The organism is Streptomyces sp. NPDC047081 (assembly GCF_040643775.1).
Classification (GTDB): domain Bacteria; phylum Actinomycetota; class Actinomycetes; order Streptomycetales; family Streptomycetaceae; genus Streptomyces.
The window spans coordinates 113,253-169,577 of the sequence record NZ_JBEYUY010000007.1; the positions used below are offsets into that span (position 1 = coordinate 113,253).

The 56,325-nt window shown below is 71.4% G+C and carries 54 protein-coding genes and 1 riboswitch (1 of these 55 cut by a window edge); of the genes, 38 read left to right on the plus strand and 16 right to left on the minus strand.

The genetic code is table 11. From position 1 onward, the window contains the following. On the plus strand, positions 1–420 hold the 3' portion of the coding sequence (locus ABZ848_RS15580; protein WP_242763595.1) for an ATP-binding protein. The gene continues 90 nt to the left of window position 1, outside the view; only the last 420 of its 510 coding nucleotides appear in the window; its start codon lies beyond the left edge, outside the window; it ends in the stop codon at positions 418–420. Positions 421–426: 6 nt separating this feature from the next. Here the strand turns inward: ABZ848_RS15580 and idi are convergent, their stop codons facing one another. The 3 genes from idi to galE form a co-directional block, all read right to left on the minus strand. Continuing rightward, positions 427–1,020, minus strand: coding sequence for an isopentenyl-diphosphate Delta-isomerase (gene idi / locus ABZ848_RS15585; protein WP_360831253.1), 594 nt, complete (start codon positions 1,018–1,020; stop codon positions 427–429). Positions 1,021–1,195: 175 nt separating this feature from the next. Further along, the gene (locus ABZ848_RS15590; protein WP_360831255.1) at positions 1,196–2,137 is read right to left on the minus strand and encodes a cation diffusion facilitator family transporter; all 942 of its coding nucleotides are present in this window, start codon (positions 2,135–2,137) and stop codon (positions 1,196–1,198) included. 150 nt (positions 2,138–2,287) lie between these two features. Continuing rightward, entirely contained in the window at positions 2,288–3,253 is a 966-nt protein-coding gene (galE, locus tag ABZ848_RS15595) for a UDP-glucose 4-epimerase GalE (RefSeq protein ID WP_360831258.1), read from the minus strand. A 277-nt stretch (positions 3,254–3,530) separates the two neighbouring features. Here galE and ABZ848_RS15600 point away from each other — a divergent pair, with 277 nt between their 5' ends. The 20 genes from ABZ848_RS15600 (at position 3,531) to ABZ848_RS15695 (ending at position 24,562) form a co-directional block, all read left to right on the plus strand. Then, positions 3,531–5,342, plus strand: coding sequence for a DUF5941 domain-containing protein (locus ABZ848_RS15600; protein ID WP_360831261.1), 1,812 nt, complete (start codon positions 3,531–3,533; stop codon positions 5,340–5,342). Then, positions 5,339–6,091 (plus strand): phosphocholine cytidylyltransferase family protein, encoded by a 753-nt coding sequence (locus ABZ848_RS15605; protein WP_360831264.1) that lies wholly within the window; start codon positions 5,339–5,341, stop codon positions 6,089–6,091. The genes ABZ848_RS15600 and ABZ848_RS15605 overlap by 4 nt, the downstream gene beginning before the upstream one ends. After that, complete coding sequence (locus ABZ848_RS15610; protein WP_360831267.1) at positions 6,079–7,140, plus strand: iron-containing alcohol dehydrogenase family protein; 1,062 nt, start codon at positions 6,079–6,081, stop codon at positions 7,138–7,140. The genes ABZ848_RS15605 and ABZ848_RS15610 overlap by 13 nt, the downstream gene beginning before the upstream one ends. Beyond that, the gene (locus ABZ848_RS15615; RefSeq protein ID WP_360831270.1) at positions 7,118–7,897 is read left to right on the plus strand and encodes a CDP-alcohol phosphatidyltransferase family protein; all 780 of its coding nucleotides are present in this window, start codon (positions 7,118–7,120) and stop codon (positions 7,895–7,897) included. The genes ABZ848_RS15610 and ABZ848_RS15615 overlap by 23 nt, the downstream gene beginning before the upstream one ends. Before the next feature lie 5 nt (positions 7,898–7,902). Then, positions 7,903–8,775, plus strand: coding sequence for a glycosyltransferase family 2 protein (locus ABZ848_RS15620; protein WP_360831932.1), 873 nt, complete (start codon positions 7,903–7,905; stop codon positions 8,773–8,775). Between the two features lie 38 nt (positions 8,776–8,813). Further along, positions 8,814–9,743 (plus strand): ABC transporter permease, encoded by a 930-nt coding sequence (locus ABZ848_RS15625; RefSeq protein WP_360831273.1) that lies wholly within the window; start codon positions 8,814–8,816, stop codon positions 9,741–9,743. Then, a complete protein-coding gene (locus ABZ848_RS15630) occupies positions 9,736–10,512 on the plus strand; it encodes an ABC transporter ATP-binding protein (RefSeq protein ID WP_360831276.1) in 777 nt (258 codons plus the stop codon). Before ABZ848_RS15625 ends, ABZ848_RS15630 begins: the two co-directional genes overlap by 8 nt. Positions 10,513–10,903: 391 nt before the next feature. Next, on the plus strand, positions 10,904–11,806 hold the full coding sequence (gene hpnC, locus ABZ848_RS15635; protein WP_360831279.1) for a squalene synthase HpnC: 903 nt from the start codon (positions 10,904–10,906) through the stop codon (positions 11,804–11,806). Further along, positions 11,803–12,753: a presqualene diphosphate synthase HpnD gene (hpnD, locus tag ABZ848_RS15640; protein ID WP_360831282.1), complete on the plus strand. Its 951-nt coding sequence runs from the start codon at positions 11,803–11,805 to the stop codon at positions 12,751–12,753. The genes hpnC and hpnD overlap by 4 nt, the downstream gene beginning before the upstream one ends. Positions 12,754–12,767: 14 nt before the next feature. Then, positions 12,768–12,905 carry a DUF6380 family protein gene (locus ABZ848_RS15645; protein ID WP_360831285.1) on the plus strand — a complete coding sequence of 46 codons (138 nt, stop codon included), beginning with the start codon at positions 12,768–12,770 and terminating at the stop codon, positions 12,903–12,905. Further along, on the plus strand, positions 12,902–14,329 hold the full coding sequence (gene hpnE / locus ABZ848_RS15650; protein ID WP_360831288.1) for a hydroxysqualene dehydroxylase HpnE: 1,428 nt from the start codon (positions 12,902–12,904) through the stop codon (positions 14,327–14,329). Before ABZ848_RS15645 ends, hpnE begins: the two co-directional genes overlap by 4 nt. Next, positions 14,329–15,459 carry a polyprenyl synthetase family protein gene (locus ABZ848_RS15655; protein ID WP_360831290.1) on the plus strand — a complete coding sequence of 377 codons (1,131 nt, stop codon included), beginning with the start codon at positions 14,329–14,331 and terminating at the stop codon, positions 15,457–15,459. Before hpnE ends, ABZ848_RS15655 begins: the two co-directional genes overlap by 1 nt. A 119-nt stretch (positions 15,460–15,578) precedes the next feature. Beyond that, the gene (shc, locus tag ABZ848_RS15660; RefSeq protein WP_360831293.1) at positions 15,579–17,585 is read left to right on the plus strand and encodes a squalene--hopene cyclase; all 2,007 of its coding nucleotides are present in this window, start codon (positions 15,579–15,581) and stop codon (positions 17,583–17,585) included. Continuing rightward, positions 17,585–18,226, plus strand: coding sequence for a 1-hydroxy-2-methyl-2-butenyl 4-diphosphate reductase (locus ABZ848_RS15665; RefSeq protein ID WP_360831296.1), 642 nt, complete (start codon positions 17,585–17,587; stop codon positions 18,224–18,226). Before shc ends, ABZ848_RS15665 begins: the two co-directional genes overlap by 1 nt. A gap of 5 nt (positions 18,227–18,231) precedes the next feature. Next, on the plus strand, positions 18,232–19,254 hold the full coding sequence (hpnH, locus tag ABZ848_RS15670; RefSeq protein ID WP_194081685.1) for an adenosyl-hopene transferase HpnH: 1,023 nt from the start codon (positions 18,232–18,234) through the stop codon (positions 19,252–19,254). 4 nt (positions 19,255–19,258) lie between these two features. Then, positions 19,259–20,416 (plus strand): flavodoxin-dependent (E)-4-hydroxy-3-methylbut-2-enyl-diphosphate synthase, encoded by a 1,158-nt coding sequence (ispG, locus tag ABZ848_RS15675; protein ID WP_360831300.1) that lies wholly within the window; start codon positions 19,259–19,261, stop codon positions 20,414–20,416. A gap of 28 nt (positions 20,417–20,444) precedes the next feature. Next, positions 20,445–22,379 (plus strand): 1-deoxy-D-xylulose-5-phosphate synthase, encoded by a 1,935-nt coding sequence (dxs, locus tag ABZ848_RS15680; RefSeq protein ID WP_360831303.1) that lies wholly within the window; start codon positions 20,445–20,447, stop codon positions 22,377–22,379. After that, positions 22,376–23,761: an aspartate aminotransferase family protein gene (locus tag ABZ848_RS15685; protein ID WP_360831306.1), complete on the plus strand. Its 1,386-nt coding sequence runs from the start codon at positions 22,376–22,378 to the stop codon at positions 23,759–23,761. The genes dxs and ABZ848_RS15685 overlap by 4 nt, the downstream gene beginning before the upstream one ends. A 73-nt stretch (positions 23,762–23,834) precedes the next feature. Further along, positions 23,835–24,440, plus strand: coding sequence for an XRE family transcriptional regulator (locus ABZ848_RS15690; protein ID WP_360831309.1), 606 nt, complete (start codon positions 23,835–23,837; stop codon positions 24,438–24,440). Continuing rightward, entirely contained in the window at positions 24,437–24,562 is a 126-nt protein-coding gene (locus tag ABZ848_RS15695; protein WP_360831312.1) for a DUF6126 family protein, read from the plus strand. The genes ABZ848_RS15690 and ABZ848_RS15695 overlap by 4 nt, the downstream gene beginning before the upstream one ends. A gap of 78 nt (positions 24,563–24,640) precedes the next feature. Here the strand turns inward: ABZ848_RS15695 and ABZ848_RS15700 are convergent, their stop codons facing one another. Both ABZ848_RS15700 and ABZ848_RS15705 read right to left on the minus strand, forming a co-directional pair. Beyond that, complete coding sequence (locus ABZ848_RS15700) at positions 24,641–27,088, minus strand: endonuclease/exonuclease/phosphatase family protein (protein ID WP_360831316.1); 2,448 nt, start codon at positions 27,086–27,088, stop codon at positions 24,641–24,643. Positions 27,089–27,331: 243 nt separating this feature from the next. Next, on the minus strand, positions 27,332–28,129 hold the full coding sequence (locus ABZ848_RS15705; protein ID WP_360831318.1) for a tyrosine-protein phosphatase: 798 nt from the start codon (positions 28,127–28,129) through the stop codon (positions 27,332–27,334). A 167-nt stretch (positions 28,130–28,296) separates the two neighbouring features. Between ABZ848_RS15705 and ABZ848_RS15710 the strand changes: the two genes are divergently transcribed. From ABZ848_RS15710 to ABZ848_RS15725, 4 genes are all read left to right on the plus strand, one after another. Then, positions 28,297–30,366 (plus strand): alpha-galactosidase, encoded by a 2,070-nt coding sequence (locus ABZ848_RS15710; RefSeq protein ID WP_360831321.1) that lies wholly within the window; start codon positions 28,297–28,299, stop codon positions 30,364–30,366. 300 nt (positions 30,367–30,666) lie between these two features. Next, a riboswitch (cyclic di-AMP (ydaO/yuaA leader) is annotated at positions 30,667–30,832 on the plus strand. Between the two features lie 4 nt (positions 30,833–30,836). Continuing rightward, positions 30,837–31,757, plus strand: a complete 921-nt coding sequence (locus tag ABZ848_RS15715; RefSeq protein ID WP_360831323.1) for a LysM peptidoglycan-binding domain-containing M23 family metallopeptidase — start codon at positions 30,837–30,839, stop codon at positions 31,755–31,757. A gap of 210 nt (positions 31,758–31,967) precedes the next feature. Continuing rightward, positions 31,968–32,681: a DUF6250 domain-containing protein gene (locus tag ABZ848_RS15720; RefSeq protein ID WP_360831326.1), complete on the plus strand. Its 714-nt coding sequence runs from the start codon at positions 31,968–31,970 to the stop codon at positions 32,679–32,681. Between the two features lie 144 nt (positions 32,682–32,825). Then, positions 32,826–33,611 carry an SGNH/GDSL hydrolase family protein gene (locus ABZ848_RS15725; RefSeq protein ID WP_360831935.1) on the plus strand — a complete coding sequence of 262 codons (786 nt, stop codon included), beginning with the start codon at positions 32,826–32,828 and terminating at the stop codon, positions 33,609–33,611. Positions 33,612–33,672: 61 nt separating this feature from the next. Here the strand turns inward: ABZ848_RS15725 and ABZ848_RS15730 are convergent, their stop codons facing one another. Beyond that, positions 33,673–34,293: a TetR/AcrR family transcriptional regulator gene (locus ABZ848_RS15730; RefSeq protein WP_360831329.1), complete on the minus strand. Its 621-nt coding sequence runs from the start codon at positions 34,291–34,293 to the stop codon at positions 33,673–33,675. Between the two features lie 210 nt (positions 34,294–34,503). On the opposite strand from ABZ848_RS15730, the gene ABZ848_RS15735 reads away from it, so the two are divergent. Both ABZ848_RS15735 and ABZ848_RS15740 read left to right on the plus strand, forming a co-directional pair. Then, the gene (locus tag ABZ848_RS15735; RefSeq protein WP_360831332.1) at positions 34,504–34,641 is read left to right on the plus strand and encodes a hypothetical protein; all 138 of its coding nucleotides are present in this window, start codon (positions 34,504–34,506) and stop codon (positions 34,639–34,641) included. Positions 34,642–34,667: 26 nt separating this feature from the next. After that, positions 34,668–36,065: an APC family permease gene (locus tag ABZ848_RS15740; protein WP_360831937.1), complete on the plus strand. Its 1,398-nt coding sequence runs from the start codon at positions 34,668–34,670 to the stop codon at positions 36,063–36,065. 11 nt (positions 36,066–36,076) lie between these two features. Here ABZ848_RS15740 and ABZ848_RS15745 read toward each other — a convergent pair whose 3' ends face one another. The 5 genes from ABZ848_RS15745 to ABZ848_RS15765 form a co-directional block, all read right to left on the minus strand. Next, positions 36,077–36,496: a hypothetical protein gene (locus ABZ848_RS15745; RefSeq protein ID WP_360831335.1), complete on the minus strand. Its 420-nt coding sequence runs from the start codon at positions 36,494–36,496 to the stop codon at positions 36,077–36,079. A gap of 62 nt (positions 36,497–36,558) precedes the next feature. Then, positions 36,559–38,943 (minus strand): acetate--CoA ligase family protein, encoded by a 2,385-nt coding sequence (locus tag ABZ848_RS15750; RefSeq protein WP_360831337.1) that lies wholly within the window; start codon positions 38,941–38,943, stop codon positions 36,559–36,561. Positions 38,944–39,155: 212 nt separating this feature from the next. Next, on the minus strand, positions 39,156–40,334 hold the full coding sequence (locus ABZ848_RS15755) for a Glu/Leu/Phe/Val dehydrogenase dimerization domain-containing protein (protein ID WP_360831340.1): 1,179 nt from the start codon (positions 40,332–40,334) through the stop codon (positions 39,156–39,158). Next, complete coding sequence (locus ABZ848_RS15760) at positions 40,331–41,938, minus strand: 5-guanidino-2-oxopentanoate decarboxylase (protein WP_360831343.1); 1,608 nt, start codon at positions 41,936–41,938, stop codon at positions 40,331–40,333. The genes ABZ848_RS15755 and ABZ848_RS15760 overlap by 4 nt, the downstream gene beginning before the upstream one ends. Continuing rightward, complete coding sequence (locus ABZ848_RS15765) at positions 41,938–43,095, minus strand: acyl-CoA dehydrogenase family protein (RefSeq protein ID WP_360831346.1); 1,158 nt, start codon at positions 43,093–43,095, stop codon at positions 41,938–41,940. Before ABZ848_RS15765 ends, ABZ848_RS15760 begins: the two co-directional genes overlap by 1 nt. 239 nt (positions 43,096–43,334) lie before the next feature. On the opposite strand from ABZ848_RS15765, the gene ABZ848_RS15770 reads away from it, so the two are divergent. Both ABZ848_RS15770 and ABZ848_RS15775 read left to right on the plus strand, forming a co-directional pair. After that, on the plus strand, positions 43,335–44,579 hold the full coding sequence (locus ABZ848_RS15770; protein ID WP_360831349.1) for an MBL fold metallo-hydrolase: 1,245 nt from the start codon (positions 43,335–43,337) through the stop codon (positions 44,577–44,579). 96 nt (positions 44,580–44,675) lie between these two features. Then, positions 44,676–45,485, plus strand: a complete 810-nt coding sequence (locus ABZ848_RS15775; RefSeq protein ID WP_360831352.1) for a DUF429 domain-containing protein — start codon at positions 44,676–44,678, stop codon at positions 45,483–45,485. On the opposite strand, the gene ABZ848_RS15780 is transcribed toward ABZ848_RS15775, so the two are convergent. Beyond that, positions 45,457–45,843: a cupin domain-containing protein gene (locus tag ABZ848_RS15780; RefSeq protein ID WP_360831354.1), complete on the minus strand. Its 387-nt coding sequence runs from the start codon at positions 45,841–45,843 to the stop codon at positions 45,457–45,459. The two genes, ABZ848_RS15775 and ABZ848_RS15780, sit on opposite strands and share 29 nt — an antisense overlap. 121 nt (positions 45,844–45,964) lie before the next feature. Here ABZ848_RS15780 and ABZ848_RS15785 point away from each other — a divergent pair, with 121 nt between their 5' ends. The 8 genes from ABZ848_RS15785 (at position 45,965) to ABZ848_RS15820 (ending at position 52,596) form a co-directional block, all read left to right on the plus strand. After that, on the plus strand, positions 45,965–46,357 hold the full coding sequence (locus ABZ848_RS15785; protein ID WP_360831357.1) for an AraC family transcriptional regulator: 393 nt from the start codon (positions 45,965–45,967) through the stop codon (positions 46,355–46,357). A gap of 63 nt (positions 46,358–46,420) precedes the next feature. Next, the gene (locus tag ABZ848_RS15790; protein ID WP_360831360.1) at positions 46,421–46,831 is read left to right on the plus strand and encodes a VOC family protein; all 411 of its coding nucleotides are present in this window, start codon (positions 46,421–46,423) and stop codon (positions 46,829–46,831) included. A 395-nt stretch (positions 46,832–47,226) separates the two neighbouring features. Continuing rightward, complete coding sequence (locus ABZ848_RS15795) at positions 47,227–49,839, plus strand: ATP-binding protein (RefSeq protein ID WP_360831363.1); 2,613 nt, start codon at positions 47,227–47,229, stop codon at positions 49,837–49,839. Positions 49,840–49,925: 86 nt separating this feature from the next. After that, entirely contained in the window at positions 49,926–50,360 is a 435-nt protein-coding gene (locus tag ABZ848_RS15800; RefSeq protein ID WP_242761824.1) for a roadblock/LC7 domain-containing protein, read from the plus strand. A gap of 2 nt (positions 50,361–50,362) precedes the next feature. Beyond that, complete coding sequence (locus tag ABZ848_RS15805) at positions 50,363–50,734, plus strand: DUF742 domain-containing protein (RefSeq protein WP_242761823.1); 372 nt, start codon at positions 50,363–50,365, stop codon at positions 50,732–50,734. Next, positions 50,712–51,311 carry an ATP/GTP-binding protein gene (locus ABZ848_RS15810; RefSeq protein ID WP_356348940.1) on the plus strand — a complete coding sequence of 200 codons (600 nt, stop codon included), beginning with the start codon at positions 50,712–50,714 and terminating at the stop codon, positions 51,309–51,311. The genes ABZ848_RS15805 and ABZ848_RS15810 overlap by 23 nt, the downstream gene beginning before the upstream one ends. Positions 51,312–51,366: 55 nt before the next feature. Beyond that, the gene (locus tag ABZ848_RS15815) at positions 51,367–51,948 is read left to right on the plus strand and encodes a GAF domain-containing protein (protein WP_360831368.1); all 582 of its coding nucleotides are present in this window, start codon (positions 51,367–51,369) and stop codon (positions 51,946–51,948) included. A gap of 54 nt (positions 51,949–52,002) precedes the next feature. Further along, positions 52,003–52,596 (plus strand): TetR/AcrR family transcriptional regulator, encoded by a 594-nt coding sequence (locus ABZ848_RS15820; RefSeq protein WP_360831371.1) that lies wholly within the window; start codon positions 52,003–52,005, stop codon positions 52,594–52,596. Here the strand turns inward: ABZ848_RS15820 and ABZ848_RS15825 are convergent. The 4 genes from ABZ848_RS15825 to ABZ848_RS15840 form a co-directional block, all read right to left on the minus strand. Continuing rightward, complete coding sequence (locus ABZ848_RS15825) at positions 52,593–53,006, minus strand: cytidine deaminase (RefSeq protein ID WP_360831374.1); 414 nt, start codon at positions 53,004–53,006, stop codon at positions 52,593–52,595. The genes ABZ848_RS15820 and ABZ848_RS15825 overlap by 4 nt on opposite strands. A 70-nt stretch (positions 53,007–53,076) precedes the next feature. Continuing rightward, the gene (locus ABZ848_RS15830) at positions 53,077–53,682 is read right to left on the minus strand and encodes a GPP34 family phosphoprotein (RefSeq protein ID WP_360831377.1); all 606 of its coding nucleotides are present in this window, start codon (positions 53,680–53,682) and stop codon (positions 53,077–53,079) included. 13 nt (positions 53,683–53,695) lie between these two features. Further along, positions 53,696–54,862, minus strand: a complete 1,167-nt coding sequence (locus tag ABZ848_RS15835) for a YbfB/YjiJ family MFS transporter (RefSeq protein WP_360831940.1) — start codon at positions 54,860–54,862, stop codon at positions 53,696–53,698. Between the two features lie 56 nt (positions 54,863–54,918). Further along, entirely contained in the window at positions 54,919–55,209 is a 291-nt protein-coding gene (locus tag ABZ848_RS15840) for a muconolactone Delta-isomerase family protein (protein WP_360831380.1), read from the minus strand. Positions 55,210–55,317: 108 nt separating this feature from the next. Between ABZ848_RS15840 and ABZ848_RS15845 the strand changes: the two genes are divergently transcribed. Then, positions 55,318–56,247, plus strand: coding sequence for a LysR family transcriptional regulator (locus ABZ848_RS15845; protein ID WP_360831383.1), 930 nt, complete (start codon positions 55,318–55,320; stop codon positions 56,245–56,247). The last annotated feature ends 78 nt before the right edge of the window (positions 56,248–56,325 follow it).

The window sequence follows — 56,325 nt, forward strand, 5'->3', positions numbered from 1 at the left end:
GAAGGCGTCTGGCGGTTCACCGCCCCGGCCGTCGACGCCTCGGTCCCGCAGGCCCGGCACGCCGTACGGGACCTGCTGTACCGCCAGGGAGTGCCCGTCTCCGACGAACTGGTCCACGGCCTCCTGCTGATCGTCTCGGAGCTGGCCACGAACGCCGTGAAACACGCGGCGCTCCTCTCGCCGATGCTCGCCGTCGAGGTGGCCGTGGGTGCCGAGTGGGTGCGGGTGTCCGTGGAGGACAACCACCCCTATCGCCCGACCGCGCTGGAGGCCGACCACGGCGGCGAGGGCGGCCGGGGGCTGCTGCTGGTCAGCGAGGTCACCCGGGAGGCGGGCGGGGTGTGCGACGTCGAGCACACGGCGAGCGGCGGCAAGGTGATCTGGGCCGCCCTGCCGCTCAAACCCGTGCGGGTGCTCTGAGGGGCGTCACCAGCCGGCCGACGGGCCCGTCAGCTCCCGTACCGCCGGACGCGCCGCGTCCAGCACCGTCATGAACCAGGACGAGAAGGTGTCCTTCGCGTGCCGCTCCGCCAGCTCGGCGGGGGTCACGAAGGCCGTGTCGCCGACCTCCTCCGGGTCCGGCCGCAGCGGGGACTGCACCATCCCGACGAACAGGTGGTTGTACTCCTGCTCGACCAGGCCCGAGTCGGGGTCCGGGTGGTTGTAGCGCACCGTGCCCGCCTCGGCGAGCAGCGACGGGGAGACGCCCAGTTCCTCGTACGTCCGCCGGGCCGCGGCCGCGAAGGGGGCCTCGCCGGGGTAGGGGTGGCCGCAGCAGGTGTTGGACCACACACCGGGGGAGTGGTACTTGCCCAGCGCCCGCTGCTGCAGCAGCAGCCGGCCCTGCTCGTCGAAGAGGAAGACGGAGAAGGCGCGGTGCAGCTGCCCCGGCGGCTGGTGGGCGGCCAGCTTCTCCGCGGTGCCGATCGTGACGCCGTCCTCGTCGACCAGTTCCAGCAAAATCGCGTCTGCGGTGCCGTTCGACGGACTGTGCGTCGCGGTGGCAGGTGTGATCGGCATACCCATCCTTCACATCGGTCTTCGCGCCCCAAGTGTGCCGTACGAATCCGGCACTCCCGGCAGTTGATCGTGCCCGGCGCGGCGGGCGGGGAACCGTCCGGGGCGGGGCTGTGGGACTCAGGACGCAGCCGGGCGGCGGATCGCTGCATTCCGGCCGCGAGGCGTCCCACCTGCCTCAATGGCAGAGTTTCGCCTCGTGTTCCGCGTGCCCGCCCGGTTCCAGCTGGAAGGTGCAGTGCTCCACGTCGAAGTGGTCGCCGAGGCACTCCTGGAGCTCGTGCAGCATCTTCTCGTGGCCGATCGCACTGAGCACCTCGGAGCGCACGACCACGTGCGCGGACAGCACCGGCATGCCCGAGGTGATCGTCCAGGCGTGCAGATCGTGTACGTCCTCCACACCGTCCAGGGCGATGATGTGGGCCCGCACCTCCGCCATGTCGACGCCCTTGGGAGCCGTCTCCAACAGGACGTCCAGGGTCTCGCGCAGCAGCTTGAGGGTGCGCGGCACGATCATCAGGCCGATCACCAGCGAGGCGATCGGGTCGGCGGCCTGCCAGCCCGTGGCGAGGATCACCAGCGCGGAGACGATCACCGCGAGCGAACCGAGCGCGTCCGCGGCCACCTCCAGGAACGCCCCGCGCACGTTCAGGCTCTCCGACTGACCGCGCACCAGCAGCGTCAGCGAGATCATGTTCGCGACCAGACCGATCAGACCGAACACGATGGTCAGCCCGCCCGCGGTGTCGGCCGGCGTCACGAACCGCTGGATCGCCTCGTACAGGACGTAACCGCCGACCCCGAGCAGCAGCAGACAGTTGGCGAGCGCGGCAAGGATCTCGGCGCGGGCGTACCCGAAGGTGCGGTTGCCGACCGCGGGCCGGTTCGCGAAGTGGATGGCGAGCAGCGCCATGCCGAGCCCCAGCGCGTCGGTCGCCATGTGAGCGGCGTCCGCGATCAGTGCGAGCGAGTCCGCGAGCACACCGCCGACGATCTCGACCACCATGACGGTGAGCGTGATCGACAGCGCGACGCGCAGCCGCCCGCGGAACGCCGCGGTCGCCGTACCGGTGGGCGGCGCATGCGAGTGGCCGTGTCCGTGGTCGTGCCCAGCCCCCATGGCGGCCACCCTCCAACGCGTCGATCCCGGAACAGTCCTTCCGGGATCACAGTGAACTACGGGGGTGGGGTATCGGGCAACGCGGCACTGAACACCGTTGTCATGTGCCCTGACCTGCGGAAACAAACCGCAGGTCAGGGCAGCCTAAGTTCACTTGCCGTGATGCAGCAGCCAGCCCTGCCAGGCGGACTCCGCCATCTCCCGCACCCCGCGCCGGGCCGTCCAGCCGAGCTCCTCGGCGGCCCGCGCGGCGGAGGCGACGGCCCGGGGCGCGTCACCGGGACGGCGGGCCTCCACCACGGGCGTACGGCGGTCGCCGGTCACCTCGCCGATGACGGAGATCAGCTCACGCACGGAAACCCCCTCGCCGCGGCCGATGTTGACCGTGAGGTCGCCGTCGCGGTCCCCGAGCCGCCGGGCCGCCGCCAGATGGGCCTCGGCCAGGTCGGCGACGTGGATGTAGTCGCGGATGCAGGTGCCGTCCGGCGTCGGATAGTCGTCGCCGAAGATCCGCGGGGCCTCGTCGCGGGTGAGCCGGTCGAAGACCATCGGGACGATGTTGAAGACACCGGTGTCCGCCAGCTCGGGCGCGGCCGCGCCCGCCACGTTGAAGTAGCGCAGGCACACGGTCGAGATGCCGTGCGCCCGGCCCGCCGCCCGGACCAGCCACTCGCCGGTGAGTTTGGTCTCGCCGTACGGGTTCACCGGCGCGCACGGAGTGTCCTCGGTGATCAGGTCCACGTCCGGGTTGCCGTAGACGGCCGCGGAGGAGGAGAACAGGAACTTCGCGACGCCGGCCTCGGCCACCGCTTCAAGCAGCGTCGCGAGGCCGCCGACGTTCTCCCGGTAGTAGCGGGTCGGCTGGGCCACGGACTCGGCGACCTGCTTGCGGGCCGCGAGATGGACGACGCCCGTCACGCCGTACTCGCCGAACACCCGCTTCAGCAGGGCGCCGTCGAGCGACGAACCCTCGACGAGCGGGACGCCCGAAGGCAGTCGCGCGGGGTACCCGGCCGAGAGGTCGTCCAGCGCGACGACGCGCTCCCCGGCCTCCGTCATGGCCCGCGCCACATGGGCCCCGATGTATCCCGCTCCGCCAGTGATCAGCCATGTCATGGTCGCCCACCCTATGCCGACGTTTCGGCACGTCACCCAATGTCCCGGATGCCCGGTCTGGGAGGCGCGGTTTGTGGGCGGAGCCCCGGATCACCGATGATGATCGTGGCAAAGGCCAGTGGAGACTCCGTTGATCGGCCCGTGAACGGCCGGTGAACGCAGGCCTCCGGGCATCCGATAGCCTCTGCCGAATGCCGCCGCCTGGAGCGTCCAAGGGGCGCCCCCACCAATGCAGATGACCGGCGCCAGGGCGTCGGCACCCAGGGAGTGAGTTCGGTTGTCGACCGCCATCCTCACCGGTCAGCCGGTCCCCGGATCGTCGATCGAGGGCGATCTGCGGTCCCTCGGCTTCGACGTCCGGGTCGCCGCCGACGCCGCGGACGCCGAGCGGCTGGTCGCCGAGGCGCCCTGCGACCGGCGGGTGGCCCTCGTCGACGCCCGCTTCGTCGGCCACCTGCACGCACTGCGCCTCGGCCTCACCGACCCGCGCTTCCCGCTCGCCGCGATCCCCGGCGCCGTCACCGCACAGCCCGGGGGCCGGGCCGCGCTCACCCGCGCACTGGCCCGCGAGAACTCGGCAGGCGGCGGTACGGCTCTCGCCGTGGACAGCCTCGCCGACCGCCTCGTGACCGCGCTGGCCGCCGAGGACGCGGGCGTCCACCACGCCGAGCTCGGCAGCCTGGTCGCCGCCGTCCCGGCCGACCCGCAGGCCCGCAACGAGGCACGGCAGGCCGTCGCCGACGTCGACGACGAAGCCGTACGCCTCAAGTCGGCCGTGAAGTCCCGCGACGGCTTCTTCACCACCTTCTTCATCAGCCCCTACTCCCGCTACATCGCCCGCTGGTGCGCCCGCCGCGGTCTGACCCCGAACCAGGTCACCACCGCCTCCCTGCTCACCGCGCTGATCGCGGCGGCCTGCGCGGCCACCGGCACCCGCGGCGGCTTCGTCGCGGCCGGCGTCCTGCTCATCGCGTCCTTCGTACTGGACTGCACCGACGGGCAGTTGGCCCGCTACTCGCTGCAGTACTCCACGCTCGGCGCCTGGCTGGACGCCACCTTCGACCGCATCAAGGAGTACGCCTACTACGCGGGGTTGGCGCTGGGTGCGGCCCAAGGCGGCGACGACGTATGGGCGTTGGCGCTCGGCGCGATGATCCTGCAGACCTGCCGGCACGTCGTCGACTTCTCCTTCAACGAGGCCAACCACGACGCGACCGCCAACACCAGCCCCACGGCGGCCCTTTCGGACAAGCTCGACAGCGTCGGCTGGACGGTCTGGGTACGCCGGATGATCGTGCTGCCGATCGGCGAGCGCTGGGCGATGATCGCCGTCCTCACGGCGCTCACCACGCCCCGGATCACCTTCTACGTGCTGCTCGTCGGCTGCGCGTTCGCGGCGACCTACACGACCGCGGGGCGGGTGCTGCGGTCGCTGACGCGGAAGGCGCAGCGCACGGACCGGGCGGCGACGGCGCTCGCGGAACTCGCCGACAACGGGCCCCTCGCGGACGGAGTGGCCGCGCTGATGCGCCGGCTGCCGGGCTGGGAACGGCTCGGCTCGCCCTTCCTGGCCGCCCTGGTCGCCACCGCGATGCTGCTGACCGTCGCCGGCACGGAGGGCTACGGCAACGCTCGCCTCGTCGCCTTCGCCGTCGTGTACGTCTGGGCCTCGGCCGCCGCGGTGGGCCTGCGCCCGCTCAAGGGCGCCCTCGACTGGCTCGTCCCGCCGCTCTACCGCGCCGCCGAATACGGCACCGTCCTGATCCTCGCGGCCAAAGCGGACGTGAACGGAGCGCTTCCTGCGGCTTTCGGCCTGGTAGCGGCTGTCGCCTACCATCACTACGACACGGTGTACCGCATCCGCGGCAACGCCGGAGCGCCCCCGGCCTGGCTGGTGCGCGCCGTCGGGGGGCACGAAGGGCGGACGCTGCTCGTCACCGTCCTGGCCGCGACGCTCACCGCTTCGCAGTTCAAGGTCGCGCTCACGGCGCTCGCCGTGGCCGTCGCCCTCGTGGTGCTCGTCGAGAGCATCCGCTTCTGGGTGTCCGCAGGGGCGCCCGCCGTACACGATGAAGGAGAAACCGCATGATCGGCCTCGTGCTGGCGGCGGGCGCCGGGCGGCGTCTGCGCCCCTACACCGACAGCCTGCCCAAGGCGCTGGTGCCGGTGGGGCCTGCCGGTATAGAGGACTCGATCACGGTGCTCGACCTCACCCTCGGCAACTTCGCCGAGATCGGCCTGAGCGAGGTCGCGATCATCGTCGGCTACCGCAAGGAGGCCGTGTACGAGCGCAAGGCGGCCCTGGAGCAGAAGTACGGCCTCAAGCTCACCCTCATCGACAACGACAAGGCCGAGGAGTGGAACAACGCCTACTCCCTGTGGTGCGGCCGTGACGCCCTCAAGGACGGAGTGATCCTCGCCAACGGCGACACCGTCCACCCGGTCTCCGTCGAGAAGACCCTGCTCGCCGCGCGCGGCGAGGGCCGGCGCATCATCCTGGCCCTGGACACCGTGAAGAACCTCGCCGACGAGGAGATGAAGGTCGTCGTCGACCCCGAGAAGGGCATGACGAAGATCACCAAGCTGATGGACCCCGCCGAAGCCACCGGCGAGTACATCGGCGTCACCCTCATCGAGGGCGACGCCGCCCCCGAGCTGGCCGACGCCCTCAAGGCCGTCTGGGAGACCGACCCGCAGCAGTTCTACGAGCACGGGTACCAGGAACTGGTGAACCGAGGCTTCCGGATCGACGTGGCGCCGATCGGCGACGTCAAGTGGGTCGAGATCGACAACCACGACGATCTCGCCCGTGGACGGGAGATCGCGTGCCAGTACTGACGAGGCTGATTCCGTCCCCGGTCGTCGTGGACATCCGCCCGGGTGCCCTCGACGACCTGGCCTGCGTGCTCGCCGACGAGCGGATCTCGCACTCCGGCAAGCTCGCCATCGCGGTCAGCGGCGGCTCCGGCGCGCGGCTGCGTGCCCGGCTCGAGCCCACCCTGCCCGGCGCGACCTGGTACGAGGTCGGCGGCGGCACCATCGACGACGCCGTGCGGCTGGCCGGTGACATAAAGGCCGGCCACTTCGACGCGGTCGTCGGGCTCGGCGGCGGCAAGATCATCGACTGCGCCAAGTTCGCGGCGGCGCGCGTCGGCCTCCCACTGGTCGCCGTCGCCACCAACCTGGCGCACGACGGCCTGTGCTCGCCGGTCGCCACGCTCGACAACGACGCGGGCCGCGGCTCCTACGGCGTGCCGAACCCGATCGCGGTCGTCATCGACCTGAACGTGATCCGTGAGGCACCCGTCCGCTTCGTGCGCTCCGGCATCGGCGACGCGATCTCCAACATCTCCGCGGTCGCGGACTGGGAGCTCGCGGGCCGGGTCAAGGGCGAGAAGATCGACGGACTCGCCGCGGCCATGGCCCGCCAGGCCGGCGAGGCGGTGCTGCGGCACCCGGGCGGCGTCGGCGACGACGGCTTCCTGCAGGTGCTGGCCGAGGCGCTGGTCCTCACCGGTATCGCCATGTCCGTGTCGGGCGACTCCCGCCCGTCCTCCGGCGCCTGCCACGAGATCAACCACGCCTTCGACCTGCTCTACCCCAAGCGCGCCGCCGCCCACGGCGAGCAGTGCGGCCTGGGCGCGGCCTTCGCGATGTACCTGCGCGGAGCCCACGAGGAGTCCGCCTACATGGCCGAGGTGCTGCGCCGGCACGGACTGCCGGTGCTCCCGGAGGAGATCGGCTTCACCGTGGACGAGTTCGTCCGCGCCGTGGAGTTCGCCCCCGAGACCCGCCCCGGCCGCTACACGATCCTCGAACACCTCGACCTGAAAACCGACCAGATCAAGGACACATACGCCGACTATGTCAAGGCCATCGGTAGCTGAACTCCGCCCGGTCGTCCACCCCGCAGGGGTCAAGGACCGGCGCAGCGGTGAGCACTGGATGGGACGCCTCTACATGCGTGAGGTGTCCCTGCGGGTCGACCGCTACCTGGTGAACACCAGGGTCACGCCCAACCAGCTCACGTACCTGATGACCGTCTTCGGCGTGCTCGCGGCCCCGGCACTGCTCGTGCCGGGGATCCCGGGCGCCGTGCTCGGCGTGGTCTGCGTCCAGATGTACCTGCTGCTGGACTGCGTCGACGGCGAGATCGCGCGCTGGAAGAAGCAGTACTCGCTCAACGGCGTCTACCTGGACCGGGTGGGCGCCTACCTCACCGACGCCGCCGTGCTCGTCGGCTTCGGGCTGCGCGCCGCCGACCTGTTCGGCAGCGGCCGTATCGACTGGCTGTGGGCCTTCCTCGGCACCCTCGCCGCGCTCGGCGCGATCCTGATCAAGGCGGAGACCGACCTGGTCGGCGTCGCCCGGCACCAGGCCGGCAAGCCGCCCGTCCAGGAGTCCGCCGCCGAGATGCGCTCCTCCGGCATGGCGCTGGCCCGCAAGGCCGCGTCCCTGCTGAAGTTCCACCGGCTGATCCTCGGCATCGAGGCGTCCCTGCTGATCCTGGTCCTGGCCGTCGTCGACAACATGCGCGGCGACCTGTTCTTCTCCCGCCTCGGCGTCGCCGTACTGGCCGGGATCGCGCTGCTCCAGACCCTGCTGCACCTGGTCTCCATCCTCGCGTCGAGCAGGCTGAAGTGACCGGCATGAAGGTCGGCGCGGTGATCATCACCATGGGCAACCGCCCCGACGAACTCCGCGCCCTGCTCGACTCGGTCGCCAAGCAGGACGGCGACCGCGTCGAGGTGGTCGTGGTCGGCAACGGCTCGCCCGTCCCGGACGTCCCCGACGGCGTGCGGACCGTCGAGCTGCCCGAGAACCTCGGCATCCCCGGCGGGCGCAACGTCGGCATCGAGGCCTTCGGCCCCAGCGGCCGCGACGTCGACATATTGATGTTCCTCGACGACGACGGACTCCTCGCCGGCCACGACACCGCCGAGCTGTGCCGCAAGGCCTTCGAGGCCGACCCGAAGCTCGGCATCATCAGCTTCCGCATCGCCGACCCCGACACCGGGGTCACCCAGCGCCGCCATGTGCCGCGCCTGCGCGCCGCCGACCCGATGCGCTCCTCCCGGGTCACCACCTTCCTCGGCGGCGCCAACGCCGTACGCACCCAGGTCTTCGCCGAAGTCGGCGGGCTGCCGGACGCGTTCTTCTACGCCCATGAGGAAACCGACCTCGCATGGCGGGCCCTCGACGCGGGCTGGATGATCGACTACCGGTCCGACATGGTGCTGTTCCACCCCACCACCGCGCCCTCGCGGCACGCGGTCTACCACCGCATGGTCGCCCGCAACCGGGTCTGGCTCGCCCGCCGCAACCTCCCCGCGCTCCTGGTCCCGGTCTACCTCGGGGTCTGGCTGCTGCTCACCCTCGTCCGCCGCCCGTCGCGGCCCGCGCTCAGGGCGTGGTTCGGCGGGTTCCGGGAGGGCTGGACCACGCCCTGCGGCCCGCGCCGGCCCATGAAGTGGCGCACCGTGTGGCGGCTGACCCGACTGGGCCGGCCCCCTGTGATCTGACAAGCTCGTTCCTGTGAGCCAGAAGAAAGTTTCCCCCAGTGAGTGAGACAACCCACGACGCCACGGTCGCCCTCGGCACCGGCGTGTCGTCCGACGAGGGCCTTACGGCGGGCGGGCTCGCCGCCAAGTACGGCCTGACCGTCAGCGGCGCCCGGCCCTCCCTCGTCGAGTACGTCCGCCAGCTCTGGGACCGGCGTCACTTCATCCTCGCCTTCTCCCGGGCGAAGCTGACCGCCCAGTACAGCCAGGCGAAGCTCGGCCAGCTCTGGCAGGTGGCCACGCCGCTGCTGAACGCGGCCGTGTACTTCTTCATCTTCGGCATGATCCTCAAGGCGAACCGCGGCCTGGACCACGACGTCTACATCCCGTTCCTGGTCACCGGCGTCTTCGTGTTCACCTTCACGCAGAGCTCCGTGATGGCCGGCGTCCGCGCGATCTCCGGCAACCTCGGCCTGGTCCGCGCGCTGCACTTCCCGCGCGCCTCGCTGCCGATCTCCTTCGCGCTCCAGCAGCTCCAGCAGCTGCTGTACTCGATGATCGTGCTGTTCGCGGTGGCCGCCGCCTTCGGCAGCTACCCGGACCTGTCCTGGCTCCTGATCGTCCCGGTGCTGGTCCTGCAGTTCCTCTTCAACACCGGCCTCGCGCTGATCTTCGCCCGCGCCGGCTCCAGGACCCCGGACCTGGCGCAGCTGATGCCGTTCGTGATGCGTACGTGGATGTACGCGTCGGGCGTGATGTTCTCCATCCCGATCTTCCTGGCCGACAAGCCGCAGTGGCTGGCCAACGTCCTGCAGCTGAACCCGGCCGCCATCTACATGGACCTGATGCGCTTCGCGCTCATCGAGGGCTACGGCTCCGAGAACCTCCCCGACCACGCCTGGGCGGTCGCGCTCGGCTGGGCGGTGCTCATCGCCTTCGGCGGCTTCGTGTACTTCTGGAAGGCGGAGGAGAGGTACGGCCGTGGCTGAGCAGCAGGAAGAGCGCATCCCCACCGTCATCTCCGACGAACTGCACATCGTCTACCGCGTGCACGGCGCCAAGACCGGCAAGGGCAGCGCCACGGCCGCTCTCAGCCGTATCCTCAAGCGCGGCGAGGAGCGCGGGGTGCGCAAGGTGCACGCGGTCAAGGGCGTCTCCTTCGTCGCCTACCGCGGCGAGGCCATCGGTCTGATCGGTTCCAACGGCTCCGGCAAGTCGACCCTGCTGCGCGCCATCGCTGGTCTGCTGCCCGCCGAGAGCGGCCGCGTCTACACCAACGGCCAGCCCTCCCTGCTGGGCGTCAACGCCGCCCTGATGAACGACCTCACGGGCGAGCGCAACGTCATCCTGGGCGGGCTCGCGATGGGCATGACCCGCGAGCAGATCAGGGAGCGTTACCAGGGGATCGTCGACTTCTCCGGCATCAACGAGAAGGGCGACTTCATCACCCTGCCGATGCGGACGTACTCCTCCGGCATGGCGGCCCGCCTGCGCTTCTCCATCGCCGCCGCCAAGGACCACGACGTCCTCATGATCGACGAGGCGCTGGCCACCGGTGACCGGAAGTTCCAGATCCGCTCCGAGGAGCGCATCCGCGAACTGCGCAAGGAGGCCGGCACGGTGTTTCTCGTCAGTCACAGCAACAAGTCGATCCGCGACACCTGCGACCGCGTCCTGTGGCTGGAACGCGGCGAGCTGCGCCTGGACGGACCGACCGAAGAGGTCCTCAAGGAGTACGAGAAGTTCACGGGCAAGTAGTCCACCCGGCCCTGGACGCAACTGGCCAGGACGGATCGCAGGGCCCCGCCGCAACCTTCGCGGCGGGGCCCCGCGTCTGCAAAGGAAACGTCAACTCGGCTTGGCCTTAGGAATCTTGACGCCAATCGGTGTGTTGTTGTGATGTGCAGGACACCCCAGGGAAGCGCGCTGCGTTGTACAACGTAAGCTGTACCGGTCCCGAAACGCGGCAAAGTGGGGCGATAATGCGCGACACCCGCAAGCGGGACAGCCGTGCGGACAGCCGGGCGGCGTGTCCGAAATAGTGGGTATTGGGTCTGCGGTGTAGAACGGGAGATGTGACGGCAATGGCTACGGAAACTCCCCAGCTCAGTGCAGCTGCCTGTGCCGTCCCCGCCACGGGCGGCGAGCGGTGACGGGAACCGGTGCCACGCGCCCCGCCGATCCGGAGCGCGGCACACTCGACAAGGCCGCGAGCGAGAACTTCCCCGTGGCGCCCTTCTTCCTGCCCAGGGCCTGGCGCGACGACCTCATGGCCGTGTACGGCTTCGCCCGCCTCGTCGACGACATCGGCGACGGCGACCTGGCCCCCAGCGGCGCCGACGCCGCGCTGCTCGGCGTGTCGCCCGCGGACGCCGAGGACCGGCTGCTCCTGCTGGACGCCTTCGAGGCCGACCTGAACAGGGTCTTCTCCGGCGAGCCCCGCCACCCTCTGCTGCGCCGCCTGCAGCCCACCGTCCGGCGCCGCTCGCTCACCCCCGAGCCCTTCCTCGGCCTGATCGCCGCCAACCGCCAGGACCAGCTCGTCAGCCGCTACGAGACCTACGACGACCTGCTTGCCTACTGCGAACTCTCGGCCAATCCGGTCGGCCGCCTGGTCCTCTCCGTCACCGGCACCTCGACCCCCGAGCGGGTCCGGCTCTCCGACGCGATCTGCACGGCCCTGCAGATCGTCGAACACCTGCAGGACGTCGCCGAGGACCTCGGCCGCGACCGCATCTACCTGCCCGCCGAGGACATGAAGCGCTTCCATGCCCAAGAGTCGGATCTGGCCACGAAAAGCGCGGGCGCATCGGTGCGCGCACTGGTTGCATACGAAGCAGAACGCGCCCGGAATCTCCTGAATGAAGGCGCCCCCCTGGTGGGTAGCGTCCACGGCAGGTTGAAGCTGCTGCTCGCGGGGTTCGTGGCGGGAGGAAGGGCGGCGATCCACGCGATCGCCGCCGCCGAATACGACGTACTTCCCGGCCCGCCCAAGCCCGGCAAGCTCCGGCTGCTGCGTGAGGTGGGCGTGACTCTGCGAGGAGAGGGGTGATCCGGACCGTGGAGTCGGAACAACACGTGTCCGCACCGGTACTCGCCGCCTACAGCTACTGCGAGGCCGTCACCGGACAGCAGGCACGTAACTTCGCGTACGGCATCAGGCTGCTGCCGACGCCCAAGCGCCGCGCGATGTCGGCGCTGTACGCGTTCTCCCGGCGCGTCGACGACATCGGCGACGGCGCGCTGGCGGACGACGTCAAGGCGGCGAGACTCGAGGACACCCGGGCGCTGCTGACCCGGGTGCGCGGGGGCGAGGTCGCCGAGGACGACATCGACCCGGTCGCGGTCGCCCTCGCCCATGCCGCGGAGGTCTTCCCGATCCCGCTCGGCGGCCTGGACGAGCTGATCGACGGCGTGCTGATGGACGTGCGCGGCGAGACCTACGAGACCTGGGACGACCTGAAGGTCTACTGCCGCTGTGTCGCGGGCGCCATCGGACGCCTCTCGCTCGGCGTGTTCGGCACGGAACCGGGAGCGCGCGGCGCCGAGCGCGCATCCGAGTACGCCGACACCCTCGGGCTCGCGCTGCAGCTCACCAACATCCTCAGGGACGTCCGCGAGGACGCCGAGGGCGGGCGCACCTATCTGCCCTCCGACGACCTCGCGAAGTTCGGGTGCTCGGCCGGCTTCAACGGCCCGACCCCGCCGGAGGGCTCCGACTTCGCGGGCCTCGTGCACTTCGAGGTGCGACGGGCCCGCGCCCTTTTCGCCGAGGGCTACCGGCTGCTCCCCATGCTCGACCGGCGCAGCGGCGCGTGCGTCGCCGCCATGGCCGGCATCTACCGCCGCCTGCTCGACCGCATCGAGCGCGACCCCGAGGCGGTACTGCGCGGCCGGGTCTCGCTGCCCGGGCGCGAGAAGGCGTACGTCGCCGTCCGCGGCCTGTCCGGCCTCGACACCCGGCATGTGACCCGGAGGACCGTCAGGAGGCGCGCCTGATGGACGCGTGCCCAATGGACAAAAGGGTCCAAGGTGATTCCACCGGAGAAAAACGGCACGCAACCCTCCGGGTGGGGACCGCGTCCCTGACTGCAACGGCCTGCCGTGCACGGTTCAACCACGGCGGTCGCGCAGGGGAGGGCGCACGATGAGCGAGGGCACACAGTCCGAGGGGCCGGCCGCCGACGTCCCGGGACGGGGCGGGCGGGACGCCGTCGTGATCGGCGGCGGGCTCGCCGGCATCACCGCGGCGCTCGCACTGGCCGACGCGGGCGTCCGCGTCACCCTGATCGAGGGCAGGCCGAGACTGGGTGGTCTCGCCTTCTCCTTCCAGCGCGGCGAACTGACCGTCGACAACGGACAGCACGTCTACCTGCGCTGCTGCACCGCCTACCGCTGGTTCCTCGACCGCATCGAGGGAACGGCGCTGGCGCCGCTGCAGGATCGTCTCGACGTGCCCGTTCTCGACGTCGACAAGCCCGAGGGGCGGCGCCTTGGACGGCTGCGGCGCGACGCGCTGCCGGTACCGCTGCACCTGGGGCGCAGCCTCGCCACGTATCCGCACCTCTCGCTCGCCGAGCGGGCCAGGGTGGGGCGTGCCGCGCTCGCGCTCAAGGGGCTCGACCTCGCCGATCCGAACCTGGACACGCAGGACTTCGGCAGCTGGCTGACCGCGCGCGGTCAGTCGGCACGTGCCGTCGAGGCCCTGTGGGACCTGGTCGGGGTCGCCACCCTCAACGCGGTCGCGGGCGACTCCTCGCTGGGGCTCGCCGCGATGGTGTTCAAGACCGGTCTGCTGTCCGACCCGGGCGCGGCCGACATCGGATGGGCGCGCGTCCCGCTGGGCGAACTGCATGACCGGCTCGCCCGCAAGGCGCTCGACTCCGCGGGCGTGCGTACCGAGGTCCGTACACGCGTCACCTCCATCTCTACTGACGAGAACGGGCGTTGGACCGTTCAGGTTCCCGGCGAGACCCTCACCGCGGACGCCGTGGTGCTCGCCGTACCCCAGCGCGAGGCGCATGACCTGCTGCCGGACGGTGCGCTCGACGCCCCCGAAAATCTTCTTCGGATCGGCACCGCGCCGATCCTCAACGTCCATGTCGTCTACGACCGCAAGGTGCTCGACAAGCCGTTCTTCGCGGCCCTCGGCACCCCCGTCCAGTGGGTCTTCGACCGCACCGACGCATCCGGGCTGCGCGAGGGCCAGTACCTCGCCCTGTCCCAGTCGGCGGCGCACGACGAGATCGACGAACCGGTCGCCGCGCTGCGCGAGCGCTATCTGCCCGAGTTGGAGCGGTTGCTTCCGGGCACGCGCGGCGCGGAGGTGAAGGACTTCTTCGTGACCAGGGAGCGCACGGCGACGTTCGCTCCGACCCCGGGCGTCGGACGGCTGCGGCCCGGCGCCCGTACGAAAGCCCCCGGCCTCTACCTGGCCGGAGCGTGGACCGCCACCGGGTGGCCCGCGACCATGGAGAGTGCGGTCCGCAGTGGGGTGAGTGCGGCGGACGCCGCGCTCGCCGCCCTGGGCCGGCCCCGCCCGAGCCACCTCTTCGAGTTCGAGGAGGCGGCCTGATGCTCGACCAGCAGGCGGCAGGCGGCCCCCGCACCCCCGGTACCGCAACAAGAGGAGAGACTGTGCCCACTGTGCCCCCGGCCGAGACGGCTGCCGACGCGGTGGACGTGACCGCGCTCCTGGAGCGCGGCCGGACCCTTGCCACACCGGTACTGAAGGCGGCCGTGGACCGCCTGGCCCCTCCCATGGACACCGTTTCCGCCTACCACTTCGGCTGGATCGACGCCGACGGCAACCCCGCGGCCGGCGACGGCGGCAAGGCCGTGCGCCCCGCCCTCGCGGTCCTGTCCGCCGAGGTCACCGGCGCCGCACCCGAGGTCGGCATCCCCGGCGCCGTCGCCGTCGAACTGGTCCACAACTTCTCGCTCCTGCACGACGACCTGATGGATGGCGACGAGCAGCGCCGGCACCGCGACACGGTCTGGAAGGTGCACGGCCCCGCCCAGGCGATCCTGGTCGGCGACGCCCTGTTCGCCCTGGCCAACGAGGTGCTCCTGGAACTCGGCTCGGTCGAGGCCGGCCGCGCCACCCGCCGGCTGACCAGCGCCACCCGCGCCCTGATCGACGGCCAGGCGCAGGACATCTCCTACGAGCACCGCGACCGCGTCAGCGTCGAGGAGTGCCTGGAGATGGAGGGCAACAAGACCGGCGCCCTGCTCGCCTGCGCCTCCTCCATCGGCGCGGTCCTCGGCGGCGCGGACGACCGCACCGCAGACACGCTGGAGAAGTACGGCTACCACCTCGGCCTCGCCTTCCAGGCCGTCGACGACCTCCTCGGCATCTGGGGCGACCCGGTGTCCACCGGCAAGCAGACCTGGAGCGACCTGCGCCAGCGCAAGAAGTCCCTGCCGGTCGTGGCCGCGCTCGCGGCGGGCGGACCCGCCTCCGACCGGCTCGGCGAGATCCTCGCGGCCGACGCCAAGAGCAGCGACTTCGAGAACTTCTCCGAGGAGGAGTTCGCCGCCCGCGCCGCCCTCATCGAGGAGGCGGGCGGCCGCGAGTGGACCGCCGAAGAGGCCCGCCGTCAGCACACCATCGCCATCGAGGCCCTCGACGCCATCGACATGCCCGACCGGGTACGGGCCCAGTTCGCGGCGCTCGCCGACTTCGTCGTCGTACGAAAGAGATGATCACTATCGGTCGAATAACCCTCGCGTAGTCGCCGGCCGGTGCCGAAGGCACCACCAGGGCACCGGCCGACGGCGGACCCACAGCAGCACGACTCGCACGACTGCACGAAGGGGAAGCCATGACAGCGACGACCGACGGAAGCACCGGGGCCCTGCCGCCCCGGGCAGCCTCGGCCAGCGAAACCGACAGCACGAGCCCCGTGGCGACGGGGGTGCACGACGTCGCCGTACGCGCGGTACAACGTTCCACCGACTTCCTGCTCTCCCGGCAGGACGCCGAGGGCTGGTGGAAGGGCGACCTCGAGACCAATGTGACGATGGACGCCGAGGACCTGCTGCTGCGCCAGTTCCTGGGCATCCTCGACGAGACCACCGCGCACGCCGCGGCGCTGTTCATCCGCGGCGAGCAGCGCGAGGACGGCACCTGGGCCAGCTTCTACGGCGGCCCCGGCGAACTCTCCACCACCATCGAGGCGTACGTCGCGCTGCGGCTGGCCGGCGACGAGCCGGACGCCCCTCACATGGCGAAGGCCTCGGCGTGGATCCGCGCGCGGGGCGGGATCGCCGCCTCCCGGGTGTTCACCCGGATCTGGCTCGCGCTGTTCGGCTGGTGGAAGTGGGAGGACCTGCCCGAACTCCCGCCGGAGCTCATCTACTTCCCCAAGTGGGTCCCGCTCAACATCTACGACTTCGGGTGCTGGGCCCGGCAGACCATCGTCCCGCTGACGATCGTCTCCGCGAAGCGGCCGGTGCGGCCCGCGCCCTTCCCGCTCGACGAGCTGCACACCGACCCGGACAACCCCAACCCGCCCAAGCCCCTTGCTCCGGCGGCCAGTTGGGACGGCGCCTTCCAGCGCCTCGACAAGGCGCTGCACCAGCTGCGCAAGGTCGTACCGCGCAGACTGCGCAGGTCGGCGATGAACTCCGCGGCCCGCTGGATCATCGAGCGACAGGAGAACGACGGTTGCTGGGGCGGCATCCAGCCGCCGGCCGTGTACTCGGTGATCGCGCTGTACCTGCTGGGCTACGACCTCGAACACCCCGTGATGCGCGAGGGGTTGGCCTCGTTGGACCGTTTCGCCGTGTGGCGCGAGGACGGCGCCCGGATGATCGAGGCCTGCCAGTCGCCCGTGTGGGACACGTGCCTCGCGACCATCGCGCTGGTCGACGCGGGCGTGCCCGCCGACCACCCGCAGCTCGTCAAGGCCGCCGACTGGATGCTCGGCGAGGAGATCGTCCGGCCCGGCGACTGGGCCGTGAAGCGACCCCAACTGCCGCCCGGTGGCTGGGCGTTCGAGTTCCACAACGACAACTACCCCGACATCGACGACACCGCCGAGGTGGTCCTGGCCCTGCGCCGGGTCAAGCACCACGACCCGGAGCGGGTGGACAGGGCGATCGGGCGCGGGGTGCGCTGGAACCTCGGGATGCAGTCGAAGAACGGGGCCTGGGGCGCCTTCGACGTCGACAACACCAGCCCGTTCCCCAACCGGCTGCCGTTCTGCGACTTCGGCGAGGTCATCGACCCGCCGTCCGCCGACGTCACCGCGCACGTGGTCGAGATGCTCGCGGTCGAGGGCCTCTCGCACGACCCGCGCACCCGGCGCGGCATCGAGTGGCTGCTCGCCGAACAGGAGCCGGACGGCTCGTGGTTCGGGCGCTGGGGCGTCAACTACATCTACGGCACCGGGTCCGTCGTACCCGCCCTGGTCGCGGCCGGATTCCCCGGCGCGCACCCGGCGATCCGGCGGGCCGTGGCCTGGCTGGAGTCCGTCCAGAACGACGACGGAGGCTGGGGCGAGGACCTGCGCTCGTACAAGGACGCCAAGAAGTGGAGCGGCAAGGGCGCCTCCACCGCCTCACAGACCGCGTGGGCGCTGATGGCGCTGCTCGCGGCGGGGGAGCGGGACTCCAAGGCCGTCGAGCGCGGTGTCGAGTGGCTCGCGGCCACCCAGCGCGAGGACGGTTCCTGGGACGAACCGTACTTCACGGGGACCGGCTTCCCCTGGGACTTCTCGATCAACTACCACCTCTACCGGCAGGTGTTCCCGCTCACCGCCCTGGGCCGGTACGTCAACGGCGAGCCCTTCTCCGTGAAGCCTCTCGCCGAGGTCAAGGAGGGCTGATGAGCACTCAGCCCGCCCCGGCCCCCCTGCTGATCGCCTGCGCGCTCGGCATCGAGCACCTCGCCCTGCGCACCGGCGACCGCGGCGGTGCCGGCGGGCCCGTCACCGTGCTCCGCACCGGCATGGGGCCCCGGGCGGCCGAGCGCTCGGTCACCCGGGTCCTCGCCGACCCGGCGCTTCGCGAGGCCGCCGTGCTGGCCACCGGCTTCTGCGCGGGCCTCGCCCCCGGTATGCACCCCGGCGACCTCGTGGTCGCCGAGGAGACCCGGGACCCGGACGGAACCGTTCCGTGCGTGGGAACCGACCTACTCGTCAAGGAGCTGGTACGGGCCGTGCCCGGGCGCACCGTGCACACCGGACCGCTCACCGGCTCCGATCACGTCGTCCGCGGTCAGGAACGGTCGGATCTGCTCGCGACCGGCGCAATCGCGGTCGACATGGAATCCGCGGCGACGCTCCTGAGCGCCGTTCGCGCCGGTGAGCGCCCCGTTGCGGCCGTACGGGTGGTCGTGGACGCTCCTGAACATGAACTCGTCCGGATCGGCACAGTGCGCGGTGGAATATCGGCTTTCCGCGTCCTTCGTTCCGTACTTCCAGCTTTCTTCGAATGGCACCGTAATTTGCTGCTCCCCAGGAGGTGAGCCAGATGGCCATGCCGCTGCGTCAGTCCATCAAGGTCGCTACATACTTGGCCGAACAGAAGCTCCGCAAGCGGGACAAGTTCCCGCTGATCGTGGAGCTGGAACCCCTCTTCGCATGCAACCTGAAGTGCGAGGGCTGCGGCAAGATCCAGCATCCGGCGGGCGTGCTCAAGCAGCGCATGCCGGTCGCGCAGGCCGTCGGGGCGGTGCTCGAGTCCGGTGCTCCGATGGTGTCCATCGCGGGCGGTGAGCCCCTGATGCACCCTCAGATCGACGAGATCGTGCGGCAGTTGGTGGCGAAGAAGAAGTACGTCTTCCTCTGCACCAACGCCATGCTGCTGCGCAAGAAGATGGACAAGTTCAAGCCCTCCCCGTACTTCGCCTTCGCGGTGCACATCGACGGGCTGCGCGAGCGGCACGACGAGTCCGTGGCGAAGGAGGGCGTGTTCGACGAGGCCGTGGAGGCGATCAAGGAGGCCAAGCGGCGCGGCTTCCGGGTCACCACCAACTCGACCTTCTTCAACACCGACACCCCGCAGACCATCATCGAGGTGCTCAACTTCCTCAACGACGACCTCAAGGTCGACGAGATGATGATCTCGCCCGCCTACGCCTACGAGAAGGCCCCCGACCAGGAGCACTTCCTCGGCGTCGAGCAGACCCGCGAGCTGTTCAAGAAGGCCTTCGCGGGCGGCAACCGCCGCAAGTGGCGGCTCAACCACTCGCCGCTCTTCCTGGACTTCCTGGAGGGCAAGGTCGACTTCCCGTGCACGGCCTGGGCGATCCCGAACTACTCGCTCTTCGGCTGGCAGCGCCCCTGCTACCTGATGAGCGACGGGTACGTGCCGACGTACCGCGAACTCATCGAGGAGACCGACTGGGACAAGTACGGCCGCGGCAAGGACCCGCGCTGCGCCAACTGCATGGCGCACTGCGGCTACGAGCCCACCGCCGTCCTCGCCACCATGGGTTCGCTCAAGGAGTCCCTGCGCGCGATGCGCGAGACGGTCTCCGGAAACCGGGAGTGACGTCGTGACCGCCATTCCTCTGGGCCTCCCCGAGGTACCGGCCCGGCCCGTCGCCGAGCGGCGCGTGTCGCGGCGGATCCAGGTCGGGCCGGTGGCGGTCGGGGGCGGGGCACCGGTGTCGGTGCAGTCGATGACGACGACCCGTACGTCGGACATCGGCGCCACGCTCCAGCAGATCGCCGAGCTCACCGCGTCCGGCTGCCAGATCGTGCGCGTGGCCTGCCCGACGCAGGACGACGCGGACGCGCTGGCCACCATCGCCCGCAAGTCCCAGATCCCGGTCATCGCCGACATCCACTTCCAGCCGAAGTACGTGTTCGCGGCGATCGAGGCCGGGTGTGCCGCGGTGCGGGTGAACCCCGGCAACATCAAGAAGTTCGACGACCAGGTGAGGGAGATCGCGCGGGCCGCCAAGGACCACAGCACGCCGATCCGGATCGGGGTCAACGCCGGGTCGCTCGACAAGCGCCTGCTGCAGAAGTACGGCAAGGCGACCCCGGAGGCGCTCGTCGAGAGCGCGCTGTGGGAGGCCTCGCTCTTCGAGGAGCACGACTTCCGGGACATCAAGATCTCGGTGAAGCACAACGACCCGGTCGTGATGATCGAGGCGTACAAGCAGCTCGCCGCCCAGTGCGACTACCCGCTGCACCTCGGCGTGACCGAGGCGGGCCCGGCGTTCCAGGGCACGATCAAGTCGGCGGTGGCCTTCGGGGCGCTGCTCTCGCAGGGCATCGGCGACACGATCCGGGTCTCACTGTCCGCGCCTCCCGCCGAGGAGGTCAAGGTCGGCATCCAGATCCTGGAGTCGCTGAACCTCAGGCAGCGACGCCTGGAGATCGTGTCGTGCCCGTCCTGCGGGCGCGCCCAGGTCGACGTCTACAAGCTGGCCGACGAGGTCACGGCGGGCCTGGACGGCATGGAAGTCCCGTTGCGGGTAGCCGTGATGGGTTGTGTGGTCAACGGTCCCGGCGAGGCGCGGGAGGCGGACCTGGGGGTCGCCTCCGGCAACGGCAAGGGGCAGATCTTCGTCAAGGGCGAGGTCATCAAGACCGTGCCCGAGTCGAAGATCGTGGAGACCCTCATCGAGGAGGCGATGAAGATCGCCGAACAGATGGAGCAGGACGGCGTCGCGTCGGGGGAGCCGGCCGTCACCGTGAGCTGAAACAGCACGGACCGAAGGGGGCCCGAGCGTGACCATTCTGGAGAACATCCGGGGACCACGCGACCTTAAGGCGCTGTCCGAGGCGGAACTCGGTGAACTGTCCGAAGAGATCAGGGAGTTCCTGGTGCACGCGGTGGCCAGGACCGGCGGACACCTCGGGCCCAACCTGGGGGTGGTGGAACTCTCCATCGCCCTCCATCGGGTCTTCGAGTCGCCCGTCGACCGCATCGTCTGGGACACCGGCCATCAGAGCTATGTGCACAAACTGCTGACAGGCCGTCAGGACTTCTCGAAGCTGCGCGGCAAGGGCGGCCTCTCCGGCTACCCGTCGCGCGAGGAGTCCGAGCACGACATCGTCGAGAACAGCCACGCCTCCACGGCGCTCGGCTGGGCCGACGGGCTCGCCAAGGCCCGCCAGGTGCAGGGCGAGAAGGGGCACGTGGTCGCGGTCATCGGCGACGGCGCGCTGACCGGCGGCATGGCCTGGGAGGCGCTGAACAACATCGCCGCCGCCAAGGACCGTCCGCTGATCATCGTCGTCAACGACAACGAGCGCTCGTACGCGCCGACCATCGGCGGTCTCGCCAACCACCTGGCCACCCTGCGCACCACGGACTCGTACGAGAAGGTGCTCGCCTGGGGCAAGGACGTGCTGCTGCGCACGCCGGTCGTCGGCAACACCATCTACGAGTCGCTGCACGGCGCGAAGAAGGGCTTCAAGGACGCGTTCGCCCCGCAGGGCATGTTCGAGGACCTGGGCCTGAAGTACGTCGGTCCGATCGACGGGCACGACGTCGGGGCCGTCGAGTCCGCGCTGCGCCGCGCGAAACGTTTCCACGGCCCGGTGCTGGTCCACTGCCTCACGGAGAAGGGCCGCGGCTACGAGCCCGCCCTCGCCCACGAGGAGGACCACTTCCACACCGTCGGCGTGATGGACCCGCTCACCTGCGAGCCCCTCGCGCCCTCCAACGGGCCTTCCTGGACCTCGGTGTTCGGCGACGAGATCACCGCGATCGGGGAGGAGCGGGAGGACGTCGTGGCGATCACGGCGGCCATGCTGCACCCGGTGGGGCTCGGCAAGTTCGCGGCGCGGTTCCCGGACCGGGTGTGGGACGTGGGCATCGCCGAGCAGCACGCGGCGGTGAGCGCGGCCGGCCTCGCGACCGGCGGGCTGCACCCGGTCGTCGCCGTCTACGCCACCTTCCTCAACCGTGCCTTCGACCAGCTCCTCATGGACGTGGCCCTGCACCGCTGCGGTGTGACCTTCGTCCTGGACCGGGCCGGCGTCACGGGCGTCGACGGGCCCTCCCACAACGGCATGTGGGACATGTCCATCCTCCAGGTCGTACCGGGGCTCAGGATCGCCGCCCCGCGCGACGCCGACCAGCTGCGGGCGCAACTGCGCGAGGCCGTCGCCGTCGACGACGCGCCGACGCTGGTCCGCTTCCCGAAGGAGTCGGTCGGGCCCGAGATCCCGGCGATCGACCGGGTCGGCGGCCTCGACGTCCTGCACCGCGGCCCGGACACGCCCGAGGTGCTGCTCGTCGCCGTCGGCGTGATGGCGCCCGTCTGCCTGCAGGCCGCCGAACTGCTGGAGGCCCGCGGGATCTCCTGCACGGTCGTCGACCCCCGCTGGGTCAAGCCCGTCGACCCGGCGCTCCCGGGCCTCGCCGCCGAACACCGGCTGGTGGCCGTCGTCGAGGACAACAGCCGCGCGGCCGGCGTGGGCGCCGCGGTGGCGCTGGCGCTCGGGGACGCCGAAGTCGACGTACCCGTACGGCGGTTCGGCATCCCGGAGCAGTTCCTCGCGCACGCCAAGCGCGGCGAGGTGCTGGCCGACATCGGGCTCACGCCCGTCGAGGTCGCCGGGCGGATCAGCGCGAGCCTCGCGGTCAAGGAGGCCGAGGACACCCTGGCCGTCAAGGAACAGCTGGACGGCACAGTCAAGGAGAAGGCTGAATGACCAAGGAGTTCGACCTCGGCGCACTCTTGGCCGAGCGCGGAGCCGAGCGCTACGAGCTGCACGGGAAGTACCTGAACCACCAACTCCCGCGCATGCTCCACACCATCGGCTTCGACAAGGTCTACGAGCGCGCCGAGGGCGCCCACTTCTGGGACGCGGACGGCAACGACTACCTGGACATGCTCGCCGGGTTCGGGGTGATGGGCCTGGGCCGCCATCACCCGGTCGTCCGCAAGGCGCTGCACGACGTCCTCGACGCCCAGCTCGCCGACCTCACCCGCTTCGACTGCCAGCCGCTGCCCGGACTGCTGGCCGAGAAGCTGCTGACGTACAGCCCGCACCTGGACCGCGTGTTCTTCGGCAACAGCGGCACGGAGGCCGTGGAGACCGCGCTGAAGTTCGCCCGGTACGCCACCGGCAAGCCCCGGATCCTCTACTGCGACCACGCCTTCCACGGCCTGACCACCGGCTCCCTGTCGGTCAACGGCGAGGACGGCTTCCGCGACGGCTTCGCCCCGCTGCTGCCCGACACGGCCGTACCGCTCGGCGATCTCGACGCCCTGGCAAGGGAGTTGAAGAAGGGCGACGTCGCCGCCCTGATCGTCGAGCCGATCCAGGGCAAGGGCGTGCACGAGGCACCTCCCGGCTATCTGCGCGCGGCCCAGGAACTCCTGCGCAGGCACAAGGCGCTGCTCATCGCCGACGAGGTGCAGACGGGCCTCGGCCGGACCGGCGACTTCTACGCCTACCAGCACGAGGACGGCGTCGAGCCGGACCTGGTGTGCGTGGCGAAGGCGCTGTCGGGCGGCTATGTCCCGGTCGGGGCCACGCTGGGCAAGGACTGGATCTTCAAGAAGGTCTACTCGTCCATGGACCGGGTGCTGGTCCACTCGGCGAGCTTCGGATCCAACGCCCAGGCCATGGCGGCGGGCCTCGCCGTGCTGTCCGTCATGGAGAACGAGCAGATCGTCGCGGGCGCCCGTGCTACCGGGGAGCAGTTGAAGTCCCGGCTCGCCGCGCTGATCGACAAGTACGAGCTGCTCGCCGACGTCCGCGGGCGCGGCCTGATGATCGGCATCGAGTTCGGCAGGCCCAAGTCGCTGAAGCTGCGCAGCCGTTGGACCATGCTGCAGGCCGCGCGCAAGGGCCTGTTCGCGCAGATGGTCGTCGTACCGCTGCTGCAGCGGCACCGGATCCTCACCCAGGTCTCCGGGGACCACCTGGAGGTGATCAAGCTGATTCCGCCGCTGATCGTCGGCGAGCAGGACGTGGACCGGTTCGTGGACGCGTTCACGGCCGTGATGGACGACGCGCACAGCGGTGGCGGGCTGATGTGGGACTTCAGCAAGACGCTGGTGAAGCAGGCGGTCGCCAACCGGTAGGGCCTGCGATCCGGGCTTTTGCCTCTGAGGCAAGAAATTTGCCGCTGAGGCAAAGTCCCGGCTGAATGGAGGCATGAGCTCTTCGGAAGCCGAAGCGGAGCTGCCCGCCGTCGCGCCCCAGCTGCGCGCCCTGCGCCGCCGTGCCTCCCTCACCCTGGAGGCCGCGGCAGGCGCCGCCGGGCTGTCACCGGCCCATCTCTCCCGGCTGGAGACCGGGCAGCGCCAGCCCTCGCTGCCGATGCTGCTCGCGCTCGCCCGTATCTACGGTACGACGGTCTCGGAGCTGCTCGGCGAGACGGTCGCCGACCGGGACGCGATCGTGCGCGCGGCCGACATGGAGCCGACGGCGGCGGGCGGCTGGACCTACTTCCAGGCCGGGGCGCCCGGCCGCGGGATGCAGGCCCTGCGCGTCCAGGTGCCGCACGGCTCCCAGGGCGACATCGTGCGCGTGCACCCCGGCGAGGAGTGGCTGTACGTGCTGCGCGGACGGATGCGGCTGCGGCTCGGCGACACCACGCACCGGCTCGGTCCGGGCGACAGCGCGCACTTCGACTCGCTGACCCCGCACCGCATCGCCGCCCAGGATCCCGACGGCGTCGAGCTCCTGTTCGTCCACACCCTGCTGCAGAGCCCCACGGCCACGCTGTGCCTGGGCCCGATCACCGGAGACACGCCATGAGCGAACGGAACATGGAGGAGAAGTTCCCCCGCGCCCTCTGGGTGCGCCTGATCGTCTACATCGCCGTCGGACACCTCTTCGCGGCCTTCATCTACCTGCTGTTCGCGGTGGGCGCCAAGTAGCCGGTACGACGGCAGGGGCCCCGGTACTCGACGAGTACCGGGGCCCCTGCCGCGTACTACCTGCGTACTGCTTGCGTACTACTTGTGGGCCTTGAAGCCGCAGTCCTTGACGTCGATCCGGACGACCTGGGGGTCGTGGTCGCTCGCCTGGTCGGCGAACTCGGAGTTGATGTGGACGACGTCGTAGTCGTAGTGGGTGATGGAGGGGCTGGTCAGGATGTGGTCCAGGGTCTGGCTGTTGCCGTCGTAGACGTAGCTGTAGCGCTCGGCGGCCGGGAGGGTGGTGATGAGGTCCGTGAGGACGTCGCCGTTGTCCGTGAGGGTCTTGACCGCGTCCGAGAACTCGTAGTCGTTCAGGTCGCCGAGGGCCACGATCTGGGCCTTGGGGTCGGCGTCCAGGAGGCTGTCGACGAAGGCGTTCTCCTCCTCGGCCTGCAGCTTGCGCTGCGTCTCCGAGGAGCGGGTCGGCTCCTGGTAGCGGCCGTGCATGGGCTGGTCGCCGCCCTTGGAGTTGAAGTGGTTGGCGATCACGAAGACCGTCTTGCCCTGGAACCGGAACTCGCCGACCAGCGGCTTGCGGCTGCTGCTCCAGGCGGTGCTGGTGGGGTCGATGCGGCCCGGGGAGGCGGACAGGTGGGCCGCGCCCTTGCGGTCCTTGACCACCGACACGGCCGTGGTGGAGGCGTCACCGGTGGAGGCGCGGTCCACGAAGGAGACGCGCTGGGGGTTGAACAGGAAGACCTGGCGGATGTTGCCGCCGGGCTCGCCGCCGTCCTCGTCGTTGACCGGGTTGATGTACCGCCACGAGTACCTCGGGCCGCCGGCCGCCACGATGGCGTCGGTGAACTTCGTCAGCGTCGCCTCGGAGGAGACCGTGCCGTCGTCGGTGGCGCCGTTGTCGTCCTGGATCTCCTCCAGGGTGACGATGTCGGGCTTCGACAGGTTGGTGACGATGCCCTTGGCGAGCCGGGCGAACTTGTCGTCGCTGTCGGTCGGGTCGAGGTTCTCGACGTTGTACGTGGCCAGCGCCAGCTCGTCGCCCTTCTGCCGGCGCGTCACCTCCTGCTTGAGGCCGTTGTCGACGGCCGTGCCGGTGGTGGCGGCGGTCGGCGCGAGCAGGTAGCCGCCGAAGTCGGAGTAGTCGACCGGGCCCGTGGTGGTGCCGGACAGCTCGTCACCGACGTTGAGGACCGGCGTGGTGCCGTCGGCCGAGACGATCTCGATACGGCCGGTGTTCTGCTGGTCGTAGCCGCCGTAGATGGTGCCGCCGCGCTTGGTGGGGTTCTCGCCGGGCTTGGCGGTGACGAACATCTCGCCGTAGCTGTTGGTCGGGCCGGTCACGCGGGCGTCGGTGACCGAGGCGCGCATGCCCTCGATGGACTCGTAGAAGTCCTGCGAGTACTCGGTCGGCTGGAGGGTCAGGCCCTCGATGCTGCCGCCGTTGTTCGTCGGGGTGTACGCGTCCGGGATGGTGGAGTCGTTCAGGGCGACCGCGTCCGGGAGCGCGTTGCCGCTGGACAGTGTGGTGGAGACCGGGCTGCCGAGTTCGGTGACCGACTGGGCGGTGGAGGACGGGTAGTACTCCGAGACCTTGCCGCTGACCAGCACCGAGTCGCCGACGGAGACGGTGGGGGTGGCGGAGCCGGTGTAGACGAACAGGCCCTCGCTGGTGGCGGGGTCGGAGTCCGGGTTCGGGTCCTGGATCCAGTAGCCCTTGCTGCCGGTGGTGCGGACGGCGGTGACGATGCCCGGGACGCCCACGACGCTCTGGCCCTTGAGGGGGGAGATACGGGTGGTGCCCTGGATGTCGTGGATCCGGAAGGGGCCGGGAGCCGTCGGGCCGCCCGTACCGCCGCCGCTGCCGCCGCTCGCGGTGTCGCCCGCGCTGTTGGTCGGGGTGGGCGTCCCGGCCGTGAAGTCCGCCGAGTTGTCGTCTGTGTCGGCGAGCGAGGCGGCCCGGGACACGGAGGTGGTGTTGCTCGCCGTCGGCGCGGCGGTGGCCTCGCGGACGACGGCGGTGCCGTAGCCGAGGAGGTCCACGACATTGGCGTCGCCGGTGCAGTCGGCGACGGTCTTGCAGGTCAGGGCCGTGGTGCTCTTGACCAGGGCCACGGTGCCGCTGCCCGCGGCCATCGCGATGCTGCCACTGGCGTCCGCGGTCGGCAGCGCGGTCGTGCCGCCGGCGCCGGCGGCCTCGGAGATCAGGTAGTCACCGCCGGCCGGGAGCGACCCGGTGAGGGGGGTGACCTGCCACAGCGAGCTCGCGGAGGCGGCGGCCGGCAGGTACTGCAGGCTGTAGCCGTCCAACGGGAAGGCCGCCGTCGAGCGGTTGGCGAGCTCCACGAAGTCGTTCGTGAGCGTCGCCCCGGAGTTGCCTCCGCCGCCGTACGCCTCCGAGATGACGGCGTTCGCCGACGGGGTGGCGAACGCGGCGGGCAGCGGTGCCACGATGACGGCCGCGGTGGCGGTGGCGGCTATGAACGCGGCGCTTGCCACGCGCGATGCGCTGGGTCTGTGAATCTGCACGAGGGTTGACTCCTTCAACGTCCGCCGGAGAAACGGCACATGAGGTGCTGACGACCGGTGGGATCCATGCGATCGGCTGAGGTTACGCGCGTAGAAAATGGCGTGACAAGGGGCGTGCGGTTAAATCTGTGGGTCCAGCAGGTATGTGAGCGTCCGTCAGCCGCGCCACATGACGGGACCGGCCCCGCCGCGGCATCCTCTCCGCGGCGGGGCCGGTCCCGTTTGCTCCCGGCCGAACGCGCCCTAGTCGAGCAGCCGTTCCCGCAGCCGCTCGCGCATCTCGGGCGTGACCCCCAGTCCCTGCGCCAGATAGGTGTCCACGCCGCCCCATGTCTCCTCGATGGTGTCGAAGGCCGCTGTCAGGTACTCGGCGCGGGCCTCGAACAGGGGGCTGAGGAGCTCCATCACCTCGGGGGAGTAGTCCGCGGGGGAGGAGCCGCTGCGGCGCACCTTGTAGCGGCGGTGCTTGGCGTTGGACTCCAGGTAGTCGGCGACGATCGCCTCGCGCTCCACATCCAGGGCGAGCAGCGTCACAGCTATGGACAGCCCCGCGCGGTCCTTGCCCGCCGCACAGTGCATCAGCGCCGGCACGCTGTCCTCGGCCAGCGAGCGCAGTACGCGCGCGTGCTCGCCGGTGCGCTGCTTGATGATCGTGCGGTACGAGACGATCATCCGGTTGGCGGCCTTGCCGTCGCCGAGGATCTCCCGCAGCTGCTCGATCTCGCCGTCCCTGACCATCTTCCAGAACCCGGCCCCGTCCGCCGGGTCCGTCAGCGGCAGGTTCACATTGCGCACCCCCGGCAGCTCGACGTCCGGGCCCTCCAGCTTCTGGTCCGCCGCGTTGCGGAAGTCGAAGATCGTGTGCAGACCCAGGGAGGAGAGGAACTCCGCGTCCTCCTCCGTCGCGTGCGCGAGGTGGCCGCTGCGGAACAGCACTCCGTACCGCACCCGCCGTCCGTCCACCGTCGGCAGCCCACCCACGTCACGGAAATTGCGGACACCGGACAGCTCGGGCTCGGTCGAGGGGATCTGCTGCGTCACGGGGGCTCCTCCCACTCGCCCGCCGTCGCGGCTCGCCGACGGGCACCTTCCCGACGATACGACATGGGTTCCTGAGGCAATGAGTTGTCCACAGGCGTTGCAGTCCGACCCGCGGCCCTTGATGATGTTGCCGATTGATCGCACCTGTTCGAATGTGTGGGGGCTTGATGCTGGAGATCTCCGACCGCGGCCGTACCTGGGTTCTCTCCGGGCCGACCAGCAGTTACGCCGTCCACCTCACCGAGGGTGACGAGCTGCTGCATCTGCACTGGGGGCCGCGGATCGCGCTCGCCGACGCCGAGGCGCTCGCCGAGCGTCCACTGCCCGTCTACCGGCCCTTCGAGTCGCAGCTCGACGGCCACGAGGAGTACCCGGTCGAGGGCGGCCCCCGCTTCGCCCGCCCCGCCCTGTCCGTGCGCACCGATGAGCGCCGCGGCACCGAGTGGACCTTCGAGGCCTACGAGGCGGAGGGCGACCACCTGCGGCTGCGCTTCCGGGACGGCGGCCTGGCCGTCACGCTGCACTACCGGATGCGCCACGACGTCGTGGAGCGCTGGGTCGAGCTGGGCAACGAAGGGCCCGCCCTGGAGCTGCTGCGGGCCGACTCCGCCACCTGGACCCTGCCCGACCGCGAGGACTGGCGCCTGTCCCAGCTGCACGGCCGCTGGGCCGCCGAGTCCCTGCTCACCGCCGCGCCGCTCACCTACGGCGAGAAGATCATCGGCAGCCGCCGCGGCCACACCGGACACCAGCACCTGCCCTGGGTCGCCCTCGACACCGACGCCACCGAGGAGCGCGGCGAGGTCTACGGCTGCGCGCTCGGCTGGTCCGGCTCCTGGCGCATCGCGGTGGCGCAACTCCCGGACGCGCGCGTGCAGATCACCGGCGGTGCCGGCTACGACGACTCCGGGCTGCTGAGGCTGGAGTCGGGGGAGTCGTACACCACCCCCGTCTTCGCCGGCCTGTGGAGCGACGGCGGCTTCGGCGGTGCGAGCCGGGCCTGGCACGCGTACCAGCGCGCGTACGTGATCCCGGACGCCGAGCAGGACCGCCCGGTGCTGTTCAACTCCTGGGAGGCCACCGAGTTCGACATCTCCGAGGAGCAGCAGGGCACGCTCGCCCGGCGGGCCGCGGCGATCGGCGTCGAGCTCTTCGTCGTCGACGACGGCTGGTTCGGCGAGCGCACCAGCGACCGCGCCGGGCTCGGCGACTGGACGCCCAACCCCGACCGCTTCCCCAAGGGCCTCGCACCGCTCGCCGACTACGTGCACGCGCTCGGCATGCAGTTCGGCATCTGGGTCGAGCCCGAAATGGTCAATCCGGACAGCGAGCTCTACCGCGCCCACCCCGACTGGGCGCAGTTCCAACCGGGACGAAAGCGGATGGAATTCCGCAATCAGCTCGTCCTCAACCTCGCCCGCGAGGACGTCCAGGAGTACCTCTGGGAGCGCCTCGACACACTCCTGACCAGCGCCCCGATCGACTACGTCAAGTGGGACTTCAACCGCTGCTTCACCGACGCCGGCTGGCCCGGCGAGGCCTATCCGCAGCGCCTGTGGGTCGACCATGTGCGCGCCTTTTACGCCCTGTTGGACCGCCTGCGGGCCGCCCACCCCGGCGTCGCCTTCGAGTCCTGCTCGGGCGGCGGCGGCCGGATCGACCTCGGCGTCATGAGCCGTACCGACCAGGTGTGGACCTCCGACAACACCGACCCGCTGGACCGGCTCGCCATCCAGCACGGCTTCAGCCAGATCCACCCCGCGCGCGTGATGGCCGCCTGGGTCACCGACAGCCCCAACACCCAGCTCAACGGCCGGATCAGCTCGCTGCGCTTCCGCTTCGTGAGCTCCATGGCCGGTGTGCTCGGGGTCGGCGGCGACCTCACCCAGTGGACCGAGGAGGAGCTCGCCGAGGCCGGTGAGTGGGTTGCCCTCTACAAGGAGATCCGCCCGCTCGTGCAGCACGGCGACCTCTACCGGCTGCGCCCGCCGACGGGCGGCCTGAGCGCGGTCCAGTACGTGCGCGGCGACGAGACGGTCGTCCTCGCCTGGCTCCAGGCGCAGAGTTACGGCGAACCCGTACCGGCGCTGCGACTGCGGGGCCTCGACCCCACAGCCTCGTACGAATGCCGTGAAACGGGCGAAGTTCACAGGGGTGCCGTATTGCTGCATCACGGACTGTGGACCGGACTGCGCGGCGACCTTGATGCGGCAGTCCTCCGCCTGCGCCGCATCTGAGCCTTCTGTCCGAATTGGCGTCTTCATTCCAACTCGCTCTGGAATAAGGAAAGCTGGAGCAGTGTCACGTGAGGAGCGTCATATCCGTGACGGTGCGTGCCCCGTCATGTTCACGTAATTCAGGTGCTTTTCAAGGGACTTTGGTCTCGGCGACTGCTTCCTGATTCACGGAGTGTGACGGGGAATTCCGGAAAGGGATCAAGGGAATCGCATTCACAGGGAACCGTCACTTGTCCCTTTGCGTCTTGGTCGCTTACGTTCCACACCAATCCGGACGGACGCCCAATCCTGCCGCCGCCCGGTGTCCGCACAACTCACCCGTGAACGGCAGGAGCGGGGGACCCACAGGTACAACCGCCTGGACCGGTCTCCGGAACAGGCTTGGGGTAAAGCCGCGCCGAAACGCGCGGCCGGACATCTCCAGTCCGCACCCGACAGCTCACCTCGCAGGCGCCGGAGAGGAATTCGCCATGCCCGCGAAGGGTAAGCACCGCCGCCCGAAGTCCCCGCGTCTTTCCCGCTCGATCGCCGTCGCCGGAACCGGTGGCGCCGCTCTCGCCCTCCCGCTCATGGGGGCCACCGGCGCCCATGCGGCCACCACGCAGTCCGCTTCCCAGTCGGTTTCCGAAAAGGCCGTCCAGTCCCTTCCGGTGACCCAGAAGAAGGCCGCCGAGAAGAAGAGCGCCGCCGACAACGCGGGTGCGCGCACCTATTCGGTGCGGGTCGGCGACTATCTCTCGAAGATCGCCGACGAGCAGAACGTCACCGGCGGCTGGAAGAAGCTCTACGCCGACAACCGCCAGGCCGTCGGCGACGACCCGTCGCTGATCCACCCCGGCCTGAAGCTCACCATCGGCAAGCAGGCCGCGACGAGCACCACCAAGTCCTCGTCCTCGGCCTCGTCCTCCTCCTCGGCCAAGTCGCAGTCGTCCTCCGCCAAGACGTCCGCCACCCGGACCGCCGAGACCACCAGCACCGCCACCGGCTTCACCCTCCCGGTCTCCGGCGGCACCATCGGCACCGGCTACCACGTGGCCGGCAGCATGTGGTCCAGCGGCTACCACACCGGCGTCGACTTCGTCGTCCCGACCGGCACCTCCCTCAAGGCCGTGGGCGCGGGCACGGTCGTCTCCGCGGGCTGGGGCGGCGCCTACGGCAACCAGGTCGTCATCAAGCTCGCCGACGGCTACTACGCCCAGTACGGCCACCTCTCCCAGCTCTCCGTCTCGGCCGGCCAGACCGTGACCGAGGGCCAGCAGATCGGCCTCTCCGGCGCGACCGGCAACGTCACCGGCCCGCACCTGCACTTCGAGATCCGCACCACGCCGGACTACGGCTCCGACGTGGACCCCGTGGCCTACCTCCGCTCGAAGGGCGTCGCCGTCGGCTGACCCCCGCCGACCCGACCGCCCGACACGCCGCCGAAGGCCGGACCCCGATCCCCGGGTCCGGCCTTCGGTGTGTCCGGCTCCGTCTGTTCGGGTTGCGGTGTTGCGGTCGTGTGGCGGGAGGGGCGGGGGTGTCGACAGGGAGGGGGCGCCGGCGGCACAGTGAACCCCGTTGCCCTGCAAGCGCTTTCTGCATCCGAAGGAGCCCCGCCTGTGACGACCACCCGCAGAGCATTCGGAGCCCTCGCCGCAGGCGCCGCCCTGGCCGCCCTCGCCCCTGCGCAAGGCGCGAGCGCCGCGCCCCGCCGGCGTCTCCTCGCCCACGACGACTTCCGGCGCGGCCTCGGCAAATGGGCCGTAGAACTGGAGAACGGCGGAACGGTCACCGCCTCGCGCGGGACGCTGGAGGTGGACGTACCCGCCGGCGCCACGGTCTGGTTCAGGCGGCGCCTCGACGGGCCGTACGCCATCGAGTACACCGCCACGGCCGTCTCCGAAGGCGGGGTCAACGACCGTGTGTCCGACCTCAACAACTTCTGGAACGCCACCGACGTCCGCTCCCCGGACGACATCTTCGCCACGCGGCGCGGCGGAGCACTGGCCGAGTACGACTACCTCCGCACGTACTACGTCGGCTACGGCGCCAACACCAACACCACGACCCGGCTGCGCCGTTACGTCGGCGAGGCCGGGGTCCGGCCGCTGATCTACGACTACACCGAGCCGCTGCTCGTCGCGAACGAGCCCAACCGGGTCCGGATCGTGTCCGACGGGTCGGCGGTCCGCTGGCGGAACAACGGGCGGCTCGTCTTCGACTACGACGACCAGGACCCGTACACAAGCGGGCATTTCGCCTTCCGGACGACCTGGAGTCATTTCCGGATCAGCGACTTCAGGGTCTGGCGGTTGACCCTTCAACAGCCCTGATCGGAAGGTTATTCCTGGCTTGGGGAGATCTTTAGAAGTGGCTTATCTCACCGCCCGTCAACCCCTTCTTACGGTCGCGTAGGTCACATTCGAAGGTGAATCATGAACAGCGTGGCAGACGATTCGAAGAGTGACAGCAGATCCGTGATCGGGTCGTACGTTGCGGTGGGGGACAGCTTCACCGAGGGCGTCGGCGACCCCGGCCCCGACGGGGCGTTCGTCGGCTGGGCCGACCGGTTCGCGGTGCTGCTCGCGGACCGCAGGCCCGAGGGCGACTTCGGCTACACCAACCTCGCCGTGCGCGGCAAACTGCTCGACCAGATCGTGGCGGACCAGGTTCCGAAGGCTCTTGAGCTGGCGCCGGACCTGGTCTCCTTCTGTGCGGGCGGTAACGACATCATCCGGCCCGGCACCGACCCCGACGAGGTCGCCGAGCGCTTCGAGCGGGCCGTCGTACGGCTCACCGAGGCCGTCGGCACCGTCATGGTGACGACCGGGTTCGACACCCGTGGCGTGCCCGTGCTCAAGCATCTGCGCGGCAAGATCGCCACGTACAACGGGCACGTCCGGGCCATCGCCGACCGGTACGGCTGCCCCGTACTCGACCTGTGGTCCCTGAAGACCGTCCAGGACCGCCGGGCCTGGGACGGCGACCGGCTGCACCTGTCTCCCGAGGGGCACACGCGCGTGGCGCTGCGCGCGGGGCAGGTCCTCGGCCTGGAGGTCCCGGCCGACCCCGACCAGCCCTGGCCGCCGCTCCCGCCGCGCGGCACCCTCGACGTCCGGCGGGACGACGTGCACTGGGCGCGCGAGTACCTGGTGCCGTGGATCGGACGGCGCCTGCGCGGCGAGTCCTCGGGCGACCACGTCACGGCGAAGGGCGCGCTGTCACCGGAGGACATCAAGAGCCGGATCGCCAGGGTGGCTTGAGCTTTCGACGGCGTGAGCCTCAGTGACGTGAGCCCCGGTGACGTGAGAGCGGAGCCGGGGCTCACCGCTCCGACGCGGTCAACGCCTCCCGCTCCAGCCCCAGTTCACGGGCCAGCGCCTCGTCCACCCACTCCTGCGCCCGCGACCGCGACACCGCGCCGGTGTACGAGGTCAGCTGGACGGCGAGTCCGTCCAACAGGGCCGTCAGGCGCAGGGCCGTGCCGGTCGGGTCCGGGCAGCGGAACTCGTCCGCCGCCACGCCTTCAGCGATGACCTCGGCGAGCGCCGCCTTCCACTGCCGGTCGAGGTCCCGGGTGACCTCCTGCAGGGCGGGCTCGCGCAGCGCCGCCGCCCAGCCCTCGATCCACAGCCGCCAGCCCTTGGCCTGCCCGGTCGGCGCGTACCAGCGCACCGCCGAACGCAGCCGCCGCAGCGCCGTCGTACGGCGTCCGAGCAGCTTGCGCAGATGGGCGAGGTCGTCCTCGGCGGCATAGGCGAACGCGGCGGCGACCAGCTTCTCCTTCGTCGAGAAGTGGTACAGCACCAGCGCGTTGCTCACCCCGAGCGCCGAGGCCACGTCGGCGATCCTGACCGCCGCCACGCCCCGCGCCTCGATCTGCTCGATGGCGGCCCGCAGCAACTCCTCACGCCGCTCCGCCACGCTCAACCGCACTCTCGCCACGCCGCCACCCTATTGCGTAGCCGCCGGTGGTGCCGGTCGAGGCCCCCATATGACCGGTTCCGGACCGGGTGCGGACCGGGCGCAGACCTCTTGACACTGCCGTGTGGCCGAGGCCACACTCCCCGCACTACTGACTGTTCGTTCAGTCAGTAGCAGTCGTCGGCCGTCGCCGGCCTTCGTCAGCAGACGTCCGCCAGTAGGAGTCCGCCCGTGACCCACGCACCCGCCACATCCGTCCCCCAGCAGGAACCCGACGGCCCCGACCTCTCCGCGGGCTGGGGCGAGCAGCGCACCCTGCTCCGCAAGGACCTGCGCCGGCGCACCTGCTCGATGGCCCGTTCTTCCTGATCTGCACGCTCGTCGGCCTCGACACCATCGGCTCGGTCGCCGCCCAGGGCCCGCAGGGCCTGACCTGGATGGCGATCCTGGCGCTCGCCTTCTTCCTGCCGTACGGACTGCTGGTCGCCGAACTCGGCGCCGCCTTCCCGGTCCAGGGCGGCCCGTACGTCTGGACCCGGCTGGCCTTCGGCCGCCTCACCGCCGGCGTCAACCAGCTCCTCTACTGGATCTCCAACCCGGTCTGGGTGGGCGGCAGCCTGTGCATCATCGCGCTGACGACCTGGGAGGAGTTCTTCACGCCGCTGCCCGGCGCGTGGAAGTACGCGGCCGGGCTGGTCTTCATCTGGGGCGGTGCGCTGGCCGTCGTCCAGTCGGTCCGCATCGGCAAGTGGGTGCCCATCGCCGGAGCCGTCGCCCGGATCGTGCTGCTCGGATTCTTCCTCGTCTCGGTCGTCGTCTACGCGATACGCAACGGCGTCCACACCCTCCCCGCCGGCGACTTCGCCCCGACGTACGCGGGCTTCGTGGCCCTGGTCCCCGTCCTGATCTTCAACTACGTCGGCTTCGAACTCCCCAGCTCCGCCGCCGAGGAGATGCGCAACCCACGCCGCGACATCCCCCTCTCCATCCTCCGCTCCGGCCTCGCCGCCCTGCTCCTGTACGGCGGCCCCATCCTCGGCATCCTGTTCGTGCTGCCGGGCGACCGGATCGGCAGCCTGGGCGGCTTCATCGACGCCTGCAAGGCCGTCTTCACGGTGTACGGCGGCTCGATCGCGGCCGACGGCACGGTCATGCTCACCGGCTTCGGCGCGGTGTGCGGCGGCATCGCGGCGGCCGGGCTCATCATCGGCCTGCTGACGTCCGGCGTCACCTGGGCGATGGGCGCCCACCGCGCCCAGGCGGTGGCCTGCGCGGACGGCGCGGGACCGGCCTGGCTGGGCCGCATCTCCGAGAAGCACGGCACCCCGGTCCGGGTGAACCTGCTCTCCGCCGTCCTCGCCTCCGCGCTGTTCGTCATCGCGCTCAACCTCACCGGCGGCGACGGCGAGAAGTACTTCGCGGCGGGCCTCGGCCTGACCATCTGCACGACGTTCATCTCGTACGTCATCACGTTCCCGAGCCTGGCCGTGCTGCGCCGCCGCCATCCGGACGTACCCAGGCCGTACGCCGTCCCCGGCGGCCTGCTGGGCGCCCGCCTGGTCAGCGGGCTGGCCACCGTCTTCGTCGCCTTCACCGTCGTCGTACTGATCTGGCCCGGCTTCGGGGTCGGCTGGTTCGGGACGGCGGGCAGCGCGGCGGACTCGCTGCCCGAGTCGTTCGCCGGGCAGCGACTCCAGTACACGCTGAGCCAGGTGGTGCCGCTCGTGGCCTTCGTGGTGCTGGGGCTCGTCTTCTACGCACTCGGGGCGCGGACGCGCCGGGAGAAGGGATAGCGGGGCCGGAGTCAGTCCGGGAACTGGTAGTCGAACCGGATGCGGCCGGCCTGGTCCAGCACCAGGAAGTCCCGGCCGCCTCCGGTCACTTGGCCTTCCTCCCGCTGGAAGGCCTCCCAGCGGAACGTGACCACGTCCCGCACCTGCCGGGGCGTCTCCTGGAGGCGGAAGACGAACGTTCCCGGCGCGACGAACTCCTCGTACGCGCGCGTCACGCGCGCGTGCAGCTCGTCGTGCCCCCTGGCCTCCAGTGCGGCGGTGGTGAAACCGAGGGCCACCGCCTGATCGTGCATCTGCTGGGGCGGCAGCAGGATGTGCTCACCGTCCTGAGCCCACAGGTCGAGCACGGTTTTGCGGCGACTCTCCGGGTCGGGGTCGTTCCACATGTTGATGTAGCGGTCGGCAAGGTCCTGCGCGTCGACGGCGGGCATGGTGCTCCTCCTGTGCGATGAGCTGTGTATGCCCCCGACTCTCGTGCCGCCGGTCCCCGGTCTCAATTCCCGGCAGGGTATGACGCGTTCGGGTCCCGCAGGACGGCGTGCGCGTCCAGGGCGAGCGCGCCGCCTGGGTGCACCAGGAGCGGATTGACCTCCAGGTCGGCGAGTTCCGGATGCTCGGCGGCGGCGCGGGCCACGGCGCACACGGCGGCCGCCGCAGCGTCCAGATGGACGGGCGGAGCGCCGCGCCAGCCCGTCAGCAGGGGCGCGTGCCGCAGTCCGAGCAGCAGGGCACGCGCGCGTGCGTGCGTCAGCGGGGCCAGCGCGAGGGCCGTGTCGGCGAGGAGCTCCGCGGTGACACCGCCGAGCCCCACGAGGGCGACCGGGCCGAAGGAGGGGTCACGGCGGACGCCGACGATGAGTTCATGGGCGTACGGCGGTGTCGCCATGGCCTCCACGGCATAGCGCCCGGCACCGGTGGCCGCGCGCATCCGACGGAAGGCGGCACGCAGGGCCTCCTCGTCGGCGAGACCCAGGGCCACCCCGCCGGCCTCCGTCTTGTGGGCGAGGCCCATCGCCTTGAGGACCAGGGGGTGGCCGACGCGGTGCGCGGCTTCGACGGCCTGATCCGCGTCGGTCACGAACTCGGCGGCGGGGAAGGCGAGTCCGTAGGAGGCGAGGAGTTCGCGGACGGTCTCGTAGCCGCCGTCGCGGATGCGGTACGGGGCGGTCGGCGCCGTCGGTGGGGTGTGCGGGGGCGTGCCGGTGAGCCGTGCGGCCGAGGTGAGCGCCGTCGCGGCCTGTTCGATGCGCTCGTAGACCGGGATGCCGCGCTCGCGCAGGACAGCGAGGGAGGGTGTGTCGCGGGCCATGGTGTGCACGACGAGCCTGCGGCCGGAGGCGTGGGCGGCGTCGGCGAGCAGGACGGCGACCTCGCACTCGCGCGCGGACTGGGCGGGGTTGGCGCTGGCGTAGTCCCCGAAGTACCCGGTGAGAACGACGGCGTCCGCCTCCCCGCCGACCAGCAACTCACCCGCCACGCGCGCGTACACCCCGAGATCGGCCTCACCGGCACCGGCCAGATCGACAGGGTTACGACAACCGGCACCGGCCGGCAGCAGCGCGGCGAGCCGGGACACGGTGTATGGGGACAGCGCGGGCACATCGGCACCGCGCACGGCGAACGCGTCGGCGGCGAGGGCACCTTGACCGCCGCTGTCGCCGACTATGGCTACGCGGAGGGGGTGGAGGGGTGGGGACGGGTATGCCGGGTGGATCGGCGCGGGGGCGTTCTGGGCGGGTGGGCGTGCGGAGGACGGGCTGGTGTCTGGGGCGGGCGGGTGCGTGGAGGGTGGTCGGGTGTCCGGAGCCGGCAGGTGGGCGGAGGGCGGCGGGGTGTCTGGGGCGGACAGATGTGCGGCGGGTGGCCCGCTGTTTGGGGCGAGTGGGTGTGCGGCGGGTGGCCGGGTGACTGGGGTCGGCAGGTGTGCGGAAGGCGGCCGAGCGTCCAGAGCGGGCGGGTGTGTGCCCTGAGCGGCTGGGAGTGGAGGTGGCCGGTGAAGGCCCTTGTCGGCCGGAGAGACCACCGTCCCGACCCCGCCGCCGGGCGCAGCCAGCAAACACAGCGCCGTGTCCACCAGTTCCCCCGCCGACTCCAGGAGCAGCGCCCCGCTGTCCCGGCACACCGCAGCCACCGTCGCGTACGGGCTCACCAGTGCGCCCGTGTGGGACGCGGCGGCCCCCTTGGACGCGGTGCTGCGGCCGACCGTCAGGAGGAGTACCGGCTTGCCGGCCGTGTGTGCCGCGGTGAGGGCGCGGGCCAGGCGGCGGCCGTCGCGGAAGTCCTCGATGTACGCGGCGATCACCCGCGTCGGGCCGTGGGTGATCAGTGCCTCCAGGGCGTCCGCCGCCTCGATGTCGCGCTGGTTGCCGAGGGAGACGAAGCGGGAGAATCCCTGACCCGCGCGGGCGAGCAGGCGGCCGATCTCCAGGGCGAGGTTGCCGCTCTGCGAGACCAGGCCGACCGCGCCCGCCGGGAAGTCGCCCCAGCTGAGCCGCAGTTGGGTGGTCGTGTCGACGAGGCCCATGCAGTTGGGGCCGAGCAGCCGGGCCCCGCCGCCGGTCACCAGCGCTGCGAGGGCCCGCTCCTCGGCGGGGTCGTTGCCCGAGGTGATGACGGTGAAGCAGCGCGCGCCCGCCGCGAGGCCCTCGGCCACCACCGGACGCACCTGCGCGGGCGGCACGGCGACGACGACGTGCTCGCAGGGCAGTCCGTCGAGGCCGGTACGGAAGCCGACCCCGTCGAGGGTGCCGCCGCGCCGGTTCACGAGGTGCACGGCCCGGCGATCGCGTCCGGCGAGGGCGCCCTTGGCCAGCCAGTACCCCCACTTCTCGGGGTTGCCGGAGGCACCGACGACGGCGACCGAGCGTGGATCGAACAAGGCGTCGGGGAGGGCGGCTGCACCGGGCGCGGCCGCTGTATCGGGCGCGGCGGCTCCATTGGGCGCGGCCGCTGCATCCGGCGCGGCGGCTCCCTCGGGCCGGGGGAGATCCCCGGCCGCCGCTCCACTGGCGCTCGGCTCCCCGGCGAGTAGGCCCCCAGCCTCCGTCCCCCCGCCGACCAGGCCCCCCACCCCCGACCCCCCATCCACCGTCACCGATACCACCCGAACCGCTCCGAGATCACCGGCAACCGGTCCGCGACGATCGCATGCGCGGCCGCCCTCGGGGTCGTCCCGTCGGCCTCTGCCCGGGCCAGCATCTGTTCGACCAGGGCCCGCATCGAGCGGCGCGTGTGGGTGAACGCCTCGTCCGCGTCGGGGCCGATGTCGCCGAACAGGGTCCACCACCACCACGCGTTCGTACCGGAGTTGACGACCACGTCCGGCAGCACGGTGACACCGCGGGCCGCGAGCAGTTCCTCCGCCTCCGGAAGCACCGGCATGTTGGCCGCCTCGACGATCCAACGGGCCGTGATCCGCCCCTGGTTGGCGATGTCGATGGCGTACGAGACCGCCGCCGGCACCAGCACCTCCGCCCCGGCCGACAGCCAGGCGTCACCGGGCAGTTCACGGTCCCCGGGACGCAGCGCGGCCCGGTCCACGGTGCCGTACGAGTCGCGGGCCGCGAGCAGCGCCTCGACGTCCAGGCCCGCCGGGTTGGCGATCGTGCCCTTGATATCGGCGACGGCGACGACCGTGAGCCCCGCGCGCGAGAGGAAGCGTGCCGTGGCCCCGCCCATCGTGCCGAGCCCCTGCACGGCGACCCGCGTGCCCTGGTACGGCACACCGGCCCGGTCCAGGGCCGCCAGCGCCGCCTCGGCCACCCCGCAGCCGCCGGCCAGTTCGTCGAGCCCGATGCCGTCCACCTCGACCGCGAAGGCGTCCGCGAGCCGCCGCCGGGCCGTCGCCTCGTCGTCGAGCAGCGGGTAGACGGCCTGGATGGAGGAGACAAGACCCGCCTCCTCCGCCGCCCGGTCCACCAGGTCCTGGGTGAGACCGAGGTCCTCACCGGTGGTCCAGAAGCTCTCGATGTACGGCTTCATGGCCCGCAGGTAACGCACCAGGAGTGCGTACGCCCCCGGGTCCTGGGGGTCGCAGTCGATGCCGCCCTTGGCTCCGCCGAGAGGGATGTAGCGGCCCTCGGGGTTGTAGTGCAGGGCCTCCTTCATCGTCATCCCGCGCGCGAGGCCGGCGACCTCGTCGAGCGTGCAGCCCTCGCGCATCCGCAGTCCGCCGCTGGAGACACCGCGCACCAGGCGGTCGACGACCAGGAAGCCCTGGCGGCCGGTGAGATGGTCGGTCCAGGTGAGCGACATCAGGGGGGCGGTCATGCGGTCTCCTCGGGGATGACGATCAGGGTGGGGCCGGGCCGCTCCAGGGCCTCGGCGAGGGCGTGGCGGAGTTCCGCCGGGCTGCACGCGCGCGTGCCGTGTCCGCCGTAGGCGCGGGCCAGGGCCGGCAGGTCGACCGGCGGGAGGTCGACGGCGGTCGGCGTGTCGCCGCGCGCCGTCATCTCGTCGCGGATCTCGCCGTAACCCCCGTTGTCGAACACCACTATGGGCAAGGGGAGTTGCAGCTGCACCGCGGTCGCCAGTTCCTGCACCGTGAACTGCAGGCCGCCGTCGCCGCTGAGCGCCACCACCTGCCGGCCGGGCCGCGCCACCTTGGCGCCGATCGCGGCGGGCAGGGCGTAGCCGAGGGTGCCGAAGCCGGTGGGGTGGAGGTAGCGGCCGGCGGGGTCGAGGGGGAGGTGGGGGAGGGCGCCGTAATAGCAGCACTGGGCGCTGTCGGAGGTGACGACCGCGTCCTCGGCGAGCACGGAACGTATCGCCTTCAGGTACGGGATCCAGCGCGCGTCCCGCTCGGCGGTCTCGGCGTCGCGGGTGGAGCGGAGGGCGGTGACGTCGTCCGGCACGCGCGCGTGGAGCGGTAGTTCGCGCACTAGAGCTTCCAGGACGGCTCGCGCGTCACCTACGAGCGGTACGTCCGCCGGTGTGCCCGCGTGCATCTGGTCCGGGTCGATGTCGACGCGGATCAGGGTGCCGTCGAGCTGGGGCGGGTCGGTCCAGAAATCGGACTCGGCCAGCTCGGTGCCGACGGCGAGGACGGCGTCCCGGGTGGCGAGCCACTTCTGGACCGCCGGGCTGTGCAGCGAGACCCCGAGCGACAGGGGATGCGTCTCCGGGACGGTGCCCTTGCCGTTCGCCGTGGTGACGACCGGGGCGCCGAGCCTTTCGGCGAGGGCCAGGCAGGCCCGTCCGGCGTTGCGTGCGCCGCCGCCGAGCACCAGGGCCGGTCGCCGGGCCCCGGAGAGGACCCGCACGGCTTCCCGTACGACAGGGGTCGGCCGGGGGACGGGCGGAGACAGCCGTACCGGCCCCAGCGGCTCCGCCGCCTCCAGGAGGTCCAGCGGGATCTCGATGTGCGCGGGGCGCGGCCGTCCCGTACGGAACAGGGTGAACGCGCGCGCAACCGCCGAGTCGATCTCGGCGACGGACGAGACGCGGTGGCTGAACGCGGCCACGCCCCGCAGCGCGTCCGTCTGGCTGCGCATCTCGTGCAGCAGACCGGTGGACAGGCGTGGATGGCGCAGCGGCATGCCGGGGGAGACGACGAGCAGCGGCACGCTGTCCGAGTACGCCTGGCCGACGGCCGCCGCCGCGTTGAGCAGGGCGGGGCCGGTCGTGGTGAGGACGACACCGGGGCGGCCCGTCACGCGCGCGTACCCGTCGGCGGCGTAGCCGGCTCCCTGTTCGTGACGGGGCGTCATATGCCGTATCCCATAGGCCCCGAGGTGCCGGTAGACCTCCAGGTTGTGTGTGCCCGGGATGCCGAAGACCTGGGTGACGCCATGCCCGCACAGAGCGCGCACCACGGCCTCGCCGCCGGTCAGGAGCCCGCCCTTCGCGAGGCTCCTGAAGGGACCCGCGCCCATCACAGGCTCCGCGAGATCACGAGCCGCATGATGTCCGAGGTGCCTTCCTCGATCTCCTCCAGCTTGGCGTCCCGCATCCACTGCTCCACCGGGAACTCGCGCGAGTAGCCCCAGCCGCCCAGCGTCTGCACGGCCGCCCAGGTGCAGTACGCGGCGGTCTCGGACGCCGTCAGCTTCGCCATGGCCGCCTCGGCGGTCGCGTTCAGACCGGCGTCGAGGCGCCGTGCGGCCCGCCAGGTCATCAGCCGGGACTGCTCCACGCGCGTGCGCATGTCGGCGAGCCGGAACGCGACCGCCTGGTGCTCGACGATCGGCTTTCCGAACTGCTGCCGCTCGCGCGCGTAGTCACGCGCGTACTCGTACGCGGCCCGCGCCACGCCGGTCGCGGCCGCGCCCAGCACCGCGCGCGAGATGTCGAAGGTCCGCATCAGCCCGTGGAAACCCTGCCCCTCCGCGCCGAGCCGGTGCTCCTCGGGCACGAAGGCGTCCTGGAGGAAGACCTCCCGGCACACGATCGCGCGCTGGCCCATCTTCTTCATCGGCTCCCCGAAGGAGACGCCCTCGGTGCCCTTGCGCAGCAGGAACGCGCTCACCCCGCGCGAGCGCTGCGCCGGGTCGGTCTTGGCGAACACGACGTACTGCTCGGCCTCGCCCGCGTTGGAGATCCACGCCTTCTGGCCGTTGAGCAGGTAGCCGCCGTCCGTGCGACGGGCCGTCGTGACGATCGAGGCGGCGTCGGAGCCCGCGCCCGGCTCGGTGGTCGCCAGGGCCGTCATCGGGGTGTCCGGGCCGGTCAGCGGGGTCAGCCACTCCCGCTTCTGCTCCTCGGTGCCCAGCTCGAGGACCGGGTCGGCGAAGAAGCCGTTCGAGCACAGCAGGTTGCCGATGCCCAGGTCGCCCACGCACAGCTCCTCCTGCACCAGGACTTGCGTGAAGACGTCGGTGAAACCGCCCCCGCCGTACTCCTCCGGGAGCATGAAGCCGGTGATGCCCACCTTGGCGGCCTTGCGCCACAGGTCCCAGGGCGTCTGGACGTCCGCCTCGTCGACGGCACGCGCGCGTGGCCGTATCTCCTCGCGCGCGAACGCACGCGTGAGGTCCACGATGTCGCGCTGCTCCTGGCTGAGCGGAACCAACTCGGTGGGGAGGTCGGACATGGTGCCTCCAACAGGCCGCGGGAGAAGCTCACCGACTGACGATTACTGAACCGTCAGTCAGTATCGAAAGCCGCCCGGCCTTCTGTCAACGTCCTGAACGGATCATCAGTAGGCTGCGGCGCGCCGAGGGATTTCTTTGGGTTTTCTTTGGAAAGCACCCGGCAGGACCCGGACGAGCGGGGTGTTGTCAGAGGAGCGGACCATAATGGAACGCCTCACCGACTCCACCTGGAGGTACCGTGTCCGGTTTCCGTTCCCTGAGCTCCGGGCTCCGCGCGCTGCAGCCCGCGGCCTTCGGCGCGGACCCGAGCGGTGAGCGCCTCGCTCGTATCCGCAGATCACCGCACTTCAAGGACGGGGTCTTCCAGAATCCCGGCGGCACCGCCCGGACCCGCCCCTCCGGTTCCGCCCTGGACTTCGCGAAGGTCTTCTTCGACAGGGACGAGCGGCCCCGGCGCGCCCCCAAGGGCAACATCCCGGTGCACGCCACCACCCTCGCCGACATCGCGAAGCCGCCCGCCACCGGACTGCGGCTGACCTGGATGGGGCACTCCAGCGTGCTCGCGGAGATCGACGGACGGCGGGTGCTCTTCGACCCGGTGTGGGGCGAGCGCTGCTCCCCGTTCTCCTTCGTGGGACCCAAGCGCCTGCACCCGGTGCCGGTGCCGATCGCCGCGCTCGGCCCGATCGACGTCGTGGTCATCTCGCACGACCACTACGACCACCTGGACCTCCCGACGATCAAGGCGCTGGCCGGCACGGACACGCTGTTCGCCGTACCGCTCGGGGTGGGTGAGCACCTCGAACTCTGGGGTGTCTCCGCCGACCGGATCCGCGAGCTGGACTGGCACGAGGCGACCAAGGTCGGCGGCCTGACCCTCACCGCCACCCCGGCCCGCCACTTCTGCGGCCGCGGGCTGCGCAACACCCAGCACACGCTGTGGGCGTCCTGGTCCGTCGCCGGCGAGGAGCACCGGATCTACCACAGCGGCGACACCGGGTACTTCGAGGGCTTCAAGGACATCGGCGCCGAGCACGGGCCGTTCGACGCCACGATGATCCAGATCGGCGCGTACTCCGACTTCTGGCCGGACATCCACATGACGCCCGAGGAGGGCATGCGCGCCCACCTCGACCTCCAGGGCGGGCAGCCGCACGGCGTGATGATGCCGATCCACTGGGCGACGTTCAACCTGGCGACCCACCCGTGGGCGGAGCCCGGCGAGGGCACCGTCGCGGCCGCCCGGGCCACCGGCTCCCGCATCGCCGTACCCCGTCCCGGCGAGCCCTTCGAACCCACGGCGGAGACCGTGCCGACGAACCCCTGGTGGCGGGCGGTCGCGCAGGCGCCGAAGGGCGGCTGGCCGGCCGTGGAGGCGGTGCAGGACGCGGTCGCCAAGACGGTGGTCGGGGTCGAGTCCGTACAGGCGCAGGGGAAGACGGCCGAGGGCACGGGAGAGCCCGAGACGGTTCCCGCGGGCTGAGGCGTCGGGTGGCGATCGGGGCCGGTGCCAGGGGGATGCCCGGCCTGCGACGGCCAGGGCGGCCCGCGGTCCGGCAGGATGCGGGAGGATGCCGGCATGAGGCGGGAGCAGGCCGTCACCCTCGGCGTCGATCTGGCCGCCAGTGCTCGGCGTACCGCCGTGTGCCGGGCGGTCTGGGGCGACGAAGGCGCCCTTGACGTGGAGTTCCTCGTCCCGGACGGGGACGAGGAACTGCTGGCGCTGGTCCGGGACGCCGACAAGACCGGGCTCGACTGTCCGCTCGGGTGGCCCTCGGACTTCGTGGCGACCGTGCTCGCCCACCATCAGGGGGTACGGCTGCCCGTCCCGGACCGGTTCGAGGCGCGGGCGGACGGCAGGCCCGGGCTCGACCCGCTGCGGTTCCGGCTGACGGACGACCTCACCTGGAAGGCGACCTCGATGAGGCCGCCGCTGTCCGTCTCCACCGACCTGCTGGGCGTGGTCGCCCTGCGCGCCGCCCGCCTCCTCGACGCCCTCGCGGCGGCCGGTGCACCGGTGCCGCGGGACGGGTCGGGATCGGTCGCCGAGGTGTACCCGGCCGCCGCGCTGCGGCTGTGGGGGATCCGCCCGGCCCGCAGCTACAAGAACGCAGGACCCGAAGCCCGCGAGATCCGGGAGCACATCCTCCACTCACTGGAAACGGGCCTCGGACTGGCCCTGCCCGAGCCCGTCCGCGAGCAGTGCGCCGACAGCCACGACCATCTCGACGCCCTGGTCTGCGCGCTGGTCGCCAGTGCCGTCCTGGCCGGGCACACCCGGTGGCCGCGGACGCCGGCCGAGTACTCGGCCGCATCGCAGGAGGGCTGGATCCATCTGCCGGCGGGGGACCTCGCGGTACTCAGGAATGCTCCGGCCCGTCGACATTGAACGTGGACTGCCCGGTCCCGGACCGCATGACGATGATGTCGGCCGGCTGCGCCGTGGGGTTGCCCTCGCGGTGCACGGCGCCCTTCGGGACGTACACGAAGTCCCCGGGGCCCGCGTCCACGATCCGTGAGCCGTCCGGGCCGAACTCCATGCGCAGGGAGCCGGTCAGGACGTAGATCACCGACTCGTACTCGCCGTGGTGATGCCAGCCGGACACCGCCCCGGCCTCGGTGCGGACGAACCCCGACCACGTCCCCTCGGTGGCGAACGCCTCCTGACGGTCCATCCCCGGCGTGCTGGGCCCGGGCCTGCGATCACCGGGTCGTGCCACGGCGACTTCGTCGTGTCGGCGCTCCATGACGGCTCCTTCCGCCCGGGCCGCCGTGGACCCGGGCCGGCACTGAACGGGTGGTCACGTCTCCCCGTCAGGCTAGCCGTGATCCGCCTCCACCAGCGGCGGTCCGTGATGTGATGGCGCCGTGAGCCGTGCCGCAGAGGAGAGCAATCGCCGGATGCTCCGGGCCCGGGACGCCATGGACCGTGCCTATGCGCAGCCGCTGGACGTGGCGGACCTGGCGCGGATCGCGCATGTCTCCCCGGCCCACTTCAGCCGCACGTTCCGCGCCACCTTCGGCGAGACCCCGCACCGCTACCTGCAGCGCCGCCGGGTCGAGCGCGCGATGTTCCTGCTGCGGGAGACCGACCGCAGTGTCACGGACATCTGCTTCGACGTCGGCTTCGGCAGCCCGGGCACCTTCAGCCGCACCTTCCGCGACATCGTCGGCCGCTCACCGCGCGAGTACCGCAAGCAGGCGGTGGCCGTGGACGTGCCCACCTGCTTCACCATGGCCTGGTTGCGGCCGGGCGCCTGACGGCCGGCCGACAGAGCAGTTCTGGATAAGTTTTCGCGAGGCCCGCGCCGTAGCGTGATGCCCATGTTCACAGCCATCACGCACTCGCAGATCTACGTCCTCGACCAGGACGAGGCCATCGACTTCTACGTCGGCAAGCTCGGCCTGGAGGTCAACACCGACGCCGATCTCGGCATCATGCGCTGGCTCACCGTCAGCGTCCCCGGCCACCCCGACCGCGAGGTCCTCCTGGAGCGCCCCGGACCGCCGCGGCTGTCCGAGGAGACCGCTGAGCAGGTCCGCGACCTGCTCACCAAGGGCGCGACCGGCGGCTACCTGATCTTCGGCACCGAGGACTGCCGCAAGACATACGAGACCCTCAAGGCGAAGGGCGTCGAGTTCACCGAGGAGCCCACCGAGCGGCCGTACGGAATCGACTGCGCACTGCGCGACCCCTTCGGCAACAGCATCCGCTTCACCCAGCCGAAGGCGTGAGCCGGCCTTCGCGGTTGACACGGACAGTGACGTTCGGGGGAGGACTCCGAGGGGCAAGGTAGGACCCGAAACGGTCCGGTCGGGACGCGGACCGGACGTATACCGGCAAACGGCGAGGGCCGGGGAGCAACCGCTCCCCGGCCCCCGGCATTTTCGAGTGACCGCTTCTGACCAGCTCTGATCGTTCTCTTGTCCAGCTGGACCGGCCGCCCGCTGGGTTTATCGGTCTGTCGTACGACGCCTCATACCAGAGCGGGACGCTCCGCGTGGGACTTTGTCAACTGCCCACCGCACATGATGGGTTGCCGACTACTGTGAGTGTCCATCGGGCAACGCCTGCCCGAACCGCGCAGACCGCGCCCAGGCACCGACGGACCAGTACGACGAGGACACCGATGTCTCACCTCCGCGCACCGGCCGCACACGCAGACCGCCGCGAGGGCGGACGGCACGGACGGCCCGTCGCCCGCCCCGTCCCCTCGCTGCCCGAGGCCCACATACGGCCCCAGCTGCTGCGGCTGGCCGTGCTGCCGCCCATCGCGGTCGCCCTCAGCGCCGGCGCGGCCGTGCTGTTCACGGTCCGCTCCACAGGCGCCCGGCCCTCCCTCACGCTCTGGGGCGTGCTCGCCGGCGCGGTCTCCGTGGCCCTGGCCGGCATCGTGATCGCGGCCGTCGCCGCCGACCGTGCCGCCAAGGTCGTCAGCGACCGTGTCGGAGCCCTGCGTCGCCGCAGCGCCCGTGGCGAGGCCGACCTGCGCGCCCTCGTCGAAGCCCTGCGTCAGGGCGAGGCCCCGCCGCAGCGCAAGCCGCGCGGCGGGCCGCCCGAGGACGCGGACGACTTCGAGCTGCTCGCCGCCGATCTGGCCCGCGCGCACGACGGCGCCGTCACCGCCGTCGTCCAGGCCGCCCAGCTCTCCAGCCAGGCGGGCAGCGAACAGAAGCTGGAGGTCTTCGTCAACCTCGCCCGGCGGCTGCAGTCCCTGGTGCACCGGGAGATCTCGATCCTCGACGAGCTGGAGAACGAGATCGAGGACCCCGACCTGCTCAAGGGCCTCTTCCACGTCGACCACCTCGCCACCCGCATCCGGCGCCACGCCGAGAACCTCGCGGTGCTCGGCGGCGCGGTCTCCCGGCGGCAGTGGAGCCACCCCGTCTCCATGACCGAGGTGCTGCGCTCCGCCATCGCCGAGGTCGAGCAGTACTCGCGGGTCAAGCTGGTGCCGCCGATCGACGGGACCCTGCGCGGGCACGCCGTCGCCGACGTCATCCATCTGCTGGCCGAACTCGTCGAAAACGCCACGGTGTTCTCGGCCCCGCACACCCAGGTCCTGCTCCGCGCCAACCTCGTCACCTCGGGGCTCGCGGTCGAGGTCGAGGACCGCGGCCTCGGCATGCCCGTGGCCGAGCAGAAGAAGATGAACACGCTGCTCTCCGACCCCGACCAGGTCAACGTCGCGAGCCTGCTGGCGGACGGCCGGATCGGACTGTTCGTGGTCTCGCAGCTCGCCCGGCGGCACGGCATCAACGTCCGGCTGCAGACCAACATCTACGGCGGGGTACAGGCGGTGCTCGTGGTCCCCCAGGGGCTGCTGGGCGCGGCGCCGGGCGTGCCCGGGGTCGCTCCGCAGCCACAGCCGCAGGGCGTGCCGGGACCACCCGGCCAGCCACGCCCACATACCCCGGCCGGCCCCGGCCCCGAGACGACGGGCGGCCGCCGCGCCACACCCCCGCCACCCGCACCACGCCGGGGGGAGCGCTGGGAGAGCGCCCGCCCCGCAGCCCCGGCATCGAACGGAGCCCAGCCCGGCGCGCCGCTCAACGGGGCGGTACGCGGGGGCGGGGGGCCGAACGGGGCGGTGCAGGGCGGCGCGCTGCCGAATGGCGGGGTGCCGGGTGGCGGGCTGCCCAATGGGATGGTCCAGGGCGGCCCAGCGGCCAACGGTGGTGTGTCGGGTGGTTCGGCGCCCAACGGGGCGGTGCAGGGCGGCGCGCTGCCGAACGGTGGCCTGCAGGGCGGCGGGATGTCCAACGGCGGCATGCAGGGTGTCGGCGGCGCGCCGGACGCGGCTGCGCCGGGGGATTCCCTGTCCGGCGAGGCCATGCAGAGCGGTGGCGCCATGCCGACCGGCGGGAACAGAGCGGCCGGCGGGAGCCGGACGGCCGACGGCAGTGCACCGGCGCCCCTGCCCGTCCGCGGGCATCACGAGGAGCGGGCCAATCCGGCCGAGGCGCTGCCCGGCATCCGGCCCGACGACCGGCGGCTCGTCGCCGAGCACTCGGTCACCCCGCCCACACCCCGTACCGGCCCGGTCCGCGGCACCATGGGCAAGCCCCAACTGCCCCGCCGCCGCGCCCAGGAACACATCGCACCCCAGCTCCGCGACGGCCCGGCGCCCCGCCAGGACGCCGAGTACCCCGCCGGTCACGACCCGGGCCTGATGGCGGCCTTCCAGCGCGGTATCGGTCTGGCGGAGGCCCAGCAACACCTGGAGGCGGAGGACGCGTTGACGTCGGACACGGCGACGGCACACACCCAGACCGCACCCATGTCGACCTCGGCGCCCATGGAGTCGGGCCCCATGGATCTGGCACAGCAATCGGATCCGGGCCACATGGACCGGTCACACATGGAGCTGGGCGACATGGATCGCGCCCACATGGGGTCAGGACACATGGAACCGGGCCACATGGACGGGCCGCACATGGAGTCGACCGACGTCGATCGCGCCCACGTGGGGTCCGGACACATGGTGTCGGGACACACGGACGGCGCCCACATGGACCCCACCCCCATGGAGCCGACCCGCACAGGCTCCCTCCCCAGCTCCCTCCCCAGGATTCCCACCTCGCACCTGGACGCTCTCCACACGGACGTCAGCGCCACCACCCCGCCGCACGGCATGGACGTAACCCCCATGGACCCGGCGCACATAGCCGAGGCGCGCCCCGCGGCTGCGCGTGGCATGGACCATCCCACCCGGCACGACGGGAGCGCACCAGCCGGATGAGCAGCCCAGCCCCCACCCCCGTTCGCACCCCCGCCCCCGCCCCCACCGCTCCCGCAGACCTTCGGACCCCAAGGAGTCGATCCACCATGGCGAGCGACGCGCCGACCGGCCATGTATCCGATCTCGACTGGCTGATGAGCGGCCTCGTGCAGCGCGTACCGCACACGACCAGCGCGGTACTCCTCTCCTGCGACGGGCTCGTGAAGTCGGTCCACGGCCTCGACGCGGACAGCGCCGACCACATGGCCGCCCTGGCCTCCGGCCTGTACTCCCTCGGCCGCAGCGCCGGCGTCCGCTTCGGCGACGGCGGCGACGTCCGCCAGGTCGTCGTCGAACTCGACTCGACCCTGCTGTTCGTGACCACCGCGGGCTCCGGCACCTGTCTGGCCGTGCTGGCCGGCCGCGAGGCCGACGCGGCCGTCCTCGGCTACGAGATGGCCATGCTGGTCAAGAGCGTCCGCCCGTACCTGGTGACCGCACCCCGACAGCATGCCGTCGAACCCACGGCGATGAGGCCTTGAGCGTGGCGGCGGCCGGCGACGGGCCCTGGCTCGACGACGCGGCCGGACGGCTCGTGCGCCCCTTCACGGTCAGCAACGGCCGCACCCGGCCGACCATCGCCCTCGACCTCCTGTCGCATGTGATGGCCACCGGCGCCACGCCCCTCGGCTACCTCGGCCCCGAGCACCAGCAGGCGCTCGACCTGTGCCGCGCGCCCGTCTCGGTCGCCGAGGTCGCCGCCCATCTGAAGCTGCCGGCCGTGGTCACCAAGGTGCTGCTGTCGGACCTCGTCGACTGCGGGGCGCTCACCACCAAGCCACCCGAGTTCCACCACAACCCGACTGACCGGGCCCTACTGGAGGCAGTGCTCGATGGACTACGACGACAGCTCTGACCCCTTCCCCACCGCACTCAAGATCCTGGTCGCGGGAGGCTTCGGAGTAGGCAAGACGACCTTCGTGGGCGCGGTCAGCGAGATCGCGCCGCTCAGCACGGAGGAGCTGCTCACCACGGTCAGCGCCGCGACCGACTCCCTCGACGGGATCGAGAACAAGGTCGAGACGACGGTGGCCATGGACTTCGGCCGTATCACCCTCGATCCGGAACATGTGCTGTACCTGTTCGGCACGCCCGGACAGGAGCGGTTCTGGTTCATGTGGGACGAACTCTCCGAGGGCGCGCTCGGCGCGGTCATCCTCGCCGACACCCGGCGCCTGGAGGAGTGCTTCGCGGCCGTCGACTTCTTCGAGCAGCGCGGCCTCGGCTTCATCGTCGCCATCAACGAGTTCGACGGCTCGTACCGCTACGACCCCGAGGAGGTGCGGGCCGCCATCGACCTCTCCCCGGAGATCCCGGTCGTGCGCTGCGACGCCCGGATCTCCAGCTCGGGCGTCCAGACCCTGCTCACCCTCGTCCGCCATCTCATCGCCCATGCCCCGGCCCATGCGCCCAGCCACGGCGCCCACATGTGAACCCCGCACACCCGCCACGGAGTTGATATATGACCGACGTCCACAGCGACCGCCCATGAGGTACGACCCGTCGCGCCCGGCCGGCCGACTGCTGCTCACCCCGGAGGACAAGGAGGCCCCCGCCCGTACCCGCCGCCTCGGCCAACTGCACCTGGGCGAACACCCGGACCCCGACCTGGACGCCTACGCGGACCGGCTCGCCGAGGTGACCGGAGCGCCGTACGCCATGGTCAACTTCATCGACGAGAACCGGCAGTTCTTCGCGGGCCTGCACGTTCCGGGCGTGCCGTTGCCCGTCGTGAAACCCGACGGGAGCAGGCCGGAGATGGGCCGCGAGCTCGCCCGTGACCACGGCTTCTGCCCCCATGTGGTGGTCCGGCGCAAGGCGCTGGTCCTGGAGGACGTGTGCGACTACCCGCGGTTCGCGGGCAATCCGGTCGTCGACGAGTTCGGCATCCGCTCCTATCTCGGCGCCCCGCTCATCGACAGCACGGGAATGGTCTTGGGCACGCTGTGCGTGGTCGACGTGGAGCCGCGGCCCTGGGGCAGGGCGGGGCTGGACACCATCAAGGCGTCGGCGGCGGAGCTGGTGGCCCGGCTGGAGCGACGGGAGGCGGACGGGCTCCCGCTGCTGTGACCGCGGGCACCCCTTTGCAAGCCGACCGGTCTAGTACCGCCGTACACTCGCGGCATGGGACGTACCAGCGACGCCAAGGAGAAGATCCTCGGGGCCGCCCGCTCGCTGATCGAGCAGCGCGGCTACTCGGCGCTGGGCGTGGCCGAGATCTGCAAGGCCGCCGGGGTGCCGAAGGGGAGCTTCTACTACTTCTTCGAGTCCAAGGAGTCCCTGGCGCTCGCGGTCGTGGACGAGCACTGGGCGGCGCAGCGGAGCGACTGGGCGCGTGTGCTCGGCTCGGACGCCGAACCCCTGGAGCGGCTGCGGGAGTTGTTCGTGGAGACGGAGGCCGGGCAGCGGGCGGTGCAGGAGGGCTGCGGCACCGTGTCGGGGTGTCTGTTCGGGAATCTCACCCTGGAGCTCAGCAACCAGACCGAGGCCGTCCGCGCGCGGCTGCAGGAGATCTTCGAGGCGCAGGTCGACATGGTCGAGGCGGTCGTCGCCCAGGCCCGCGAGCGCGGCGAGGTGAGGGTCGCGGACACCCGGGAGGCGGCGCGGGCGGTGGTGGCCCAGCTGGAGGGCCAGGTGATGTTCGCGAAGCTCTACAACAGTCCGCAGCGCCTCGGTCCGCTCTGGGCCAACTGCCGTGCCCTGCTGGGCGCTTCCTAGTCGCCCTCGACCTGGTGGTCCGCCCAGACGTAGCTCTCGGGCAGCAGGTCGGTGACGGGGACGGCCCGGACGCGGTCGCCCTGCCCGACGACGACCTTGATGGCGGGGAAGTACTCGAGCAGGACCTGGCGGCAGCGGCCGCACGGAGGGACGACCCCGCGGTCGCGGTCCCCCACGGCGACGATCGTGTCCAGCTGGTAGGCGCCCTGTGCGGCCGCCGCGCCGATGACGACCATCTCGGCGCATGGGCCACCCGTGAAGTGGTAGGCGTTCACCGCGGTGATGATCCGGCCGTCGTCGGCGCGCGCCGCGGCCGCCATGGTGTGGTTGTCGCCCCGGCAGCGCGTGCGCGCGACCTCGGCCGCGGCCGCGACGAGTTCGTGGTCCACGGGGTGGGACTGCGTGGTCATCTGCTCCGCCTTCGTCGCGTGTCAGCCGACGATCACCCGCGCGACGAGGACGCGCAAGCGAATAACCGCCTCAGTAGCCGCGCCATACGTTGTCGAAGGCCGCGTCCTCGATCGCCTTGCGCTGCCGTACGGCCTCCAGCTCCATCACCGCCTCGCCGACCGCCGCCAGCACGGTCGCGGCCGTGTCGGTGGTCAACTCCGGGGTGTCCACGGGCGGTTCGTCGCCGATGCCGGCGGCCGCGGCCAGGGCGAGCAGGACTGGTTCGGCGGCCGTCCAGCGCTCCTCGGCCTCCCGCCGGGCCGGCGAGTCGACCAGCTCCGTCCGGCCGCTCAGCAGTGGAATCCGGCGGCCCCGCGGGCGGGCCGTCAGCCCGACCCGCTCCAGGTCGTCGACGTAGGCCGCGGACAGCCCGCGGCCCCGGCGCCACAGCCAGTCCTCCACCGACTCGTACGGCTCCTGTCGTACGAGCGCCCCGGCGGCCTCGTCCAACAGGCGGTCGCCGGTGGGTGCTTGGGCGTTCGGCACGATGCGGTCGCCGTCGAGGACGAGGGCCCGGGCCTCGACGAGGTCGAACACCTCGGCCCCGGCGAGCGCGAGCGACAGGTCGCCCTGTTCCACCGGCTTGCCGGCCGGCATGTCCAGGGCGACGATCGCGAGGTCCCGTGCGGTGGTCATGAGCGGCTCCACGTCAGTCGGCCGAGTGCGGGGCGAGTGCGCCGGGATCGGCGCCCTCGTTCGATTCTCGCCGCCTTTCGGGGTTCGTGTGTCGTACTACGACCATGTGGTGCGGGAAGCCGATCCGCAGCACGGCGGCGCCCGCGGCCGCGGCCAGGACCACGAGGGCGGCCAGGAGCAGGGCCCCGTGGTAGCCGTGGTGCAGCAGCGGGGCGACGACCAGCGGGCCGAGGATCTGGCCGACGGAGTACCCGGCGGTCAGCAGGGCGACCGAGCGCGGGAAGCGCAGGTGTGCCCCGGTGGCCAGGGCCAGCGTGCTCACGCCCAGGAACGTGGCGCCGAACAGTATCGCGGACGCCAGCGCCGCGGCCGTCCCGCCGACGAGAGCGGGCAGCGCGATCCCGGCCGCCTGCACCACCAGCGCGGTGAGCAGCAGCCCGGGGCGCGACCAGCGTCGCCCCAGCCGGGCCCAGAGCGCCGACGACGGTACGGCGGCCAGCCCGACCAGCACCCAGGCGCCGCCGCCGACCCAGCCGGGGGAGCCCTGGCCGATGGCCGCGACCAGGAAGGTCCCGGCGACGATGTACCCGACGCCCTCCAGGGTGTAGCTGACGAACAGCGCGCCGAACCAGCGGTGGGTGCGGGGCTTCCCGGCGGACCCGGACACCTTGGCGGTGGGGGCGTCCTCCGGGCGCAGGTTCCAGGAGCCGGCCGTGAGCAGTGCGGCGAGTGCGGCCGACGCCCACCAGGCGGTCCGCCAGTCGCCGACCGGGCGCAGCGCCAGGACCAGCAGCCCGGACAGTGCGATGCCGCCGCCCACACCGCCGAACGCCCAGCCCGACAGGTGCGGCGGGTGTGCGCGCAGGTGGTGCAGGAGGGAGCCGGCCGCGACGACGAAGACCAGGGCGCTGGCCGCACCGGCCAGCAGGCGCAGTGCCTCCCATGTCACGGTGCTGTGGGTGAGGGGCATCGCGGCGAGCGTGGCCGTCAGCACGAGCAGGGAGGCGCGCAGGACGGTGCGTGAGCGGACCAGCGTGGGGGAGAGGATGCCCGCCAGCGCGCCGGCCAGATAGCCGACGTAGTTGGCGGTGGCCAGGCTCGCCCCGGCGCCGGCGGACAGGCCCGCCTGGGCGTGCATCAGGGGCAGGATCGGGGTGTAGACGAAGCGGCCGACGCCCATGCCCGCGGCGAGCGCGGCGGCGGCCCGGGCCACATGGGTCCAGGGCGAGGAAGCGCTCACATCCGGCCCGGGTCGTTGGGATGGGACTCCAGCGGGGTGACGGTGAGGGTCATCCACGGGCGCAGCGGCAGTGTGCCGAGCACCTTCTCGTTCAGTTCCTCCTCGTCGGCGGCCCGCCAGACGCCGATGCTGCGCAACTCGCCCACGGGACGCCACAGTCGGGCCAGATTGCCGGTGGCGGCCAGCTCCTTGGCGCGCACCGCCTCGGCGGCCCGTCGCCGGTCGACCTCGTCCTGACCGGTCCCCTCGGGGACGGTGGTGGTGATCTCGACCAGGAACTCTCGCATGACGCGCTCCATTCGTCGTTCGATGAGCCCATCGTGCGCCCGTCACCAGGGGGATGCCACGACCGGCTTCCTCGCTGCTGATAGGCCGGGCCTCCCAGCGCGCGTACGATGGCGCGCGTGGAACTGCGTCAGCTGCGGTACTTCGTCGCGGTCGCCGAGGAGCTCAACTTCGGGCGGGCCGCCGAGCGGCTGCTCATCGCGGGTCCCTCGCTCTCCCAGCAGATCAAGGCGCTCGAACGGGACCTCGGTGTCCGGCTCTTCGATCGCGACCGCCGCTCGGTCTCCCTCACCCCGGCCGGCGCCGACCTCCTCCCGCACACCCGCGCCCTGCTGGAGCGGGCCGACGACCTCAAACGCCGGGCGAGCCGCCTCTCGGGCTCGCAGTCCGTACGGCTCGGTTACGTCAACTGGCTGCCGCCGGACCTCACTTCGCGCACGGCCGCGGTGGCCCAGGTGCATGTCGACGCCTGGGTCGCGCCCTCCCACACCCAGGCCGCCCGGGTCGCCGACGGCAGCCTGGACCTCGCCGTGTGCTGGCTGCGCAACGAGGATCTCGCCCGGCTCGGACTGCGGGCCCGGCTGATCGGCGCCGACCGGCTCTACGCCGTCGCCAAGGGCAGCGACACGAGCGACGTCCCGGCCCGCGACACCGACGTCCTCGTCGACGACGACATCACCTCCTGGGCGTCCTGGAATGTCTATGCCGAAGAGGTCACCCAGGTCACCGGCGCCCGCGAGGTACGCATCTCCGACGGCGCCATCACCGGCCCCGCCTACTTCGACCACGTCCGCCGCTGCTCCCGCCCCGTCCTCAACTCGCCCAAGGGACAGACCACTCCGCTCCCGCCGGACCTGGTCCGCCGCGAGATCGTCGGGCCGAGGATCTACTGGACCTGGTCCCTGGTCTGGCGCGCGACCGAGGACCGCCCCGGCGTTCTCGCCGCCGTCGACGCCCTGAGTACCGGTGTCGGCGACCTCGGCATCCACGCCCCGGACGCCTGGCTGCCGGCCGACGACCCGCACGCGATCCAGGGCTGACCTCCCGACGGTCGATAGGCGATCCACCGGCTGACCTCGGTTGGGAGGCCGCGCCTTCCAAGCGGGAGAAAGCCGATC

Coding starts and splice junctions, on each gene's coding strand:
- ABZ848_RS15620 (WP_360831932.1), top strand. CDS start 7,903: ATGAAGGTCGGCGCGGTGATCATCACCATGGGCAACCGCCCCGACGAA.
- ABZ848_RS15655 (WP_360831290.1), top strand. CDS start 14,329: ATGCTCGACCAGCAGGCGGCAGGCGGCCCCCGCACCCCCGGTACCGCA.
- ABZ848_RS15790 (WP_360831360.1), top strand. CDS start 46,421: ATGTTCACAGCCATCACGCACTCGCAGATCTACGTCCTCGACCAGGAC.
- ABZ848_RS15710 (WP_360831321.1), top strand. CDS start 28,297: ATGCTGGAGATCTCCGACCGCGGCCGTACCTGGGTTCTCTCCGGGCCG.
- ABZ848_RS15590 (WP_360831255.1), bottom strand. CDS start 2,137: ATGGGGGCTGGGCACGACCACGGACACGGCCACTCGCATGCGCCGCCC.
- ABZ848_RS15835 (WP_360831940.1), bottom strand. CDS start 54,862: ATGGGCGTCGGCCGCTTCGTCTACACCCCGATCCTGCCCCTGATGCAC.
- ABZ848_RS15755 (WP_360831340.1), bottom strand. CDS start 40,334: ATGACCGCCCCCCTGATGTCGCTCACCTGGACCGACCATCTCACCGGC.
- ABZ848_RS15645 (WP_360831285.1), top strand. CDS start 12,768: ATGGACAAAAGGGTCCAAGGTGATTCCACCGGAGAAAAACGGCACGCA.
- ABZ848_RS15845 (WP_360831383.1), top strand. CDS start 55,318: ATGGCGCGCGTGGAACTGCGTCAGCTGCGGTACTTCGTCGCGGTCGCC.
- ABZ848_RS15820 (WP_360831371.1), top strand. CDS start 52,003: ATGGGACGTACCAGCGACGCCAAGGAGAAGATCCTCGGGGCCGCCCGC.
- ABZ848_RS15605 (WP_360831264.1), top strand. CDS start 5,339: ATGATCGGCCTCGTGCTGGCGGCGGGCGCCGGGCGGCGTCTGCGCCCC.
- ABZ848_RS15795 (WP_360831363.1), top strand. CDS start 47,227: ATGTCTCACCTCCGCGCACCGGCCGCACACGCAGACCGCCGCGAGGGC.
- idi (WP_360831253.1), bottom strand. CDS start 1,020: ATGCCGATCACACCTGCCACCGCGACGCACAGTCCGTCGAACGGCACC.
- ABZ848_RS15765 (WP_360831346.1), bottom strand. CDS start 43,095: ATGTCCGACCTCCCCACCGAGTTGGTTCCGCTCAGCCAGGAGCAGCGC.
- ABZ848_RS15830 (WP_360831377.1), bottom strand. CDS start 53,682: ATGACCACCGCACGGGACCTCGCGATCGTCGCCCTGGACATGCCGGCC.
- ABZ848_RS15685 (WP_360831306.1), top strand. CDS start 22,376: ATGACCAAGGAGTTCGACCTCGGCGCACTCTTGGCCGAGCGCGGAGCC.
- galE (WP_360831258.1), bottom strand. CDS start 3,253: ATGACATGGCTGATCACTGGCGGAGCGGGATACATCGGGGCCCATGTG.
- ABZ848_RS15665 (WP_360831296.1), top strand. CDS start 17,585: ATGAGCACTCAGCCCGCCCCGGCCCCCCTGCTGATCGCCTGCGCGCTC.
- hpnH (WP_194081685.1), top strand. CDS start 18,232: ATGGCCATGCCGCTGCGTCAGTCCATCAAGGTCGCTACATACTTGGCC.
- hpnE (WP_360831288.1), top strand. CDS start 12,902: ATGAGCGAGGGCACACAGTCCGAGGGGCCGGCCGCCGACGTCCCGGGA.
- ABZ848_RS15715 (WP_360831323.1), top strand. CDS start 30,837: ATGCCCGCGAAGGGTAAGCACCGCCGCCCGAAGTCCCCGCGTCTTTCC.
- ABZ848_RS15825 (WP_360831374.1), bottom strand. CDS start 53,006: ATGACCACGCAGTCCCACCCCGTGGACCACGAACTCGTCGCGGCCGCG.
- ABZ848_RS15615 (WP_360831270.1), top strand. CDS start 7,118: ATGTCAAGGCCATCGGTAGCTGAACTCCGCCCGGTCGTCCACCCCGCA.
- ABZ848_RS15810 (WP_356348940.1), top strand. CDS start 50,712: ATGGACTACGACGACAGCTCTGACCCCTTCCCCACCGCACTCAAGATC.
- ABZ848_RS15745 (WP_360831335.1), bottom strand. CDS start 36,496: ATGCCCGCCGTCGACGCGCAGGACCTTGCCGACCGCTACATCAACATG.
- ABZ848_RS15840 (WP_360831380.1), bottom strand. CDS start 55,209: ATGCGAGAGTTCCTGGTCGAGATCACCACCACCGTCCCCGAGGGGACC.
- shc (WP_360831293.1), top strand. CDS start 15,579: ATGACAGCGACGACCGACGGAAGCACCGGGGCCCTGCCGCCCCGGGCA.
- ABZ848_RS15800 (WP_242761824.1), top strand. CDS start 49,926: ATGGCGAGCGACGCGCCGACCGGCCATGTATCCGATCTCGACTGGCTG.
- ABZ848_RS15760 (WP_360831343.1), bottom strand. CDS start 41,938: ATGGGCGCGGGTCCCTTCAGGAGCCTCGCGAAGGGCGGGCTCCTGACC.
- ABZ848_RS15815 (WP_360831368.1), top strand. CDS start 51,367: ATGAGGTACGACCCGTCGCGCCCGGCCGGCCGACTGCTGCTCACCCCG.
- ABZ848_RS15695 (WP_360831312.1), top strand. CDS start 24,437: ATGAGCGAACGGAACATGGAGGAGAAGTTCCCCCGCGCCCTCTGGGTG.
- ABZ848_RS15780 (WP_360831354.1), bottom strand. CDS start 45,843: ATGGAGCGCCGACACGACGAAGTCGCCGTGGCACGACCCGGTGATCGC.
- ABZ848_RS15775 (WP_360831352.1), top strand. CDS start 44,676: ATGAGGCGGGAGCAGGCCGTCACCCTCGGCGTCGATCTGGCCGCCAGT.
- ABZ848_RS15690 (WP_360831309.1), top strand. CDS start 23,835: ATGAGCTCTTCGGAAGCCGAAGCGGAGCTGCCCGCCGTCGCGCCCCAG.